This is a genomic window from Corynebacterium sp. (genome assembly GCF_030532715.1).
Taxonomy (GTDB): domain Bacteria; phylum Actinomycetota; class Actinomycetes; order Mycobacteriales; family Mycobacteriaceae; genus Corynebacterium.
Window position 1 is genome coordinate 57,672 of the sequence record NZ_JAUNKO010000007.1, and the last position, 57,145, is coordinate 114,816.

Consider the following 57,145-nt stretch of genomic DNA (forward strand, 5'->3'; position numbering starts at 1 on the left):
CGGGTGATCCGCGCCTGCGGTGTGAGCGATCTCGCCGTGGGTACTTCGAAAACTTTCCGTACGCTTGCCAGGCTCACGGGTGCCGCGCCTTCATCCGCGGGCCCGCGCGTAACCCGTACGCTGACGGCGCCGGGGTTACGCCAGCTCATTGCTTTTATTTCCCGTATGACTGCCGCTGATCGCGCTGAACTTGAGGGTGTGAGCACTGATCGTTCACATCAGATTGTCGCAGGCGCGCTGGTAGCGGAAGCAGCTATGCGGGCATTAGGTTTGGAACAACTACAAATTTGTCCTTGGGCATTGCGTGAAGGCGTTATCCTGCGCCGTATCGACAAGGGATTGGACTAGGAATCATGAGTGAAAAGCAACTCACCGTCGCTGAATTGATGGAGCGCGCCGCTAAGGAAGGGCGCGTTGAGGCTCCACGCCGCCGTCGCCGCAGCTTGGAGGAGGGTGGCGTCTCCGTTGCGGAGTTGACTGGCTCGATCCCTGTCGTTAAGGCGGTGCCGTCTGATTCTCGCCATAGCGCCGAGCCTATCGACGCCCCGTTCCAACCACGCAGGCCCTCATCCCCGCCGAAGGACGAGGACGCAACGCCGAAGAAGGCCGCTCCGCCAACTGAACCGGAGCCTTCGAGTGCGGTGGATGACACGCCGCCATGGCTCTCCGAGGCAGCATCCGCTGGGGACGCTCCGAGCGGTTCGTTCGCTGCGGTGGTCGATCCGCCCGCGCCGTCGGAACCCGCTTCTTCGGAGCTGGACGATACCCCGCCGTGGTTAGTGGAAAGCGCAACTCAGGAGCCCGAGCCTTCCTCTGAGTCTTCCTTCGCGCGCGAAGATGACGACGTCCCGCCTTGGCTCACGTCCGAAACCGGCGCTGCCGCTGGCGGGAGCGTTACGGAAGACGACGACGAAGTACCACCGTGGTTGGCCACAGCGAACGATGTTGCTGCGCGTTCCGAGGAAGAAGACGTGCCGCCGTGGCTGGTGGAGGCCACCACTCCGGCAGCGAAGCCAGAGCCGGAAGAAGTGCCGCCGTGGATTATTTCCGAAACGGAGGAAGAGGAATCCGCTCAGGCCGATGAGGTGCCGCCGTGGATTATCACCGAGGAAGAAGAAGCCGCTTCGGATGACACCCCGCCGTGGCTGATGCCAGCCGAGGAAGAATCCGACGCGCAGCCGCAATACCAATATCAAGAGCAGCAACCGGTCGAATCTGAGTACGAGGACACCCCGCCGTGGTTGCAGCCGGAGGCGGAGCCGCAAGGCCAGGAAACCCACCCCGCAGAGGCGGCGGCCTCGTCTACGCCGAGCACGGATGAGACCATGGTGATCAGCGTGGTCAATGAAAACGACCCCGTGCGCTTGACCACCGGTGCATTCGAAGCGATCACCCCAGAGCAGGCGCAAGCGCAAGCCGCGGCGCGTCAACCTGGTCCGCAGGCGCAGGAAACCACGCAAATGCCGGTGGTGCCGGATGCCGAGCCGCCAGCCGCCGAGGATGCTGGCGAGATCCACCGTCCCGACTTGGCCGCAGTCATCCCGATGGGTGGTCAGCTGTCCGCGGGACAGGGGGCAGCGGCGGCGTCGAAAAGCCGTGAGCGGCGGAACGGTCGCGCGGCAACCGCTGCGCCGACAGGTCCCATTCCAGGGCCCGCGCCGACCACCGCCGAAACTCAGGTACAGCCGGTGGTGGACACGCCAATCCCCGACCCGGAGGCACCCGCCGCGCCGCGCCCGCTGCCGGTGAAGCGCGAGCCTGGGCGGAAACCCGCTCAGAAGGAGGGCAAGGTCTCGCTGCTTGCGATCATCGGCATGACGCTGCTGGCGGTGATTATTGGCGTGGCGTTGTTCCTTGGCTTTGAAATGCTGTGGCGCAGCCTGGCTAAGTGGATTGTCGCATTGCTCGCCCTCGCCGTCACCGGCGGCATCGTAGGTGTCGTGCACGCGTTGCGTACCGAGCGTGATTTCCTTTCCATGGGTCTCGCCGGTTTGGCTGGGTTAGCAATGACATTCGGCCCGATGGCGGTGGCCGGGTTGTAGGAGGCGCCGGGGCGCTGGATGGGCGCCGGGTTGGGAAAAGCTTGTGCGCCGCCGGGCGCAACGTGGCATGGTAGACATCATGACCAGAATTGCAGTGATAGGCGGCGGTAAAATCGGTGAGGCCTTGATAGCGGGCCTGATTGCGGGCGGTGAGCCGCCGAAGACTATTGCGGTAACGAACCCGGACCCAGACCGGGGCCACGAGCTGGCGGAAACCTACGGCGTGTTGGACTTTACCAATAACGCCCAAGCGGCGGATGGCGCGGAGTTCGTATTTTTGTGCGTCAAGCCCAAGGTGGTGCTACCGGTGCTTGCGGAGCTTGCCGACGTCGTGGACGGCAACGAGATGGACACCACCATCGTCTCCATGGCGGGGGGGATTACGTTGCGCGCGTTGGAGGACGCGGTACCGGTGGGCACGTCGGTGGTGCGAGTGATGCCGAATACTCCGATGTTGGTGGGGCATGGTGTGAGTGCGCTCGTTGCGGGCCGTTTTGCCACCGAAGAGAAGCTTGAACAGGTGCGCGAACTATTGCGTACCGTTGGCTCGGTTGTGGACGTTTCAGAGTCCGAAATGGACGCCGTGACTGCGCTGTCCGGTTCGTCGCCTGCATATGCGTTTTTGATTGCCGAAGCCCTCATTGATGCTGGCGTAGCGCTCGGCCTGAATCGAACCTTGGCGCGAGAGCTGACGGTGGGTTCGTTGCATGGTGCCGCCGCCATGCTCAAGGAGACGGACCGTGATCCTTCCGGCCTACGTGCGGACGTGTGTTCGCCCGGCGGGACGACCATTGCGGCGATTCGGAAGTTGGAGGAAGCGGGGCTGCGGACTGCGTTTTACGACGCCGCGGAGGCCTGCGCTCGCCGTTCGAAGGAGCTTGGCGCGGAGGACGGCACCGAGGGTAATTAATTGGTTTACCCACTTATACTTAGTGGGTAAACACGATCAATCCGCCCCGAAAGGGGCTGAAATACGGGGGAATCAAGTGATGGTTGAGACTTTTGTGCAGAATTCGTGTAACCAGCGGGTTTGCTGTGAAGCATGGTGCGCTTGATAACTTTTGTGACGACGCTAGTCGCAATAGTCACAAGTTTCACGGTAGGCTGATTTCAGCACGCGCGTGACCAGTTGTTCTGCAGGAGGGGAAGCCTGCAGCACGCGCAAGCTGAAGGGTTGAATGAATATGGCACATGAAGATAACGGAACGTTTTTGACTGTCGCTGAGGTCGCGGAGATTATGCGCGTCTCAAAGATGACGGTGTACCGTCTGGTTCACTCCGGTGAACTCCCCGCCGTGCGGGTAGGTCGTTCGTTCCGGGTACATGAGAACGCGGTCAACGAGTACCTAGACTCCTCTTACTACAACGTGGGCTGACGTAGGGCTGATCCTCTTTTGTTCCACAGTGGGGCCAACTGTAAGATTGTGGACATTCGTGTCAGCGCCGAGGCGGCGTGAAAACCACCTCGTGCCGAGCCGCGTGTGCACTATGGCGTCCGCTGGCAGGTCAGTACGTACATCACCGATTGTGAAGTGAGGGACACCCCATGGGTTCTGTCATCAAAAAGCGCCGCAAGCGCATGTCTAAGAAAAAGCACCGCAAATTGCTTCGCCGCACCCGCGTTCAACGCCGGAAACTCGGTAAGTAAAAACATCGCCCTAGGAACCTCCCAGGGCGAGTTTTTTATGCGCATGTTGGGGCTGGCCGGGGTGGGGTGAGTGAAGCCGAAATCGGGCGGACAACCTCCGTTGCTATTTTCGGGTTGCTATTTGCGGCGCCCGCGACCGCGCCACCTTCGATAGCTCAGGGATGCGGCGAGAAGGGTCGGTAAACCGTAGGTACGAACTGCTTTGCGGATATTGCGGTAGTCCTGGATGCGCCACCCCCGCCGGGTGGCTTCTCGCCGGAGTTTTGAATCCGGATTGATCGCTACGGCTGTGCCAACCATGGACAGCATGGGGATATCGTTGATGGAGTCCGAATATGCGGTGCAGCGCCCGAGGTCTAGTCCTTCTACCGCGGCAAGGGCGGCGACTGCGTGCCGCTTGCCGGGACCGTGCAGGATGTCGCCCACGAGGCGGCCGGTGAATACCCCGTCTTCGGATTCGGCCACCGTACCGAGCGCACCGGTAAAACCCAGCTTGCGGGCCAAGATTTGCGCGAGTTGCACTGGGGTGGCGGTGACCAGCCAGACTTGTTCGCCCTCAGCGAGGTGCATTTCGGCGAGCTTTCGGGTGCCTGGCCAGATTTTTTCCACCATGCGGTCGTCGACGATTTCCTCGCACAGCGCCACAAGCTCGTCCACCGAACGTCCTTGGATAAATTCCAGGGCTTGTTGACGCCCCTGCGCCACATCGGTGGCGTTTTCGGATCCGGTAATTCGGAACTTTACTTGCTGCCAGGCGATGGGGATGACTTCGCTGGGTTTGAAGTAGCCGCGCCGGGCTAGGCCCATCATGAACACGATGATGGAGGCGCCTTGGATGAGGGTGTTGTCTACGTCAAAAAAGGCGGCGGCGGTGACGCTTTCGCCGTTGCGTTCGGGTGGGCCGCCGGCGGCTTCTTCTGACCCAGAGACTGTTTCGATGCCGGAGGCGAACTCAGCCACGTCGAGATCGAACGCTTCGGCGACGGCCGCGAGGCCAGCTGTGCGTTGTTCTGCCTCGCCCACAGGGGGCAGGGCGTGTTCCTCAAGAAAACGCCGGAGATTGCCGCGGGAGGCGGCTAGGCTTGCTAGGTAATCCTCAGGCGCAGGCTCGAAACCGGGGGTTGTCACGTGGCTGTTCCTCATGTGGCGGGAGTGGGTATCGTCTCCAATCGTAGGCAAGTGGCGTGAGCGTAAGGAAAAACTAGGATGTCTCAACCCCATTCGGTGCAGCTCTTGGTGCGAAAATCGTGTGGTTCGTGTGCGCGGGTGCGCGCCGAAATTGAAGCCCCCGTGGTCGCCACGGGCGCGCTTTTCTCGGTCGCGGATGTTGATGATCACCCCGCGCTGGCGCTGGAGTTTGGGGATAGGGTGCCCGTTGTCCTCGTCGATGATGAAGAGTTTGCTTGTTGGGAAGTAGATTTATCTGAGTTAGTGCAGGCTTTGTTGTAGCTAGACTTACGGCAGGATACGGTTGTAAATCATCCTTTTGGATGATTTTCTTGTTACGAAAGGTGGGCTATGAGCGTGCTTGTGGTCGGGATGTCATACCGATCAGCGCCTGTGGCTGTTCTTGAACAGGTCAGCATGGACGATGCCGCGCGGGCTCGCGTGGCCACCGGCCTTGTTGCTTGCCCTTCGTTGTCTGAGGCAATGATAGTTTCTACCTGCAACCGGATGGAAATATACGCGGTGACCACCAGCTTTAACACCGGTGTGAATGAGGTGGTTGAGGTCCTGCACAACGCCAGCAACGTGGATATTGATGTGCTGCGCAGCCACCTTTACGTGCGGTACGCGGATGCCGCCGCCGAGCACATGCTGGTGGTGGCCGCCGGACTCGATTCCATGGTGGTTGGGGAACAGCAGATTATTGGCCAAGTTCGGTTGGCGTATCAGCAGGCGCGCGAGCACGGCACGGCTGGCCCGTTTTTGCATTCGCTTGCGCAATGTGCCCTGCACACCGGCAAGCGTGTGCACACCGAAACGGATATCGACGACGCAGGTGCCTCCATGGTGTCCTTCGCCTTTGAGGAAGCGGTCGGCCAGCAAGAATTGCACGGTAAGACCGCGATGGTGATTGGCGCGGGCGTGATGGCGTCGTTGGCGGCTACCCATTTGGGTCGGCTGGGCGTGGCAAAGCTAGTCCTGTCCAATCGAACGCGTAGCCGGGCAGAAATCCTCGCTGAGCATTCCCGCGAGGCGAATGTACCTGCGGAAGTTGTGGATTTTGCGCGGCGCGCTGAAGCCCTCCGGGACGTGGATATTGTGGTTTCCGCTACCGGGTCGGATATTTTTACGGTGACCAGCGCTGACATTCCCGCCGGTCGGCCGCTGACGCTGATTGACCTGTCAATGCCCCGTGATATTGAGGATCAGGTCGGCGAGCTGCCGGGTGTGAACCTGGTAAACATTGAACGATTGCACCGCGCTCGGAAGGAAGCGACTATGCATGTGGATGCCCTTGATATCGTGGCCGAGGAGTTGAATGCCTACACGTCGGCGCAGCGGGTCCGCGATGTGGTTCCAGCGGTGGCGGCGCTGCGTAGGCAGGCTTCCGAACTGGTGGATTTGGAGCTGGAACGCCTGAACCAGCGCACCCCCATGATGGGGGAAGAGGAGCGGGCGGAGGTGACGCGGACGGTGCGCCGCGTCGTCGATAAGCTGTTGCATATGCCAACGGTGAAGGTGAAGGAGCTGGCGGCGCGATCCGGAACTGTGTCCTACGAGTCTGCGTTGCAGGAATTGTTCGGCCTGGACACGGAACCCGCGGTGAGGAAAACGCATGCTTAGGATCGGTACTCGCGGAAGTCAGCTGGCCACCACACAGGCGGGGCACGTTCGGGATGCGTTGCGGGCGCGCGGCGTGGAATGCGAACTTACGATCGTGTCTACGCCGGGCGATCGGTCTCAAGCTCCCGTCGAACGCATCGGCGTCGGCGTGTTTACCCAGGAACTACGGGAGGCGATGGCGCGCGGTGATTGTGACATCGCGGTGCACTCGCTGAAGGACCTGCCCACCGCGCCGGATACGCGCTTTTCATTGGTGGTACCTAAGCGCGCCGATTTCCGTGAGGCGCTCATCGCGCGGGACGGTATGCGCTTGGCGGACCTGCCGGAAGGCGCCGCGGTAGGCACCTCCGCGCCCCGCCGAATTTCGCAATTGCGAGCGATGCGCCCCGACCTGGATATCCGCCCCCTGCGTGGGAACATTGATTCGCGTATGGCGCGGGTTGGCGCGGACCTCGATGCGGTGGTGCTCGCCGCTGCTGGCTTGCAACGGATCGGGGTGCTCGATCGCGCCACCGAATTGTTTGATCCGCAGCGTTTTCTGCCCGCCCCGGCGCAGGGTGCGCTGGCGGTGGAAGCCCGCCTTGAGTTTGCTGATGTGATTGCGCCATTGGCGTGCCCGCAGGCGACTTGGGAGGCAACGGTGGAGCGCCGGGTGCTGCGGAGTTTGGAAGCTGGTTGCACCGCGCCGGTGGCCGCGCACGCGAGCGGTACCACGGTGACGGCCGGGGTGTTTGCCATGGACGGTTCTCGGCACATAATAGATTCATTCACTGGTGAAGATCCCGTTGCATTGGGTGAACAAGCGGCAGCGATGTTGTTGGCCCGCGGTGCTGCTGAGCTGTTGCGTTAGATGTGTATTCGCTAACGCCGCGCTGATGTTTTATCGTTGACGTACCACATGGCATGCGCCCACCTTGCGAAGAGGTCCACTTAAAGTTTCCGCAACTGGGCGCGCGTGTGCGTTTATGCAGGTGTTGGTCCACGTATAGAAAAGAACTGTATGAGTTACGTCCCCTCGTCGTCAGGCACTGTCATTTTCGTGGGTGCCGGACCGGGCAACCCGGATTTGTTGACGGTCCGAGCCCGCGACGTGCTGGGTACTACTGCGGTTGCTTATGCGGACCCACAGGTACTCCCCGGCATTCGCAGGATCATCGCAAGTGAGCTCGAAGTACCGGCCGAGCGTATTAAAGCCGCCGAAGCGGAGTATGAAGCTTTGTGCGAGCAGGCGCGGGAGGCTGGCGCTCGCCGTAAACCGCCGCGCCCAGAGGGGCCGACTGCCGCAGAGATTCACGACGTCGCCCCCGACACCGCCCCCGATACCGTCGCCGCCGCGCTGGCGCAGGAGGTGGCCCAAGGGCATGATGTGATCCGCCTGGTCGCGGGCAATCCGCTGAACAACGAGCGTATCCTGCGGGAAATCAACGCCGTGGGCGAGGCAGGTCTGGAGTTTCAGGTGGTTCCTGGCATGTCCGTGCCCGCCACCGTGCCGGTTTTCGCCGGCATTGCGCTCGGGTCCACGTACACGGAAACCCGCGTCACCGAAGACTTGGATTGGGCCCAACTTGCTACGGCTCCCCAGCCGATCGTGTTGCAGGCCGTGGCGGAAGATTTACCCACGATTTCCACTGAGCTTAAAGCCCGTGGCTTGTCCACCAGCCTGCCGGTGTCGGTGACGGTCAACGGTACGACTCGCCTGCAACGCACCTATGACACCACGTTGGGCACCCTGGGGAAATTGCATGGTGATATGCCCGGCACGCTGGTGGTTACCTTGGGCAAGGGGGTGGATGAGCGCACGAAGTATTCGTGGTGGGAAAACCGTGCTCTGTATGGCTGGCGTGTTTTGGTGCCACGCGCGAAGGAGCAGGCGGGCCCGATGAGTACCCGCTTGGCCGCCCACGGAGCGATTCCCCAGGAAGTGCCCACCATTTCGGTGGAGCCGCCGCGCAACCCCACACAGATGGAGCGCGCGGTCAAGGGCATCGTGGAGGGACGCTACCAATGGGTGGCGCTCACCAGTGCGAATGCGGTGAATGCGTTGTGGGAGAAAATTACGGAGTTCGGCCTGGACGCCCGTGCGTTCGCCGGGGTGCGTATCGCCGCGGTGGGGGAGAAGACCGCCGCCGCCATCCGCGAGTTGGGTATTACTCCGGAATTGTTGCCGGAGCGGACGCAGCAAAATGCGCGGGGCTTGGTGGCGGTGTTCCCAGAGTTTGACCCGGAATTGGATCCGGTGAGCCGGGTGCTGTTGCCGCGCGCGGATATTGCCACGGATGTGCTCGTGGAGGGGTTGACGCACTTGGGCTGGGAGGTTGATGATGTCACCGCGTACCGCACGGTGCGCGCCGCCCCGCCGAGCGCCGATGTGCGCGACATGATTAAGTCCGGCGGTTTTGACGCGGTGTGTTTCACCTCGGCTTCCACGGTAAAAAACTTGGTTGGTATTGCGGGCAAACCGCACCAACGTACGATAATCGCGTGCATTGGCCCGATGGCCGCCGCCGCTGCGCGTGAGGCTGGGTTGCGCGTGGATGTGCAACCCGAGGTGGCCAGTGTCCCAGCGCTTGTCGACGCCCTCGCCGCCCACGTGGCGGGTCTCCGCGCGGCGGGTCAGCTCCCGCCGCCACGGAAGAAGCGTCGGAAAAGGAGTATGTAGATGATCCGCCGTCCTCGTCGCTTGCGTAACTACCAGGCGATGCGTGAACTTGTGGCAGAAACGAATCTGTCTCCCACGGATTTGATTTTGCCGATGTTTGTTGCGGAGGGTATTACCCGGCCGCGGGAAATCCCGTCCATGCCGGGGGTGTATCAGCACAACTTTGATTCGTTGAAGCAGGTCGCCTATGAAGCGTTGGACGCGGGTGTTCGCTGTGTTGACTTGTTTGGTGTGCCGCGGGTGAAGGACGCGGTCGGCTCCGGCGCCTGGGACGAAAAAGGAATTTTGAACCGGGGTATCGCGGCGTTGCGCGAGGAGTTCGGCAACGACCTGATGATCATGGCGGACACGTGCTTGGACGAGTTCACCGATCACGGCCATTGTGGCGTGGTGGATACCGATAATTTTGGCACCCAGGTGGTGGATAACGATGCCACCTTGAGCTACTACCAACAAATGGCGGTGGCACAGGCTACGGCGGGTGCGCACATTGTGAGCCCGTCGGGCATGATGGATGGCCAGGTGCTGGCCATCCGCAACGCGTTGGATACCGCAGGGTTTACAGAAGTGGCTATTACGGCGTATTCAGCGAAATATGCGTCTGCCTTTTTCGGTCCGTTCCGGGACGCGGTGGGGTCCTCCCTCACCGGGGATCGCCGCACGTACCAGCAGGATCCCGCGAATTTCAAGGAGTCCCTGCTGGAGGTGGAACTGGATATTGAACAGGGCGCTGATTTCGTCATGGTCAAGCCGGCGTTGCCGTACTTGGATGTGCTGTCCGCGGTGGCTGATCGGGTCACTGTTCCGGTAGCTGCGTACCAGGTCTCCGGTGAGTACGCCATGATTGTGGCCGCCGGCCAACAGGGCTGGATCGACCGCGACGCGGCGATGATGGAATCTGTGCTGAGTATTAAACGTGCTGGCGCGGACCAGATTCTCACGTATTTCGCCACTGATATCGCCCGCAAACTTTAGGGGAACTATGGCTGCCGAAAAGCCCGAATCTATTCTTTTGGCGTCACATTTGTGGCTGTGGGTAGTTGGGTTGGAGATTGTCCATCAGGTGTTGTCGGCGGTGCAGGTGGCGTTGGCGCCGGAGCTTTTGGTGCGGCAGATGCGGGAATACGCCGCAGATTCACAGATGCCGCTGACCCAGGACACGATATCCGTGCTGGTGTACGCCTCGGTTGCTTCGGTGGCAGTGTTCGCCATTGCGATCATGGGGGTGGTGTTGTGGATGGCGCTTGTGTTGAGTCGCGGTGGTTCGTTTGCGGCGTTTGCTCGCCGTGCGTTGTTGTTCTTCGGGGTGTATTTGGGTGTGCGGCTGATCACGGTGTTTGTGCCGCCGGAAACCACGGCGCATGTGGCGTGGGTGATTGTGGATGGCTGCGTGCAAATCGGGGTGAGCGTGTTGGCGATTCTTGCGGTATATCTGATTACACGAAAGGAATCCCTTCACTGGACTGGGGAAAGCCATGGTTGATACCCAAGAGCTTCATGAGTCCGCACGCCGCGCCGAGTTAGCCATCCAGGAGGCGAAGGCTGCCGCGGTTCGCGCCGGGTTGAGCGGCAACTATGTGAGCCCAAAGGGGCCGCTCACGGCGTTTGCGTTTGAGCTGGAGGGCTTGGAGTCCGTGCTGCACGTGCGGGAAATTGAGCAATCCTTGCGCGACATCGAGGGTATCCAGGTCACGATCATTTACCCTTCGAAAACCGCGTGGGTTTCCGCCCCGGATTCGTTGCAGCCAAGCGAAATCATCGCGGTGTTCGCGGAGCATGGGGTGCGCGCGGAGTTGACGCAGTCTTCTCTGCATCGCCGTGCCCAGCGGCTGGAGGTGCGCCGCACCCAGAAGTATCGCCACAGCGAACCGGAGCGGGAGGAGACCCGGACGCGGACCCGTGAGGATGACACGGATGTGTTGTTCACGGCCCGCAGCCTGATTACCCGCACGCGGTTGATTGTAAGTTTGGTGTTGGCGCTGCCGGTGCTGCTGCTGAGCTTTTTCGCCAGCTTGCAATTCGATTATTGGCAGTGGCTGTGTTTGTTTTTGTCCACGCCGGTGGTGACGTGGGGCGCGTGGCCGTTTCACCGTGCCATGGCAGCGGGTTTGCGCCGTGGGTTGTCGGCGCTTGATTCGGCGAGCTCGGTGGCCATTTCGGCGGCGTATATTTGGTCGGCGATTATGTTGGTGTGGACGCCGGCGGGCAATATTGGCTACCACGCCACCAGCCAGTGGTTCGTGTCTAAGCGCGATGTGATTGGTAACGGGGAGATTTTCTTCGACGTGGCCTGCGGTATTACCGTGTTGCTGTTGCTTGGCCGGGTGCTGGGCAGGCGTACGCAGGCCAGCCTTCTCGACGTCACGAAGCTAGGCCACCTCGCGGACGTTACGGTGGTGCGCAAGGACCCGCGCACGGGCAAGCCGATGAAGAAGATTATTCCGGTGCATGAGATCCGCGTCGGCGATGACATCATCGTGCCCACCAACGGTGTGATCCCTTCGGATGGTCAGGTGGTGGGTGGCGCCGCCGAGGTGCAAAGCGGCATTATTGGCAGCGGCATTACCAAGGTGAAGGTGCATTCCCAGGTGTACGCGGGCAGCGTGAACCGGGGTGGCCCGTTGAAAATCCGAGTGCAGCGGACGGGTTCCCGCACGCGGCATGCTGCGGTGCGGCGGTGGGTGTTGGAATCGTCGCGCTATCAGAATCGTTCGGCCCAATTGGCTACGCGCAGCGCGTCGCTGCTGGTGCCGTGGGCGTTGACGGCGGCGTGCGCGAACTTCGGCTTGTGGTGGCTGATCGGTGGTAACCTCAGCGCCGCTTTTGCTACGTCGTTGGCTATTTTGGCGTGCGTGGCGCCCGTGGCATTGGCGCTGTCCACGCCGTTGGCAATGCGCCACGGATTGGAGTCCGCCGCGCGGCAGGGAATTTTGATTCGCAGCATGGAAAAACTCCGCGATATTGACGGCATCACCACTATTATTTTTAACCGGCTGGGCACGTTATCCCAGGGTGAGATGAAAGTGGAGACCGTCACCGCCGCCATGGGGGAGAACCCAGAGTTGGTGTTGCGCGTGGCGGGCGCGTTGGCGATCGAGAGTGACCACCCGTCGTCGCGGGCATTGGTGCGTGCGGCCCGCGAGGCTCGCGACGCCGGCACCGGCGGCGACATTCCCCATTGGATTGAGGTAACCCACCTGACCATGTCGGAGGATGGCAGTTTCAGCGGTATGGTGGAAATTCCTGCGGGCAATGAGTTGCGCACCTGCACCGCTACGCTGTGGCGGCCGCGGGAGTTGTCGGATTTGAATGGTCGTCTGGCGAATGCCGCAGTGACGGGCGGCACTCCGCTGGTGGTGAGTTGGCGCGGCCGGCCTCGCGGCGTCATCACGCTGCTGGACAAGGTGAAAGACGACGCCGTCAACGCCATCGCCGAGCTGGAGGGCATGGGCGTGGAAACGGTGATGCTCACCCGCGATACGTACCCGGTGGCGCGCAGGTTCGCAGACAATCTGGGTATTTCGCGCGTGTTGGCGGGTATTGGTCCAGCCCGCAAGGAGGCGACCGTGCGCAGCGTGCACGCCCGCGGTGCCACGGTGGCCTTGATTGGGGATTCCACGGTGCTCTCCAGTTTGCGGGTTGCGGATGTGGGCGTGCTGGTGGGTGCGGACACGTTGGACTTCCCGGAGGCGGACGTGGTGTTACTGCGGGAGGACGTGTCCGGCGTGGTGGACATGCTCAAGATCGCCCGTAAGGTTTCGGCGTTGGCGGATCAGAATATTGTGCTGTCGTGGGCGTACAACGGGGTTGCCATGGTGTTGTCTGCGGCGGGCTTGGTGCACCCGATGGCGGCGACCATGATGATGATTGGATCGTCGTTGTTAATCGAATACCGTTCCAACCGCGCACGCCACGCCTAGGCATCCAACTTTAGTTTGAGCTGGTCACCCTCCTAATGGTTGGAAGATAGGGTGGACTTGCTTTGCCGTGCCTTAGAAAATGCGGCATGATTTACCGCATGACCAGCGCATCTCAAAGTTCTCGCCGTAGCTTGACCGACGCCCCGCTATTGGACGCCGCCGCTGGGCGTACCCCATCCCGCACACCTGTGTGGTTTATGCGGCAAGCTGGGAGATCGCTGCCGGAATACCGGCGGGTGCGCGAAGGCATCCCCATGCTGGATTCTTGCTTGATGCCGGAGCTGGTCGCGGAGATCACCATGCAACCGGTCCGCCGGCACGACGTGGATGCCGCCATCCTGTTTTCGGATATTGTGGTCCCCTTAAAAGTCGCTGGCGTGGACCTTGATATTGTGCCGGGCCGCGGCCCCGTGGTGGCCAACCCTATTCGCTCCCTCGCAGACGTGGAAAACCTGCCGATCCTGGAATCGGAGGTGACGCAAGTAGCGGAAGCCATCGGGCTCATCCTTGGCGAGCTCACCTCCCAGCAGGCACTCATCGGTTTCGCCGGCGCCCCGTTTACGCTAGCGAGCTACCTCATTGAGGGCGGCCCCAGCAAAAACCACGAAGTGACCAAGGCGATGATGCATGCGGAGCCGCAGGCTTGGCACCGACTCATGGAGCGCCTTGTGCCCACCATTGTGCGCTTCCTGCGCGTGCAGATCGACGCGGGCATCGACGCGCTGCAATTGTTCGATTCCTGGGCGGGCTTCCTCAGCGAGCGGGATTACCGGGAGCTCGTGTTGCCGTACTCCACCGAAATCTTTGCGGCGGTGAGCGACGTGCCGCGTATTCACTTCGGCGTGGGCACCGGGGAGCTATTGGGTGCGATGAGCCAGGCCGGGTCGGAGGTAATGGGCGTGGATTGGCGCGTGCCGTTGGATAGCGCGGCGTCGAGAATTGCGGAGTATTCGGGGCCGAAGGTGCTGCAGGGCAACCTTGACCCAGCGGTGTTGTTTGCGGGAAGCGCTGTGATCGCCCGAGAAGTGAGTCGCATTCGGCGCGAGGCGGAGGACGCGATTGCGGCGGGCGATGCGCGAGGGCATATCTTTAACCTGGGCCACGGGGTTCTTCCGCACACAGATCCGCAGGCCATTACGGACGCCGTGTCCGTCATTCATTCTTCTTAATGCGAGGAGCTACCCATGCGATATGCCATCATCGGCGCAGGTTTGGCCGGGCTGGTCGCCGCCTACGAGATTCGTGCCCAAGACCCCGAGGCCGTCATCGATGTGTTTGAGGCTACGGACCGCATTGGCGGAAAGTTGCGCACCGTGGCGTTTGAGGATGGCCCCACCGACATGGGCGCCGAGGCGTTTCTGGCGGTGCGCAAAGATGCCGTGGACTTTTTCGCCGGGTTGGGCTTGGCGGAGCACATTCGGCAGCCTTCGGGGTTGACGTCGCTGATTTACGCGGGCGGGCAGCTGCACCCCATGCCGCACGCCACGGTGATGGGCGTGCCGGCCTCCGCAGCCGCCGTGGGCGACCTCGTGAGCGCAGACACGAAGGCGCGTATCGACGCCGAGCCCACCACCGACCCCATCGACTGGCAGGTCGGCGGGGATACCAGCCTTGGGGAGTTGGTGACCAGCCGTTACGGCCAGGAAGTCACCGATCGCCTTGTGTCCGCCCTCCTGGGTGGCGTGTATTCCTGCCTCGCCGACGATTTGGGTGTGCGGGCCACGGTGCCCCACTTGGCGCAAGCCTTGGATGCGTTGGCTACCGCCGGGGAGCCGGTGACGCTGTCGGCGGCGGTGGGCAAGCTGTTGGCGGCCCGCCCGAAGCCTAGTGGCAAGGCAGTGTTCGGCGCGTTCGACGGTGGGTACGCGCAATTGTACGAAGCGCTCGCGGAGCAATCCGGTGCCGCGATCCATATTGACGCGTTCGTATCATCGCTCAAGACCTACTTGCAGGACTATGACCGCATCTTGGTAGCCACCCCCGCCCCCACGGCTGCGGTGCTGTTGCAGGAGGTCGCGCCGGCGGCGGCGACAGCCGCGAAGCAGGTGGAGCTGGCCAGCTCGGTGGTGGTGGGCCTGAAGTTCGATTCCGACGCCGGCTTGCCGGAAAACTCCGGGGTGCTGGTGGCGGCGGACGCCACCGACGTGCGGGCGAAGGCGTTTACGTTTTCCTCCCGCAAGTGGCCCCACCTCGGCGCGCGCGGCGGGGCGTTGGTGCGAGTATCCTTCGGTAGGTTCGGGGACACCTCCATGCTGCAGGTTGCAGAGGACGAACTCGTGGATACCGCCTTGGACGACCTGTACACCGTTACGGGTTTCGACGGTCGCGCCGCCGGCCTTTCCGAAATATACGTGCAACCCTGGTACGGTGGCCTGCCGCGCTATGACGAGCGCCATGGTGACATCGTGGCCGAGGTGCGTGCCGCGATTGCAACGGTGCCGAACGTGGAGGTGGCGGGCGCCTGGGTGGATGGTGTTGGGGTACCCAACGTCATCGCCGGCGCCCGAGCCGCCGCTCGCCGCCTCGCAGAATCCGCTACCTAGAATGAGACCCATGATTGCTTTCCCCACCTCCGCACATACCCACCAATCCGCCGAAGTGTTCAATCGGGCGCGGGCCGTCACCCCGGGCGGCGTAAATTCGCCGGTTCGTGCTTTCGGCTCCGTGGGCGGCCAAGCCCGGGTTATCGCCCGCGCTGAAGGCAGCCGATTGTTCGACGTTGACGGCAACGAGTACGTAGACCTATTTTGCTCGTGGGGGCCGATGCTCATGGGCAACGCGCACCCCGAAATCGTGGCGGCGGTTCGCGACGCCGCGTCGCGCGGCCTGTCCTACGGTGCCCCCACCGAAGCCGAGGTGGAATTGGCGGAGCTGGTGGTGCAGCGCACCAGTGTGGAAGAGGTTCGCCTAGTGAACTCCGGAACGGAGGCGACCATGTCCGCCGTGCGCCTCGCCCGCGGGTTCACGGGACGACCAAAGATCGTGAAGTTTGCCGGCTGCTACCACGGGCATGTGGATTCGTTGCTGGTCAGTGCGGGTTCCGGGGTGGCTACCTATGCGCTGCCGGATTCTCCGGGGATCACTGGTGCCACAGCGCAGGACACCATCGTGGTGCCCTACAACGATTTGGATGCGGTGCGTGCCGTGTTCGCCGAACACCCGGATTCCATTGCCGCGATTATTACCGAGGCGGCCGCCGGCAACATGGGCACGGTGGCCCCGGTGCCCGGTTTTAATGCCGCGCTCAAGGAAATCGCACACGCGCACGGCGCGCTGTTGATCCTCGATGAGGTGATGACGGGTTTCCGTACCTCCATTAACGGGTGGTTCGGTATTGACGGTGTTGCCGGGGACCTCACCACCTTTGGCAAAGTGATTTCCGGTGGGCTGCCGGCGGCGGCGTTTGGCGGGCGGCGCGACATCATGGAGCATCTTGCCCCGCAGGGACCGGTGTACCAGGCGGGCACGCTGTCCGGTAACCCGGTGGCGGTGGCGGCAGGGCTGGCCTCGTTGCGGTTGGCAACTCCCGAGGTGTACGCCGCCGTGGACCGGCATGCGGATACGCTTTCGGATTTGGTGAGCGCGGCGTTGACAAAGGTTGGGGTGGCGCACCACATTCAGCGCGCGGCGAATATGCTTTCGGTGCGTTTCGCGGAGGGCGAGGGGCGCAACTTTGCGGACATGCAGGCGGCGGAAACCTTCCGTTTCGCCCCGTTCTTCCATAGCCTGTTGGATAACGGTGTGTTCGTATCCCCCTCGGTATTCGAAACCTGGTTCGTTTCGAGCGCGCTCACGGATAGTGACTTTGAACGCATCGAAGCCGCTCTCGTTCCCGCCGCCAAAGCCGCCGCAAAGGAGCAATAAATGGTCCGTACAATCGTTCATTTGGTGCGCCACGGCGAGGTGTATAACCCGGAGAAGATTCTCTACGGACGAATCCCCGGTTACCACCTTTCCGCGCGCGGGCGCTCCCAGGCCGCCGCTACCGCCCGCTCGTTCGATGGTCACGATGTCGCCTACCTCGCGTCTTCCCCGCTACAGCGGACCCAGGAAACCGCCGAACCTTTCAGCGAAATCACCGGTTTAGAGGTACAGCTTGACCCGGATCTCCTCGAAGCCGGAAACCAATTCGAGGGCCTGCGCGTGCGGGGAGTGCGCTCCCAATTGTGGAACCCCAAATACTGGCCGCTGATGCTGGACCCCACGAAACCGAGTTGGGGTGAATCCTATGAGGAAATCCGCCGCCGCGTCATGGTGGCCGTCAAGCGCGCCCGCTTGCAAGCGGAAGGCCGTGAGGCGATTCTGATTACCCACCAGCTGCCCATCGTGTGTGTGCAACGCCACGTGCGCGGGCAATCTTTAGCGCACAATCCGGGCGCGCGGCAGTGCGAACTGGCTAGCGTGAGCTCCGTGGTGTTCAACGGCACGAATATCGAGCGGTTGATCTATTCGGAACCCGCACGGAGGGTCGAATGAGAATCGCAGCAGCTATTGCCGCCGCCGCGCTTTCCCTCGCCGGTTGCAGCGCCGACCAAACCGCAGGCCAGGACGCGGTGGCCATCGGGGGCACGTGGACCTTTGTGTCCCCCGGTGGGAAAACGGAAATCACCTACCCACCTGAGGAGCGCAAACCCATCGCGCAATTCTCCGGGGAAAGCCTTGCGGACCCAGGCAACACTATCAAGCTGGAAGATTTCTCAGGCAAGGTCGTGGTAATCAACGCTTGGGGCCAGTGGTGCGCGCCGTGCCGCAGCGAATCCGACGATCTGCAGGAAGTCCATGAAGCCCTCGGCGACGACGGCACTGTACTGGGCATTAATGTCCGCGACTTCAACGCGGATGCCGCCCGCGATTTTGTCAACGACAATGGCATTACGTACCCCAGTTTGTACGACCCGCCGTTTAAGACCGCGGCGGCGATGGGTGGCGTGCCCGCCTCGGTGATCCCCACCACCATTGTGTTGGACAAACAGCACCGTCCGGCCGCGGTGTTCCTGCGGGAGGTTACCGCCAAGGACCTGCTGGAAGTGACCAAACCGTTGGTGGAGGAGCAATAGTGGCGGAGTACTTCGCCCAACTCGCAAGCAGCGGCCCGTTATTGTTCGGGCTGGGTGCCGCCATGCTCGCCGGCGTGGTGTCCTTTGCTAGTCCCTGCGTGATTCCGCTGGTGCCGGGCTACATGTCTTACTTGGCGAGCGTTGTCGGCGCCTCCGTGGATTTCGACGGCGCGCGCATGCGGGTTACCAGGAAGCGCCGCGTCGTCGGCGCCGCGCTGCTATTCGTCACTGGGTTTACCGTGGTGTTCGTGCTCGCCACCGCAACGGTATTCGGGGCGATTCGCGCGTTGACCATGAACGCGGACATCCTGCAACGCGTGGGTGGGGTCATTACGATCCTTATGGGCCTCGTATTCCTCGGCGCCATCCCCCTGCTGCAAACCGAACGTAGGTTCCGCCCCCGCTTGGTCACTACCTGGCTGGGCGCCCCGCTGCTCGGCGGGGTGTTTGCCCTCGGTTGGACGCCGTGCCTCGGCCCAACACTCGCCGCGATTATCTCCATTTCCGCAGGTACACAGGGGGTGACCGCGGCCCGTGGGGTGGCGCTGATCGTGGCGTATTGCTTGGGGTTGGGCATTCCGTTCGTGTTGGCGGCTGTGGGTTCCGCGGGGGCGATGGGTACGGTGGGGTGGCTGGCGCGTCATTCCCGCACGCTGCAACGCATCGGCGGGGTCGCACTCATTTGCGTCGGCATCGCGTTGACCACGGGGCAGTGGGCCGTATTTATTTCGTGGGTACGCCAATGGACCCTCGAATACGGCGCCACACCAATTTAGGAGGAAAGTGTGCGATACATTCTGCAAGCATGGCGCTGGCTCACCAGCATGCGCACCGCGCTGGTGTTGCTGTTCCTGCTGGCCCTGGGGGCAATCCCAGGCGCATTGCTTCCGCAGCGATCCCTCAATGAATCCAAGGTGGCGGAATACATAGCCAATAACGGCAAAACCGCCGAGATTTACGACCAGCTGCAATTGTTCGATGTCTTCAGTTCCTCCTGGTTTACCGCCATCTATGTTCTTCTGTTCGTGTCCCTGATCGGTTGCATTCTGCCCCGTACCTGGGAGCACTATCGCGCCATGAACACCCCACCGGTGCGCGCCCCCCGCCGCCTGGACAGGCTGCCATTGCACGCCGAAGGTACGATCGACACCCCGATCCCGGAACTTACCGAACGCGCGACCGCCCTGCTGAAGGGGTGGAAAGTGGCCACCTATAGCGCGGCGGAAGACAGGGATGGCGCGGCGTCGATAAGCGCGGAAAAGGGCTACGCCCGGGAGCTGTTTAATTTGGTGTTCCACCTGGGGTTGGTGGGAATCCTCATCACCGTGGGCTGGGGCCGCCTCGTGTACTACGAAGGTCAAGTCATCGTGGTGGCGGGTGCGGAAAACTCGCAGTTCTGCAACACTGCGGTGGCGAACTTTGACTCCTTCCGTGCCGGCGCCCTCGTGGACGGTACCCAATTGCACCCGTTTTGCGTGGACGTGAAGGATTTCTCGGCCGAATACTTGCCGCAGGGGCAGGCCGCGCAATTTACCTCCAACGTCACGTGGACCCAGGACGTGTTTTCGGACCCGAGCACGTGGAAGCCGTACCAGCTGCAGGTCAACCACCCGTTGCGCATCGCTGGTGATCGTGTATACCTGCAAGGGCACGGTTTCGCCCCTCGTTTCACTGTCACCTGGCCGAACGGGGAAAAGCGCACGCATATGGTGCAATTCCGCCCCGATGACCCCACCTTTTTCCTTTCCTCCGGCGTGATGCGTTTCGACCCGCCCGCTGGCATGTACCCAGACCTGGTGGAGCGCCGCGAGCAACAATTGGCTATTCAGGGGTTGTTCGCCCCCACTGCCTCCTGGTCCGGCGAAAACGGTGAACTTTTGGCGTCCGCGTTTCCCGCCATGCGCGACCCCGCCGTGGCTATCGACGTTTATCGGGGCGACGCCGGCTTGGACACCGGGCGTGGCCAGTCGCTGTTCAGTTTGGATCCCGCATTGGTGCACTCCGGGCAATTGCAAAAACTTGAGCGCGTGAATTTGGCGGTGGGGGAGTCCATCACCTTGGATGATGGCACCGAAATTCGTTTCGATGGTGCGAACGAGTTTGCCAACCTGCAGGTGAGTCACGATCCTACGCAGGGGTGGGTGCTGGTCACCGCGCTGGTCACGCTCGTTGGTGTGATCGGTTCGCTCAGCGTGAAACGCCGCCGCATCTGGGTGCGCATGTACCCCGTCGATGGGGGTACCCGCGTGGTTACCGCAGGGTTGGCACGCACCGATCGGGCGGGGTGGGGAGACGAGTACCACAAATTCCACCGCACCCTGCTAGGACTTCCGGAAGAACAAGAGTAGGTTTTCCCATATGCTGATCAACCAGACGTACGCCAATTTCTCCGACCTGTCGTATCAAACGGCGGTACTGGTGTACACCTTCGCCTTGGTGATGTCCCTGGTGTTTTACATCCGCGAATCCGAGAAATTCGCGGGTATGGCGCAAACACTTGTGTGGTTAGGTTTGGCCTTCCATGCGGTATCCGTGGTCCTGCGTGGCATGTCCGCCGGGCGATTCCCCTGGGGCAACCTTTACGAATATGTTTCCGCAACCACGTTGATCGCCATGGCGATCGCCGCAGCGGTGGTGCAGCGCAAAGACCTGCGCACCTTGTGGCCGTGGATTCTCACCCCTGTGCTGGCGTTGCTCTTCTATAACGGCACCGCACTGTATTCCGAATCTGCACCGGTGGTGCCGGCGCTGCGTTCCTTCTGGTTGCCGTTCCACGTGAGCGTGGTATCCATCGGCGCCGGCGTGGGGCTGCTGTCCGGCATGGCGTCGGTGACGTATATTCTGCGTGTCCACCAGCCGAAAGGTGAGGAACGCGGGTTCTTTGGCAAGGTTGCCAAACCGCTGCCCAGCGCGGACATGTTGGACAAGATCGCCTACCGCGCCGCTATCTGGGCGCTGCCCGTGTTCGGCTTGGGCATTGTGCTGGGCGCGCTGTGGGCCGAAGCCGCGTGGGGTCGGTTCTGGGGTTGGGATCCTAAGGAAACTGTCTCTTTTGTCACGTGGATTATGTACGCCGGCTATTTGCACGCGCGTTCCACCACGGGGTGGCGGGCTGAAAAATCCGCGTGGATTAATGTGGCGGCGTTTGTGACGATGGTGTTTAACCTTTTCTTTATCAATCAGGTGGTATCGGGTCTGCATTCCTATGCCGGACTAAACTAGGACGCATGTCTCAGTTTCATCGGGTGTGCCGCGAGATATTCCTACCGGATATCCCAGCGGAGGCTTCGGCGCAGGAACGGTGGGAACGCCGCGCCGAAGGCCCAATGCTGCTGCTTTCCATAGTATTTTTGGGCTTTTATGTGTGGTCTTCGCTCGCCATGGGGAGCGCACACATTGCCGAAATCGGCCTATGGATCATTTGGGGCATGTTTGTGGCGGATTATTTAGTGCGGCTGCTCCTCGCAGAACGCAAGTTGCGTTGGTTTTTCCGGCACCCGCACGAGCTACTTCTCGTGGCGTTGCCGATGTTCCGGCCGCTGCGCATCCTGCGATTGGTGAGTATCCTGCTGGTGTTCCAGCGTTTTGCCGCCGCAAACATCCATGTGACTGTGGCGGTGTATACCGTGGTGACCACCAGTTTGATCCTGCTCATCGGATCGGTCACGTTATACGGGGCGGAGCGCAACGTGCCCGGCTCGGCGGTGCATACCTATTGGGATGCGTTGTGGTGGTCGGTGGTCACCGTCACCACTGTGGGTTATGGGGATATCGCGCCGGTGACCATGGAGGGTCGCGTCGCGGCCGGGTTGCTCATGATTGGCGGGATTGCCTTAGTTGGTGTTGTGACGGCTTCAGCTGTTTCTTGGCTGGCGCGACAAATACAAGAGTTTGAAGAACAAGAAAATACGATGGATGTGGCTATCGTTGACGAATTGCAAAAACTGCGGCGAGAAACCGCAGCTTTACGTGAAGAGGTAGCCCAGCTGAGACAGCGCAGCGATTAAACGAAATCGACAATGCGGGCTTTACCATCTTGATCTTTAATGATGACATTTGAGCCTGCCGCAACTGCATTATCCACGTACGAAGCGATCCGCAGCAGCCGCAGCAAAGCACCAGTACGGTGCGTACCATCACGCTTTGCGATGGTACCAATCATGTCTACTAACTCAACGGGCATGTTCACGGTGACGCGTGTTTGTGCAGTGTTGGACATGTGCTGATCCTCTCTCTGTCGGTGGCAGTAAGTCTACTTATCCACTGCGCGTATCAACAGTCCCAATTTTATTTGTACATAACTGATCTATTTCGAAACAGCGAAATAAAGCTCGGTACGATGGACGCTATGCGAGTGCTCGTTACCGGAGGTGCCGGATTCATAGGTTCCAATTTTGTTCACCGATCACTGGGGCGCGATTTAGAAATCACGGTCCTTGACAAGATGACCTATGCAGCAAACCCAGAAAACCTTAAGGGAACTGGTGTGAAGCTTGTTGAAGGTGATATATGCAGCTCAGGGCTCGTTGATACATTGGTTGCGCAAAATGATCTTGTGGTCCATTTTGCGGCAGAGAGCCACAATGATAACTCGCTCAGGGACCCACTCAGGTTTGTAAGAACAAACGTAGAAGGCACTGTAAAATTGATAAAATCTTGTGCGCGACACGGCGTGCGCTTTCATCATATTTCCACAGATGAGGTATATGGTGATTTAGCTTTCGATGACCCCGCAAGGTTTACCCCCGCTACCCCCTATCGGCCGTCGAGCCCCTATTCCGCATCGAAGGCCGCGAGCGACCACATGGTGAACGCCTGGGTGCGTTCCTACGGCCTGCAAGCCACCATCAGCAATTGCTCCAATAACTATGGCCCGCGCCAACACCCCGAGAAGTTCATCCCGCGGCAGATCATCAACCTGTTGCACGGGAAACCCGCGCGGCTGTATGGCGACGGCGCGAACGTCCGTGATTGGATCCACGTGGACGACCATAACGACGCCGTGTGGGCCATCATCGAGCGCGGGGAGATCGGGCGCACCTACCTCATCGGCGCCGACGGGGAACGCACCAACAAGCAGGTAGTTGAGCAATTGTGCGCGCTGATTGGCGGGGACGTGGTGCATGTGACGGACCGTCCGGGGCACGATCGTCGATACGCTATCGACCCGGCGAGCACCCTTGCGCTCGGCTGGAAACCCCAACGCACGTTCGAGGAAGGGTTGGCGGAAACGGTGGATTGGTACCGTAACAATCCGCAGTGGTGGGGCGCGAGCCACGCGGCCGCCGAACAAACCTACGCCGAGCACGAGCGCATCCTGCACTAAACTGTGGACTATGCTGCGTGAACTCGACCTGCCCGGAGTGCTCCTCAACGAACCAACGATCCATAGCGACGATCGCGGCGACTTCCACGAATGGTTCAAAGTCAGCGATTTCGAACAACACGTGGGGCACCCGTTTCCGTTGCGGCAGGCTAATCTGAGCACCTCGCAAGCGGGGGTGCTACGCGGCTTGCACTTTGCGGAAAACCCGCCCGGTCAAGCTAAGTACGTCATCTGCCCAGTGGGACGAATTTTCGACGTCGCAGTAGACGTCCGGGTGGGTTCGCCAACCTTTGGCCAGCATGTCAGCGCCGAGTTATCAGCAACCAATCGTTGCGGCTTGTACATCCCCGCGGGGTTCGCACACGGTTTCGTGGCGCTGGAGGATTCGACGGTGGTGTACCTCACCACCTCCGAGTACGCTCCCGGCATCGAGCACACCATCAACCCGTTCGATGAGGAGCTTGGTATCGCGTGGCCGGGCAGCAATCATGTGTTATCCGCCCGCGACGCAGCCGCCCCGCCGCTTGGGCACGCACCGCTGCCCCGATGGGAGGACGCATGAAAGGCATTATTCTGGCCGGCGGCACCGGCTCTCGGTTATTCCCGATCACGTTGGGGGTAAGCAAGCAGCTCGTACCGGTGTACGACAAGCCGATGATCTACTACCCGTTGTCCACGCTCATGCTGGCCGGGGTGCGGGAGATTTTGGTGATCACCACGCCGCAGGATTTGCCGCAATTTAAGCGGTTGCTGGGGGACGGCTCGCAATTCGGCATCACCTTGGACTTTGCCACGCAGCAGCAGCCACGGGGTTTGGCGGACGCGTTCATCGTGGGCGCGGACCACATCGGCGATGATTCCGTGGCCCTGATCCTTGGGGATAACGTGTTCTATGGTGCAGGTTTGGGTACGCAGCTGCGGCGGTTTAGCAACCCCGACGGCGGTGTGATTTTCGCTTATCGCGTCGCCGACCCTAGCGCCTATGGGGTGGTGGAGTTTTCCGCCGATGGGCGCGCGTTGTCGCTTGCGGAAAAGCCAGCGCATCCGAAATCGCAATACGCGGTGCCCGGGCTGTATTTTTACGATAATTCCGTGGTAGATATCGCCCGCAACTTGCAGCCGTCCCCTCGCGGCGAGTTGGAGATCACGGACATTAATAATATGTACCTGCGGCAAGGCAACTTGCACGTGGAGGTGTTGCCGCGTGGCACGGCGTGGTTGGATACCGGCACCGTGGATTTGTTGCTCGCCGCCGGTGATTTCGTGCGCGCCATTGAGCAGCGCCAAGGGTTAAAGATTGGCTGCCCGGAAGAGGTGGCGTGGCGCATGGGATACCTCGACCGGGCCGCGTTGATTCGCCGCGCCCACGAACTTCGGGCCTCCGGCTACGGGGATTACCTCCTCGCCATTACATCGCACGAATAAGCGAATCGACTTGGTGGAAGGTATCCGGGTTGATTTTGTAGTGCGCCCACTTGCCGCGTTGTTGGCGCTGCACCAGCCCGGCGGCGGAGAGCTTTTTCATGTGGTGCGTGACTGTCGGTGCGGAAACTTGCAGCGCTTCGGAGAGGTCGCACGAGCAGATATCCCCACTTCCCGCAACGAGGTACAGCAGCCGGAGGCGCGTGGGGTCGCTCAGCGCCTTGAATAGCAGGCTAGCCCGATTATTCAGATCATTACTGATCGAGGCGTTGAGTGTCATGGCTATCAATATAGCCGACTATGGGTCACCTAACATAGCCTAGTCTAACTATTCTTCGTCTTCCTCATGATACTTCTCTTTTGCCTTCCTAATCCGCTCCTCTTCTTCGCGGGCGAGCTCCTGCGCCCTGCGCTGTTTAAAGCGGTTTTTTTCGAGGGTCCACAAGAACTCCTCGTCATCGTCGGGGCCTTTAATAGCGGGTTCCTCCGGCGTGCGCCACGTTCCCGGCCCGAACGCCTTCCACACTAAAACCACCGCAACGACGATGAGAAGCAGCAGAAGTAGCCGACCCACTGGAATCCTCCTTTTCATGTCTTTTCTTTGACTCTACGTGCTGCCGAGTACTCTCGAATATTGTGAACGAACAAGCACCTAAAATAGATACGAAACTTCGCCGCGACATCGTGCTGTACGGTGCGGCGCGGATTGCGTTGTTTTTCGTCCTTACCGCGGTGATTCAAAGCGCCGCAATGCTGTTGAGCGTGCCCGTGCCGCTATTGATGTCCGCACTGCTGGCGCTGATCGTGGCCCTGCCGCTGTCCATGTTTGTTTTCCAAGGTTTGCGACGCCGCGTCACCGAAGGCCTCGCAGTGTGGGACGGGCAGCGCAAAGCCCATAAGGAATGGGTGAAGCGGGAACTAGCTGATCGCTAGGGCCGTCAGCACCGCCCAGAGGAGCATCGCCCGTCCAGTCAGCCCCAGTACCGGAATCAATTCAGAGCCCAGCGCGCCGCGCACGATTGGTCGTGCTGCAAAGGCCGCAAACGGCACCGCCGCCAAGGCGAACAACGCCCGCCCGCCCAGCGCGAGCGACACGACAAACGGTACGCACACCAGCGCCACCCACAACAACCGGGTGCCGCGATCCCCAAGCCGCACAGCGAGCGTAATTTTCCCGGTGGCCGCATCAGTTGGGATATCCCGCAGATTGTTGGCAAGGTTCACCGCCGCGGAGAACGATCCGACGCTCAGCGCACACGCCAACCCCACCAGCGTTACCTGCCCCGATTGTGTGAACTCGGTGCCGCACACGGCGACGAAACCGAAGAAGATAAACACCGAAACTTCCCCCAAACCCCGATATCCGTACGGGTTGCTGCCGCCGGTGTAAAACCACGCGGACACCACGCACAGCGCGCCGACCAAGATCAGCCACCAGGAGGTCAGGAGGGACAGCACCGTGCCCGCCACACAGGCCACGGCGAAGGCGCTCCAAGCCGCCATACGCACTTGGTAGGGGCGTGCAATGCCGGACCCGGTGAGTCGGGCGGGGCCGGAGCGGGCGTCGTCAGTTCCGCGGATACCGTCCGAGTAATCGTTGGCGTAATTTACGCCCACAATGAGGGCCCACGCAACCACGGCGGCGAGGGTGGCGCGCCACAGATTCTCGTTGCCGGAGTGGGCTGCGGCGCCGGTGCCCACTATGACGGGGGCAAATGCATTGGCCCATGTGTGCGGGCGTGCACCTTGAAACCACTGACCTAGGGAAGCAGACATAGGCACTATTGTCCACCATCACACCAATGTCCGAATGCACGAGGTGCCGCTACAGTGGGAGGAATGTTAATCCGCACTGCGATAGCGCAAACCCTCAACGCGGTGTTCACCCTCGCCCGCATGGTGCCACTCGCGCTGAAAAACCGCTTCCGCACGGCCCGCATACCGCGGGACGGTGAGGTGACTATTTCGCTGACCACGCACGGGCGTCGATTAGCAAGCGTGCACTATAGCATCGAATCGGTAGCGCATTCCGGGGTGCCGATTGTGCTCTGGCTCGACCGCGCGGAGTACGAATCGCCGTGGCCGGAACCGCTGGTAAGGCTCGTGCGCCGTGGCCTGCAAGTGCGCTGCTCAACGGGGAATTTTGGGCCGCACACCAAATATTGGGGGCAGTTTCAGCGGGCGCAGGGGAGGGTGGTGACCATCGACGATGACATCATCTACCCCAAACGCTTTCTCGAACGCCTGCTCGCAATTTCGGACGTGCGTGGGGATGCGGTGGTGGCGTACCGCGCGCACCGCATTGAATTGCGGGACGGCAAGCTGCTGCCCTACGCGAAATGGACGCCCGTGGACACTTGCGAGGCGTCAGTGCTGCACTTCGCCACCGGGGTGTCCGGCGTGCTCTACCCCAAAGCGTTTATCGACTACGTTGTCGAACAAGGCACCGCGTTTATGGAGACCTGCCCCCGCGCCGACGACGTTTGGCTCCACGCCTGCGCCCTTCGCTCAGGTTTTCCAGTGCGGCAGGTGTTTGCGCAGCCGCGGCATTTCGCCATCGTGCCGTTTACCTTCGGCGGCGCGCTCGTGATGCAGAACGCCTTCCTCGGCGGCAATGACGAACAAATCGCCAAGGTGTACACGCCCGCGGACATCGCTCAATTGCAGCGCGCCAGCGAACTCGAAGATTAGAACAACTTCTCGACGCCGCGCCGGTCCACCTTGCCGGGCCCAGCCAGCGGCAGTTCGCGCACCCGCCGAATGTGTTTGGGAAGCTGCCAGCGCGGTAGGTCTTCCAGCCCCGCGATCACCTCGTTCGGGCTGCGGCGGCCGGTGTAAGCCACGGCGATGGCCTGGCCGAGGCGTGGGTGCGGGATACCCACCACGCAGGCGGTTTCCACACCATCGAGCGACAAGATCGCCTGCTCGAGCACTTCGGGGTGAAGTTTGAGGCCGCCGGAGTCGATCACGGCGTCGATACGCCCCGTAATGTGCAGCTTCCCGTCGGCGATCACGCCGGAATCTTGGGTCGCGTACCAGCCGTCTACAAATACGTTCGGAATGTGGTTTCGGTAGCCAGCGGCGACCATCGGCCCGGACAAGAACACGCGCCCACCGGCCACGCGCACCTTGGCCCCGGGGATCGGGCGCCCGTCATACACACAACCGCCAGAAGTTTCGGATGACCCGTAGGTGGTGACGATCCGAATGCCCAGCTCCCGGCATTGCCTCCGCGTCTTCTCCGTGGTGGGCGCGCCGCCGATCAGGATCGCGTCAAAGCGACGCAGCGCCTCGATGCCAGCCAACGTTTCCATGGCTTTGAGGAGCTGCATGGGCACGAGCGAGGTGTAGGTACGATCCCCGAGGTCCGCCAGCCGATGCGCGAGGGATGCGAACCTATGTACGTCAAACCCCTTGGATACGTCCAGGGCGAGCGGTTCAACGCCCGCTACCAACGCTCGCACTAGCACTTGAACGCCGGCGATATGGTGGCCGGGCAGCGCCAAGAGCCACTGGCCCTCGCCCCCAAGCACCTGGTGCGTCGCATCTGCCGAGGACACCAGGTTCGCGGGGGTGAGCAACGCGCCCTTCGGCGTTCCCGTGGACCCAGAGGTGGCTACCACCAGCGCGATCTCCGAGGCGATAGGTTGCCCGACGCGCAATGATCTCGTGAGTGCTCCCGCCAGCCCAGCATCCTCCGGCAAGGGCAACAATGTTTCCTTGCCGGAGATCGCCGCAACGAGGCGCGGCATGATGCGCGCGGGATCGGCGGCGGGTACCGTGACGGGGCGAAGGAGATGGTTTTTCACAGGTCAGTAGTAGTAGGGGAATGCGTCCCAATTCGGGTCGCGCTTTTCCAGGAAAGCGTTGCGGCCTTCCACAGCTTCATCGGTCATATATGCTAATCGAGTTGCTTCACCAGCAAAAACTTGCTGTCCCATCAGGCCATCATCGGTGAGGTTAAAGGCAAATTTCAGCATGCGTTGTGCGGTGGGGGACTTGGCATTGATCTCGCGGCCCATTTGGATCGCTTCGTCTTCCAGCGTCGCGTGCGGTGCCACCACGTTTACCGCGCCCATGCGGTGCATTTCCTCGGCGGTGTAGGTGCGGCCCAGGAAGAAAATTTCCCGCGCGAACTTCTGTCCGACCATTTTTGCTAAATAAGCGGAGCCGTAGCCAGCGTCGAAGGATCCCACATCGGCGTCGGTTTGTTTGAAGCGTGCATGCTCGGCGGAAGCGATGGTCAAGTCGCACACAACGTGCAGGGAGTGCCCGCCGCCGGCCGCCCAACCGTTGACCACCGCGATGACAACCTTCGGCATGGTGCGGATGAGCCGCTGCACCTCTAGGATGTGCAGCCGCCCGGCCCGCGCTTTGTCCACGGTTTCGGCAGTCTCCCCGGAAGCGTATTGGTACCCGTCGCGCCCGCGGATGCGCTGGTCGCCGCCCGAACAAAACGCCCAACCGCCGTCCTTCTCGCTCGGGCCGTTGCCGGTAATCAGCACTGTCCCCACATCGGGGGTGCAGCGCGCGTGATCCAGGGCGCGGTACAGCTCGTCGACGGTGTGCGGGCGGAACGCGTTGCGCACTTCAGGGCGGTTGAAGGCGATGCGCACAATGCCTTCCTCAATGTGACGGTGGTAGGTGATGTCCGTGAGGTCGTCGAAGACGGGCTTCCAGAGTTCAGGCCGAAAAGAATTCATGTTCCTAGGATAGGGGCATGCTTGAAGATGTCCTCGCTCGCGCCCACGTTGTAGCCTTGCCCATGCGGGTGCGTTTCCGCGGCATCGACACCCGGGAGGCGCTGCTGATCGATGGCCCCGCGGGCTGGGGCGAGTTCGCACCATTCCCCGAATACGGCCCGCAAGAGTGTGCGAACTGGTTGCGCGGCGCCCTCGAGGCGGCCTACGTCGGCTTTCCGACGCCGCGTCGAACCCACGTCCCAGTCAATGCCACCGTCCCTGCCGTTACGCCCGAACAAGTGCCCGAAGTGCTTGCCCGTTTCCCCGGCTGCACCACCGTAAAAATCAAGGTCGCCGAGGGTGACGACGCCGCGCGAGTCGACGCCGTGCGCCAATGTTTGCCCGAGGCGCGCATCCGCGTGGATGCGAACCAAGGATGGACCGTGGAGCAGGCAGTGGCGGCCGCGCGGCGCTTCGGTGAACTGGACTATATGGAACAACCGTGCCAAACCGTTGAAGAGTTGGCGGAGGTGCGTAAACATAGCATTCGCGTGGCCGCAGATGAGTCCATTCGCCGCGCTTCGGATCCGTATGCCGTCGCGCGCGCGGGTGCCGCCGATGTCGCAGTGGTCAAGGTGGCGCCGCTTGGTGGAGTGAAACACGTGTTAGAAATCGCATCGTTTATGGACTCGCATGGATTATCTATCACCGTCGCATCAGCGCTGGATACTGCGGTGGGCATGAATGCCGGGCTTGCCGCGGTGGCCGCGCTGGAGCATGTCAACCCCGCCGGCCTGGCCACGCAACAACTCTTTATTGAAGATGTATGCGAACCCCGCCGCGTAGAGGACGGCATGCTTTCCGTGGCGCCGCAGGTGCCGGACCCTGCAAGGCTGGCCGAATTAGCCTCCCCACATAAGGATCTTTGGTTTGAGCGCCTCCGGCAGGCGTGGAAGTATCTCTGACATGTTTGGCGTTCTCCTCGGCTATACGATCATCCTTTCAGTGATCGGAGTCGGCTATATTCTCGCCAGGACCTCCATCATCGGCCCAGGTAATGAGCGCTTGGTGCTGAACCGTGTGTCCTTTTACGCAGCGACCCCAGCCTTGCTATTTACGGTGCTGGCGCAGGCGCCTCCTGCTGAGATCTTCACCCCAGTTTTGGCCGTCGCCGCGTGCGCGGCGATCATTACCGCCAGCGTCTATATTGCGATCAGCGTGTTGCTGTTTCGGCGGCCGGTGGCGGATACGGCGGTGGGCGCGGCGTCGGCAAGCTATGTAAATTCGAATAATATCGGGCTGCCCGTCGGCATTTATGTGCTCGGTACGGGGGCGTATGTGCCGCCAATTTTGGTGTTGCAGATGGTGGTGTTTACGCCGATTATCCTGGCCGCGCTGAGTTCCGGGAGTGTGCTGAAGTCCACGGCAAAGGCCCTGTTTAGCCCGATTGTTCTAGCCTCCATGAGTGGGCTATGCGTCAGTGTGTTCGGCTTGCACGTGCCGGAGGTGGTCATGGAACCATTGACCATTCTGGGCGGCGCGTCGATCCCCATGATTTTGATGAGTTTCGGCGCTTCGCTGCATACGAGTTCCGGGGTGCATGTTCGTGGGCAGGCGTTGGTGGCGTCTGCGTTAAAGGTGGCGGGCATGCCGGTGGTCGCATGGTTGGTTGCGCACCTATTTGGGCTCGATGCCGAACATACGTACGCTGCCGTGATTTTGGCGGCGTTGCCTACCGCGCAGAACGTGTATAACTATGCCGCTACATACCGCGTCGGCGAGGAGATCGCACGCGATTCCGTATTGGTAACTACGTTCGCGGCGTTGCCCGCGATGTTGGTGATCAGCCTGCTCCTAGGGGTGTGAGGTCCGGCGGTCGTTCATCGGCTGCTGGTTTGCCTGGGGGTGGGCGTAAGGGATCGCGGGCAGGAATGAGTTTGGCACGGTGGGGTTTCGGGTGCTTGTTGCGGGGAATCGCGCTTTTGGCTGGTTTGCCGTAGGTCTGCCACTAGCCGCTTGGCGGATGTGCCACTGGCCGTGTTGGATGTGCTATCTGCCGTGTTGGATGTGCCTGAGGCAGATGCAGCAGCCGCTGTGTTTTCCCAGGATAATCCGGTTTGAAAACAAGGCAGATCCTACGAAGCCAGGCAGATCGTACATGGCCGTTGAAAGCGGCGACGAGATGCAGCTAACGGGAAGGCAGCAAGGCAATGCGCGGCGCAAAAGGGCCGGGAAAGGTCCGCGTCGAGGGCGGAACCCAAGAGTTTCTGGCTTCACTTACGCGTGTTAGGGCCAGGTGGGCATACCAACATGGTCAGGTTTGGGGAATGCTGAGCCACTGGGGTGGGGAAGACAGTCTTCGGCGTGAAGCTTGGCCGCTAAGTGTCGGCGCTAGGATGTGGCGTTATCTTCGGCGCGTTTGATGGCGTGGCGGAGGGTAGCTATGAGCCTGCGGGGGTTTCTCAGTAGGCCGTGGGTGATGCGCAGTGGTTCCCAACCGAGCTCGCGAAGTCGGATGAAAACTGTGGCGTCGTAGTCACGTTGGTCGCGTCGGAGATGGTGTTCGCCGTCATAGAGCAGCGCCACTTGAATATCTTTCCAACCGGAGTCGAGGGTGGTTAATCGTTTGGAGCCGTCGTTGGAAAGCGCTCCGGAGTCGTAGATGGGTATTTGGACGTCAAGGCAGTCGCGAACCTGCTTGGCGATCAGCCGCAGCGCGGTTTCCGGGGGAGATTCCGCACCGGTGCTGGACTGTCTCCAGAGTTTTTTCAACTGCCGGTTGCTAAAAATATTGCGGGCTGCTTCGCATACAAGGCCAAAATTTAATATGTGTTTGCAGCACTGGCGGAGAGCGTCGATGAGTTGGATGGCGCGGACTTCCCACAGCTCGAAGTTGGGCACTTCATAGACCCACCAGGAGTGGTGGCCGCGCTGCAGGTCAATGAGGCAATCTACCAGCGCGAACTCGGGGGTAACCACTTGCATGCTTGGCATTTCCGAGTCGGGCGTCCACACTTTGGTTTTAGTGCGCAACCTGCGGCGGGTGGCGTCGAGAGGGTTGTGGCTCAGGCGAAAATTGCTTTGAACGTGGAGGGTGATGTGGGCGTCGTCAACCCAGCAATCGAGGCCGGCGTAGGCTGCGGCAGCCCAACCGCCGATAATGGCATTGGGGGTTTGGGTGTAATGGGCGCGGGCACGCACCTTGATTGGGGCGACGAAGCTATGGTGCTGCGGGTGGTGGCGGGCACCCCACCGTATTTGGTCGGGCTGGCGGGACAGCGCCTGTGGAGCAACCAGTCTGCGGGTGATGTTGAAGAACTTGGTATCAAGAAGCTTGGTACGGCGTGTGAACATACCCATGGCACCAGTGGTAGGCCGAATGAACCGCAGTAGCAAGGCTCGTTCCGGGCATCCCCGCGAACCTGTGGATAATTAGAAACAATCCACAGGTTCATCAAGCATCAGCGAAAATAAGGTGGCGCACCGGAGGTTGAAAGGGTATTATGCCGCGAGCTGCGCGTGGGTAGGTTTTCGCTTTACGACGCCCCACCTTCCGCACCTCCCAGCGGGCCGCCGACGGGGCAACGCCACGAAAACCCTGACGCCTTGCCGAACATTTTGTTGTTGGGGGATCAGGGAATCCCAATTGCATGCTCATGATACGTGGTGGTTACACGTGTTTTTCATGAGCTGGTTTTGAACGGTACGCATGGAATTCCGTGACGTTATTGCTGCTGCTCAATAAAAGCCGCGATGGAATCCTGGCCTAAACTCCGCTCCGTTTCCGTGGATTCGGCATGCGCCTCGGTGGTTTGGGTGATCCAATCCACGTGCGGATGCAGGGACGTGTGAATTAGGCGACTATCCTCGCCGTCGCGGCAGGAGGGGTTCACGGTGCCAGCGGTGTGTATGGCAAACAGTTTGTCGCCGCGGAACACCGCTGCGCCAGAATCCCCGCCGCAGGTACGAGAAGCCCCGGCTGAACGGCTTTCCAGCACATCGCGGGCGATCCCGCCATGAACCTTCGTCTGGTCCAGGAGCTGCTCGATCCGCACTTCGGCCAGCGAAGGATAGTCATGCTCCCCGCCATAGCCAACTACATTCAGGTAGTCCCCTTGAGCGGGCGGCTCGTCAGCGAGCGTGAAATCCTCGGCAATAATGCCATCGGAGACTTTGAGCAGGACGAAATCATACTCGCTGGATTTTGTGTACACGGCCTCTACTCCGGCGACATCGTGCGTGCGGTTTTGGAGCACTCGCATGCGCGAATCTTGGTCCGGAATGCAATGGCGAGCTGTCATCCACCATTGGTCGTGCAAATGCGTCGCGGTGCAATCGCGGCGTGGGCGCTCATCCTCGTTGGCTACACTCCACAATGCGGCCACGCGGTCATCAGCAACGGGTACGGTGCTCGTTGCCTCCGGGAACATGACCGTGTTTTTCCCATAGGTCAGGCCCGGATTAGCAGCGGCAGGTTGATTCGAGATCAGCAGCGGAAACAAACACACACAGCCGAGGATGCGGCGCGCAGTAAGTTTCATCGATTGCTTGAAGTCGATCATTCCGAATCGGGTTTCTGTTCGTTACCCTTTGCGTCTTTACCTCGTGCGGCGAGATAACAAATGATGGGAAAAAGGAACGCGGCAAGGGCAAACAACGCCGGGGGGAACAGTAGTCCCTTGAGGAACGCGCCGTCGTAAACAAACAAACCGGTGATTACCCCCAACACCCAAGCGATGAAAATCGGCGGACCGGAAATACGTGCAGCCCTACGTAGAGTTTCAGCAGACATGATGCGTCCTCGCTTTAACAGGATGCGGCTGCGCCGGTAAGGCCGCCGCTAATGCCGCCAGCAATACCGCCGCCGATAGCGCCGGCACCTACACCCCACGGCCCGCCAACGGCGCCAATGCCTGCGGCTGTGCCAGCCCCCGCAATTGCGCCTGTGCCGGTTCCGCCGACGGTGCCTGCTGCGCAACGGCCCCAATCATCCCACCAGCCCTCGTTCACATTGCCGTGCTCGTCGGCGATGGAAACGAGGAGAATATTGTCCGGCTGAAGCTCGTAATGGAATGTGATCTTCTGCCCTTGCTTATTCACGCCCTCGGTGGGGAGCTCTTCCAACACATCGCCGTCATCGACCACGGATACACCGCCGTCATCGTGCGCCTTGAAGCGGTACTCGTCGGAGACCTTGATTTCAAGATTTCGTTGGTCATCCGTGGCTCGGTAGTACCAAGCATCACTGTTCGAGGATTCGGCGCCGTGGGTCGTGGTGGCCGCGGGCGCTTGATCGGCCGCTATTGCTGCCGGGGAATAGATAGTCACGCTGAGCCCAATTACTGCCGCTGTGAGTAGTTTCTGCAACCGCATGATGATCTCCTTAGATCTCTTGGCGTACTTATGGGATGAAATGAGCCCCATCGTCAAGGCGGGAGAAGCTCCCGATTGATGCGTGGGGGTTTGGGATACGGATTTCAAAAACGGGTCTTAGCTGTCGCTCAATATTCCGGCACGTAGGAAAATTCAGCGTTTTTCACGGGAGTGAAATCAGCGTTCAGAATTTTTGGTATGGAGCGAACAAATATGGTTACGAACTATCTGTCGCGCACAATTTAGATGGCTGGCCGAAGCTATGGGATTGTGCGCACTTTGATGCTCGGCTGTTGTTCTCGGATCGTTGTTTTCAAATCCAAATACCGTTTAGTAGCAGCGGATGCGCCCGCGACGCTGAGTGTTTCCGTGCCCGCAGCAGGGGCAGTTTTGGTCGCGGCTTCCGCAACGTCGGTATGAGTCAGTCCAGCTTTGAGAAATAGAGTGGAAAAGGTGAGAAGTGTTGTCAATGCGCGTTTGGGTAGTCGTTTTTTCGTTTCTACCTTTCTGCTTGAATTGCTTACCTAACTAACGCTAATTTTGCGGTTTGGAACCTGTCAACCCTTATGTTTTGCAAATCTATCCGAGGGGGTAAAATTATATGCTTGTGATTCCGTGCGCAGGAGTTTCAAAGCAAGGATGGGGTGTACACAATTCTCGTGTAATAGCTTGGCGGCGATGGTGAGTTTATGAATTGCTTGCTTCGCCTTAGGGAAGCGCCGCGGCTTATCATATTTGGCATGACTGCCACGATCGCCGCAGCGGTAGCTGCAGAGCTCGCCGCCGTGTGTACGGATGTTGTTGTGTGCCCGGGCTCCCGGAATGCGCCACTGCTTTTGGCTTTGCGTAGACGAAGAGACCTCCGCATTCACGTTCGTATAGATGAGCGATCCGCAGCGTTCCTTGCCTTGGGTTTCGCGCGCGCTCAGGGGCGACCCGTGGCCGTCGTGATGACCTCTGGGACGGCCGTGGCGCATTGCTTGCCCGCCATGATCGAGGCGCACCATTCGAATATTCCTTTGTTGGTGGTGAGCGCGGACCGTCCGTCGCGGCTCGTGGGCACAGGCGCCAGTCAAACCATCGACCAGCTTGATATTTTTGGAAAGTTCGCTCGCACATTCAATATTGAAGGCGAGGAAAAGGGGGAAACCAGGCAAGCGATCGATGCGGCGCCGGCTCACCTCAATGTGGCGTTGGATACCCCGCTCGCCGTGGTAGCGGAGCCGCTGGAAACGCGGCGTCGGGAGGTGCGGGCGTCGGAAAGCGACTACGGCGAGGTGCAGCTCGACCTCACCCGGCGAACCCTTGTTATTGCAGGTGATGGCGCGTGGCCGATTGAGGAGCTTGCCGATGTGCCCACCATCGCCGAGCCCAGTGCGCCCGCGCCGTTTGTGCCCGTCCACCCCCTTGCAGCCGGGATTCTCGCGCGCACCCAGGTGAGTGCGGAGGGCTACGTGGTGGAGACGAAGCCGGAGCAAGTTGTGGTGGTGGGGCATCCCACCCTGCACCGAGGGGTATTGAAACTGATGTCCGATCCCGAGGTGGATCTGATGGTGGTGACGCGCACTACGCCAACCGATCCGGCGAGGAAAGCGGTGCAGGTGGGGTCGCGGGTCCGCGTGACCGGCAAACAACCCCCGGCGTGGCTGAAGGTATGTTCGGCCGCCTCTGAGGTAGCAATCGAACAGGTCCGTGAAGTATTGGAAAGGTATTCGATGACCGGGCTGCACGTTGCGGCGGCGGTGGCGGACACCCTGGCCGTCGGGGACGTGCTGGTGGTGGGCGCATCTAACCCCGTGCGGGATTTGAGCCTCGTTGGGCTGCCCTTCGACGGCGTGGAGTGCTATGCCCAGCGCGGCGTGGCCGGGATCGATGGCATGATCGCGCAATCTGTGGGGATCGCGCTGGCCAAGCAGCAACAGCACCCCGACGAGTTGCGGCCGCCGCGGGTGGTTTCGCTCATGGGGGACTTGACGTTCCTGCACGATGCGGGCTCGCTGCTGATCGGCCCGCTGGAGGCGCGACCCGAAAACCTCACCATTGTGGTGGCCAATGATAACGGTGGCGGCATTTTCGAACTTTTGGAAATCGGTGCGCCTGAATTTCGTGAAGACTTTGAGCGTTTGTTCGGAACGCCGCATGACGCGGACGTCGAGAAGCTTTGTGCCGGTTATGGCGTGCCGTATGTGAAGGTATCTTCGGTAGCGGAGTTGCTCACGGCGCTCTTCGATACCGTAGAGGTAACCCCCGGCGTTCGCGTCATTGAGGCGAGCACCGGGCGAGACAACCGCCGCGATATGCACCTGGAATTGAAACTATGATTCGACGTCTGCACCAACTGGTGCTGCTGCTGTGGATTGCGTGTCTGCTGGGGTCGGTAAGCATGGTTGCCGGGGCCTGGCTGAATGACCGCACCATATCCGCCGATCCTGGGCGAGCGCTCGCCCGCGTCACCGCCGTGGGCACCCCCACCACCGTGGATTACCAAGACGAAGAAGGCATCTTCCACTCGCCACAGGCCGGGTTACTGTACCCCACAGGTTTAGGCGTGGGGCAACGCGTGTGGGTGACCTACGCTAAGAGCAATCCGGACCTTGTGAAGGTGGAACACCGAACGTGGCACCTCGCGGTGGTGCCCGCGCTGAGTATCGCGGCGGTGGGCAGTTTTATTGCCATCGTGTTGTGGGCGCTGGTGTCAGGGCTTGGCACGTTGCGGAGGTCGCGGTGAAAGTAGCCATCGTCGCGGAATCCTTTCTGCCCAATATCAACGGCGTGACCAACTCCGTGTTGCGCGTTTTGGAATACTTGCGGGAGCAGGGGCACGAGGCCATCGTGATCGCCCCGGGGGCGCGAGATTTTGAAGAGGAAATAGGGGATTACCTGGGGTTTCCTATCACGCGCGTGCCCACGATCATGGTGCCGTTGATTGATTCGCTGCCGATTGGGGTGCCGCGGCCGGTGGTGACGCAGGCGATTCGGGAATTCGCCCCGGATGTGGTGCACCTCGCGTCGCCGTTTGTATTGGGCGGTGCGGGTGCGTTTGCGGCGCGTATGCTGCAGATTCCCACGGTGGCCGTGTACCAAACCGACGTTGCGGGGTTTGCGAGCCGCTATCATCTTTCGCCGCTTGCTGCGGCCAGCTGGGAATGGACGAAGACTTTGCACAATATGTGCACTCGGACATTGGCGCCTTCCTCCGCGGCGATTGCGGACCTCCACGAACACGGCATCGAACGCGTGTATCACTGGGGGAGGGGTGTCGACGCCGCGCTTTTCCACCCCGACAAGCGCAGCGAACGCTTGCGGCGAGAATGGTCGCCGCGGCAGGTTCCAATCGTGGGTTTCGTCGGCCGACTTGCAGCTGAAAAGGGCGCGCACAGGTTGGGTGCGCTAGCGAATTCTGATGTGCAATTGGTGATTATTGGCGACGGCCCCGAACGCCCCGCCCTTGAGGAACAGCTCCCCGGGGCGATTTTTATGGGCGCCCTCGCTGGTGAGGAACTTGCGGCGGCCTACGCCAGCCTCGATGTGTTCGTACACCCCGGCGAACACGAGACCTTTTGCCAGGCGGTGCAGGAGGCGTTGGCTTCCGGTGTTCCGGCAATCGCGCCGCGGGTGGGCGGGCCCATCGACCTCATCCATAACGGTGTGAACGGCTTTTTGCTCCCCCCGGAGCGCTTCGAGCAAGACTTACCAGCCAAGGTGGCTCAAGTAACGCCGACGATGCGGACAGCGGCGCGGGAGGGTGTGTGCGATAAAACCTGGTCGAGCATTTGTGCGCAGCTGATCCGCCACTATGAGGCGGTGATTTCGGAGGTGGCGGAGAAAGCCAGGTACCCTCATTGACGTGGCTAAGGCAAACCTGGAGAAACTCCCCGCAGACGTCGCCCGAATGTTTGACGGCGTGGGGGAGAAATACGACATCACCAACGCAATCCTTTCCCTCGGGCAGGACCGCATGTGGCGCCGCCGCACCCGCGAACGTCTCGCCCTGCGCCCCGGCGAACGCGTGCTCGATTTGGCTGCGGGTACCGCCGTGTCCACCGTGGAGCTCAGCAAATCCGGTGCTTGGGTTGTGGCCTGCGATTTTTCCCAAGGCATGCTCGCCGCCGGACGCGACCGCGACGTGCCAAAGGTGGTTGGGGACGGTATGCACCTGCCCTTCCGGGACGGGTTTTTCGACGCCGTGACCATCAGCTTCGGCCTGCGAAACATCCACGATCCACAACGCGGGCTGCAAGAGCTTGCACGCGTGACCAAGCCCGGCGGGCGGCTCACGGTAGCGGAGTTCTCCACGCCTGTGGTGCCGCTTTTTGGCACGGTGTATAAGGAATATCTCATGCGCTGGTTGCCGGCCGTGGCTCGGGTGGTGTCCTCTAACCCCGAAGCCTACGAATACTTGGCCGATTCGATCCGGGCCTGGCCGGACCAAGAAGGGCTAGCCAAGCTGATTCAGCAGTCTGGTTGGAGCGACTGCGGCTGGCAAAACCTCACCCTGGGTGTTACCGCCCTGCACTCGGCGGTCAAGCCCGCCGAGCCTAGCGTGGCTGACCCCAAATAGATCCGCGGGTCAGGCTTCCGGCGCGACGCCACAGGCGGGACACGAGGTCTCGATCCTCGTCGGTGACAAGGTTGCCCATTAGTCGCGCCGCGTGTTGCATCACGGTGTTGGCTAGGGGGCCCCGGAACGTCAATGGGCCCGCTAGCGGCAAGAATTGGGGGTAGGTCAGCGCGCGTGCCAGTGTTCTGGCCAGCAGGAATGCCTCCCCATAGTGGGAGCGCAATTGGTCGGGCCAGAGGTTAGAGTAATCGGCGGCGCCGAGCAGATTGACGGCCAACTCGGCGGTTTCTAGGCCGTAGTCGATGCCTTCGCCGTTGAGTGGGTTGACGCAGGCGGCAGCGTCGCCGATGAGCATCCAGTTCGGGCCTGCCACGCCAGAGACCGCCCCACCCATGGGGAGCAGGGCGCTCGCCACCCGCTCCGGCTCGCCGAACGACCATTCGGATTGTTGGGCGGCGTAAATAGCTAGCAGTTTTTTCGTATTGATTTTCGCGGGCCGCGCGGCGGTGGACAAGGCGCCGCAACCGACGTTGGCATGAGTGCGGCCAAGTGGGAAAATCCAACCGTAGCCGGGCTGGACCACGTTGTTGGAGTCGCGAAGCTCCAGGTGAGAATGAATCCACGGTTCGGCGCCGCGGGGAGTACTGCAATACGCGCGGGCCGCAATGCCGTACACCTCGTTCTTGTGCCAGGTGCGGCCGAGCGCCTTGCCCACCGGAGAGCGGACGCCGTCAGCAACGATTAAATGTTTGAAACGTACGCGCTCGTCGCCGACCTGTAAGGATGTGACGCGCCCAGCTTGCACCTGCGGATCGGACGCCGGGGAGCCGTCTCGCAACGTCACGCCAGCTTCGCATGCGTGTTTGACAAGCAGGGCGTCGAGTTCCGCGCGCGGCATGGCAGAACCCACCGTGCCGAATTTCGTGTCGGGCCACGGAGCGGTGACGGAGCCGCCGAAGCCGTGCAACTTCAAGCCGTGGGACGTGTAGCGGGACGTTACGTCCACACCCATGGCGCGCAATTGGTGGATGGCGCGCGGGGTCAGCCCATCGCCGCACGTCTTATCCCGCGGAAAGCCCGCGGAATCTACGAGCAAAGTTTCGAATCCGCGGTTGGCTGCGAACAAGGCGGCGGCGGCGCCGGCGGGCCCGGCCCCAACGACGAGGACGTCAACACTAGTCACAGGGCTCATTGTCCCACGCGGCTATCCCGGGATGTGGGAAGGGTACCTATTCGACTACGGTTAGTGGTTAGCTATGTACAATCCGCCCGTACCGGGCCACCTTTTTCAAGAAACACGAGGGCTTCGACGGATGAGTAACGGCACTCGCCCCAACCATTTGGGGGCGCAGGCACACAGCGGCACAGGGAACGCCGTAGATTTGGGCAACCCCGCACTAAACCAACACATTGCGGATGGGATGGTGGCCGTGGAGCAGGTGCTGCGGGAGGAGCTTTCCAAGGGCGAAGACTTCGTTTCCGACAAGGTGCTTCATCTGGTTTCCGCAGGTGGAAAGCGTTTTCGGCCGATGTTCGCGCTGTTGGCGTCGCAGTACGGCCCGCGCCCCGGATGCTTGGACGTGGTGCGCGCCGCCGCGATCGTGGAGATGACGCACTTGGCCACCCTTTACCATGATGACGTCATGGATGAAGCCGATCGACGCCGTGGTGTGCCCAGCGCGAATTTCCGTTGGAACAACTCGGTAGCAATCCTGGCGGGGGATTATTTGCTGGCGCACGCCTCGCGTGTGATGGCGGAACTCGGCGTGGAAACCGTCGCCCACTTCGCAGAAACGTTCGGGGAGCTGGTAACCGGGCAAATGCGCGAAACCATCGGTGTCGGCGACGGGGACCCGGTGGAGCACTACCGCGCGGTGATTCGCGAAAAAACCGGCGTGCTGATCGCTTCCGCCGGTTACTTGGGAGCGCTGCATTCTGGCGCATCTCCCGAGCATATCGATGCTTTGCGCAAATTCGGCTACGCCATCGGCATGGTGTTTCAGATTGTCGATGACATCATCGATATCTTTTCCGATAGCACTCAGTCTGGGAAGACTCCCGGAACTGATCTGCGCGAAGGCGTGTTCACCCTCCCGGTACTGTACGCACTTTCGGAAGATACCGAGGTGGGGGATCAGCTCCGCGCACTGCTCACCGGTCCCTTGGGCACCGACGAGGAGGTGTCCCGCGCCCTCAACCTGTTGGAGCGCTCCACCGGCCGTGCCCGCGCGCTTGACGACGTCCACCGCTACCTCGCCGAAGCCGAAGCCGAGCTGACCCGCCTTCCGGACAATGAAGTCACGATCGCGTTGCGCGCCCTGGCAAAAATCACCGCCGCCCGTGTTGGCTAGCAGTGCCGCGAAAACACCTGTGAAATGCGGATTTGTATAATTGGGTCGGGGGTATAGTAAAGTCAATCCCGCACCACGCACTTGCGGGGAATGCGCGCCAGGTTGCCCGAGCGGCCAAAGGGAGCGGACTGTAAATCCGCCGGTTTTTACCTACGTAGGTTCGAATCCTTCACCTGGCACAAGATTTCAAAGCCCGTCGCTAGATCATAGCGGCGGGTTTTTTGATTCCCTTGGTGCAGGAGGGGACTATTCCATCGCACCGCTGGGCCCTTTGTGCTCCTAGGTCCACCTTTTCCGAGCTTAAATTGCTAGCAACCTATCTACTTGGGGTGTACTCAGGCCGCACCTAGACGTTGAGACAAATCTTGACCCTCGTATGCTGAATTAGGTCTAACCCCAATCATGGAATCGGAGATCTTGTGACCACTGAAGCTACTTGGCCGCTGCGAAACCACATCGCAGCCTGGGCCGTCCATGCGTTCACCATGACCGGGTTGCTTTGGGTGCTTTTGGCTGCTCAAGCCCTTATTGACGGCGACCACAAGCGGATGTGGATGTGGCTAGGGGTCGCGCTTATTGTTGACGCCGCCGACGGCCCCTTAGCCCGAGCCGCTAAGGTCACCGAAGTGGTGCCTTGGTTCTCAGGCGTCATGCTGGACAATGTTGTGGATTATCTCACCTGGACGTTTCTGCCAGCGGTGTTTTTGGCCATCACCTTGCCGTTGGGCCCCGGACCATTGCCGGTTGTGGCCGCGACCTTGGTGTTAGTCTCCTCGATGTTCTGCTATGCCAACACCTTGATGAAATCTTCCGACTGGTACTTTGTTGGGTTCCCGGCCGCCTGGAACATTGTGATCGTATGCCTGTGGATGTTTGCGTTCGGCGCGGTTATCAACTGGATAGTCATCATCGTGTTCGCCGTGTTGGCGTTGGTGCCGTGGAAGTGGGTCCACCCATTTAGGGTTCGCCAGTATCGCGTGTACAACGGCACCGCCGCCGCCGTGTGGGTGCTCTCCACCAGCTTGATGGTGTGGCAGCACCCCGTCATGCCCATCTGGTTGCTCATTCCCTGGGCGATCAGCGGCGCTTGGCTGATTGTGGTGTCGGGCATTCGCACGTGGCGGGATAAGCCCGACATGGCGTGACCTAGACCCGCCACCTGCCAAGCAATTGTTTGGCCACGTGGCGGTCGCCCCACATTTTGTATCCTTCGAGCGCGAATGTGCCAAAAATGAGGGCAAATATAATGGCCACTACCTCGGGGGGATAGTGTTTTCCGTGGAAGCCGAAGTATATGTAGGGGGCCATAAAGGACACGATGGTTACCACGAGTCCGACGAGGCGTTTCCAGAATTGCCGTGCGGTGACCATCGTGAGGATGCCCCATGTGTACGGCAGCGCGGTGACTAGGTCGATGGTCCACAGTAGGAACAACGATCCGTGGAATTGTTTCACAAACGTCACCGGCAAGGCGCGCAGTGCGGAATAGGTGAGTACCACCACGTAGGCGAGGAATTTGGGGGAGTTCACCAGCCGCGATACGCGGGTGCGGGGGATGATTGGGATCCCGCGATCCAGGGCTTTTTCATACACCTCGGAACTTAGATCGAGCCCGTCAAGGTGCGTGAGTGCGCTCCACAAAATAATGCGGTCTTCCTCCGTAAACCGATCCAGAAGCGCGCCCACGAGCTGCATCGGGGAGATCCCAACCGGGGTGACGGTGGTGCCAAAATAGTCTTGGCGCGCACCCATCGGTAACACCAAGCCTTCCGGAAGCCAATCTTCCCAGGTGGCTCGCGTCTCCTCGGTCATGGGAATCAGCCAGAGTTTTTCGCGCCGGGAGATACTGTCGCGCAACATCGCGATGAAAATGTCCCGAAACTGGTCATGGTCCATCCCCGGCATGGGCGGCAGGGCGCGGACGTCTTTGTCGCGTAGGTCGCTGAGTCGGCCAATGCCGGCGGCGCCGCGGATTGCTTCCGGGTCTAGGCAGAGGTCTTTGCCGAACGCCACATCAAAGAGCCACATCATGGCTTCACTGTAGAACAAAAGATGGTGGGCAATCGCAACAAGGGCAAAGGCATGCCACGCAGCGGTTCACACCCTTGCGTAAAGCTGTGGGGTTTCTAGGTTTGAACTGCGGATTTGTGTTGATGCTTGGTGTCGGGTTAATCTTTGTGAGGCTTCAACGGGAAGCGGCGCCAATATCTAGGTATATACTGGAGTGGTTCCGAGTTCCGAGCGGAGTTTTAGCCCCCTTAGCTCAGTCGGCAGAGCGTTTCCATGGTAAGGAAAAGGTCGACAGTTCGATTCTGTCAGGGGGCTCTGTCCCTTATCTGGGATGTTTTGTTAGAAACATCTTGTATTCGGGCGTGGCGGTGTAGCTCAGTGGTAGAGCAAACGACTCATAATCGTTGTGTCGCGAGTTCAATTCTCGCCATCGCTACTGGGATTTTTCCCTCGTCCACGACCCATCGTGGGGTTTTGGCTTCGTGCCAGAGTTCTGCTAGGGTTGTCGCGTACTGCGCATCGATGCGTGGTGCCATAGGGGTGTAGCTCAATTGGCAGAGCAGCGGTCTCCAAAACCGCAGGTTGCAGGTTCAAGTCCTGTCGCCCCTGCAAAGTTATTTCTATTTCGAGGAGTACCGTGGCCGACGATAAGCACCCAGAGAATCTGGTCGGGGTCTCCCGCCCGGCGGGCAAGCGGCAGGTCTCTAAGGCTGCTACTTCTACCGCGGAGTATGCGGCTCGCCGCGTGGCTAAGGAAAAATCTGGGGGAGATTCCGGCCCTGGCGGTGGCGTGACCACGTTCTTGCCTGAGGTTGTTCAGGAGATGAAGAAGGTCATTTGGCCTACCGCGCGCCAGATGGTGGTCTACACCGTCATTGTGTTCGCATTCCTGATCGTGTTGACGGCTCTGGTGTCTGGTGTGGATTTCCTCGCCGGACTTGGAGTTGAGAAGATCCTCACCCCCTAGGTAAGATACAAAACACGCTTGATTATCCCGTCGGAAACATGTTCCGGCGGGATAAAATTTTGTCCCCATTGCGGGTACCATGGCAAGCGGGCACAGAGTTATTTTGGCGCGGCCAGCAGATGGCCTTACCCCGGCTAGCAATATGGCCAGATTGAAACATTGGAGTACACCTTATGAGCGATCAACATACGAACATTTTTGATACCGGTTCGCCCGTGGATGATGCGGAAGCGCAGGCACGGGTCGTTGACGAGGGCTCCGACGCTGCCGCACCAACTGACGCCGCCGCACCGACTGACGCCGCGAGCGCTGCTGCCGCTTTGGGGGATACTGCCGAGGACGCCGCTATGGCGGACTACAAGGCCCGTTTGCGTGCGTATATTCGAGAGCTGAAGAAGCTGCCGGGTTCGTGGTACATCATCCAGTGCTATTCCGGCTACGAGAATAAGGTGAAGACCAACCTGGACATGCGCGCCCAGACGCTTGAGGTTGAGGATTACATTTATGACACCGTGGTCCCCATCGAAGAGGTGGTGGAAATCCGCGACGGCAAGCGCAAGCTGGTGAAGCGGAAGCTGCTTCCGGGGTATGTTCTTGTCCGCATGGAGATTAATGATCGCTCCTGGTCTGTTGTCCGCGATACCCCCGGGGTGACCTCGTTTGTTGGAAACGAGGGCAATGCTACGGCGGTGAAGATCCGCGACGTCGCTAAGTTCTTGATGCCGCCGGCGACCGCGTCGGGCGAGACGGAGGAGGCCGCCACCAACGCTGAGGGCGAAACCGTCGTCGCGCAACCGAAGGCGAGTTCGAAGCCTATCGAGGTGGATTATCAGGTGGGCGAGGCCGTGACAATCCTGACGGGTGCGCTCGCCTCCGTGTCTGCGACTATTTCCTCGATTGATGCGGAAAACGGTAAGTTGCAGGCGCTGGTATCCATTTTTGGCCGCGAAACTCCTGTGGAACTTACGTTTGACCAAGTGGAGAAGGTTACCTAGCCGCCGCCTCTCGACGCCCTTCCCGCCCGCGCCCCACCTTCGCGCGGGCGTTTGCGTTGCTTGCGCACGGAGGCTGTGGCGCTGCGCCGGCAATTAGCAAAGATGTACACAGTGCGGTAGAATTCCTGCTCGCGTGCCTTTGTGCGCAATATTCTTTTTTCGTCCCCCGGTGGCCGGGATACACCTGCAAGCGTTTGGCTTGGTTGGTGGGGCCCGGCATCCGGTAGGTGTCACTGCAGCTCTATCGGTGTTGCGGTGGTGCCGATACCAAGGAAGCAGGTTTTACCGATGCCCCCAAAGAAGAAGAAGGTCACTGGCCTTATCAAGCTGCAGATCCAGGCTGGCGCCGCGAACCCGGCTCCTCCGGTTGGCCCGGCTCTGGGTGCCCATGGTGTGAACATCATGGAGTTCTGTAAGGCGTACAACGCTGCTACGGAATCCCAGCGCGGCAACGTGGTCCCTGTTGAGATCACCGTGTATGAGGACCGTTCCTTCACCTTCAAGCTGAAGACCCCGCCTGCCGCAAAGCTGCTGCTCAAGGCTGCTGGCCTGCAAAAGGGTTCTGGCGTTCCGCACACCCAGAAAGTGGGCAAGGTGACCATGGCCCAGGTGCGCGAGATTGCGGAAACCAAGAAGGAAGATTTGAACGCTAACGATATCGACGCCGCGGCGAAGATCATCGCTGGCACCGCCCGCTCGATGGGCATTGAGGTCGAAGGTTAATTCGATTCACGTGGCAGGGCCAGCTCCGGCCCGCACACCACACAATCTTTGAAAAGGATTTTTACTATGAGCAAAAAGTCGAAGGCGTACCGCGCCGCAGCCGAGCTTATCGACGCCGGCCGTATCTACTCGCCGCTGGAAGCTGCGACGCTGGTGAAGGAAACCTCCTCCAAGAACTTCGACGCCACCGTGGATGTTGCCATCCGCTTGGGCGTTGATCCCCGTAAGGCGGACCAGTTGGTGCGCGGCACGGTTTCCCTGCCACACGGCACGGGTAAGACCGCTCGCGTCATCGTGTTCGCCGCAGGCGAGAAGGCGACCGAGGCTGAAGCCGCTGGCGCTGACTTCGTTGGTTCCGAAGAGTTGATCGAGAAGATCCAGGGCGGTTGGACGGATTTCGACGCCGCGATCGCCACCCCCGACCAGATGGCCAAGGTTGGCCGTGTGGCCCGCGTATTGGGGCCCCGTGGTTTGATGCCGAACCCGAAGACCGGCACCGTGACCACCGATGTGGCGAAGGCTGTTGCTGACATCAAGGGCGGCAAGATTTCTTTCCGCGTGGACAAGGCGTCCAACCTGCACGCAGTGTTGGGTAAGGCTTCCTTTGAGCCGAAGAAGCTGGCCGAAAACTACGGTGCGCTCGTTGAGGAGCTGCTGCGCCTCAAGCCGACTTCTTCGAAGGGTACCTACCTGAAGAAGGCCACCTTTGCTTCCACCAATGGCCCCGGAATTCCCGTGGATCCCACCGTGGTCAAAAACTTCGCTGAGTAAGAAATAACAACTGGCCAAGCCAGTTACACTTTTCCCGAAGGTGTAACCCATCGTCGATGGGCTGCACCTTCGATTTTTTATTTCCGCAGGTCAGAGCGGATACATTATAGCTGCCGCCAATTAGTTTGATTCGGCACAATTAGTAATACTTAAGAGCTTGCTTAAAATGTTATCTCTCAGTAGTGTCGCAGTTTAAGGATCTCGAAAAGGTCGGATGAGTTGTCAACATCGCATTTCGGCTGAGGCGCGCTACCAGCGGATCACGCTAACGCGTACGTACCAATCCGTAACCGTGCACTAGATCCTCATTTCACTGTTAAACACATGAATTGAGAAAGTAATGCTAATACAATCGCTGCACGCAGCCGCCGCTACCCGCGGCTGGCGCGTTGTGCGTACAGTGATGACCTTCTTCGTGGTGAGTGCCTTGATTGTGTTCGGCACTCAGATCGTCGTAGGTCATCCAGCGAATGCGCAGGCGCAGGTGAACAATCCTGTGACTCCGCAGAATCAAGATGCCAACGACCTGTACATCACTGACGTCACGCTCCGCCGTAACGGTGACGCGAAGGGTGACCTGCCCTTGGTGGTAAATGACACTGCCGGGGTAATAGCGTTGAAGTGGTCGAACACCTTTCCCGGTGAGGTTGAAAAGGCCCCAGTAGTGGGAAAGAAATTTACCGTGGAGCTTCCAGAAGTATTCTTCTTCTACCACAAGGGTGTCGAGAAACCACCTTTCCCGATGCAGCACGACAGCGGGAATGTTGTTGGCGAATGTAAGTACATCCATGAGCGCAAGGTTGAATGTGCATTTAACCAAGCCGCTGTAGACCTTTGGACTGACGGCAACCGGGAGTTTAAGGGCAAATTCTCCGTTTGGGTGAATAATGCTGCACCGACCGATGCGGGTGTGACTACTCAACCAATTACCATTAACGGGAAGAAAGTTGACATCACCCTGCCTGGTGGTCCAATTAAGGACCAGGCGCACCCTGGGGAGGGTACTCAATGGTTTAAATCCGTTGGAGATGTTAACCCTGGCTCGGACTATATAGGTTGGTTCTTTAGATTCACCGGGGAGTACCTGGAGCAGCAGCTGAAGGCGAACCGTATTACCCAGGAAATGGACGGAAAAACTCCGTTCACCATTGTCGTAGAGGACGTCGCTGAAGCTCCGCTGTATTTTGATATCGAGCGACTGAAAAGCGTCAAAATTTTCACCCTCTCGAGCCGAGGCACTTGTACTATTGAGCAAGCAATTACGTACGGTGCTCGCGGTAGGGAGTGCGGTAATGTGAGTGAGCCATTCAGAGAGGCGACAGTAGAGCTCATTCACGATGAGAATAATATCCATAAGCTTGGTATTAAAATCACGGCGCCGTTCTCCAAGGATGGAGTTTATAGTCTGACGAACGTGGTGACCACCGTGCATGGCAACGTCCAGCCGGATAGCACCTATGTCAACACCGCTAAGCTTGTCTACCAGACCCCGGATGGTAAAACAACGGACATTAACGACGCGTATGTACGTAAGGCTAATTACATACAAAAGAACAAAGCTTCCGTCGAATATGAACAAAACCGTGGGTTCTTCAAGGTTCAGAAGCATATCGATGGTGACATTCTCGCAGTCGACCCGGCAACGGCCGAATTTGAAGTCAAATTCAAGTACGAATTCCCGGACAGTTTCACTTTCAATGACTGGAAAGACCTGGCACCGTTAAAGAATGCGTCCACGGATGTTACTGAACATGGTGGTACTGCAACCTTTAAGGTGAAGCCGTTTACCGAAGGTTCCCCGACGATGGATAACGGCAAAGGCACTCAGGTAGCTATCCCATTTCCGGTGGGCACTAAGATCGCGGTCGAAGAGATTATTGATACGGACGCGCCTTTCAACCATGCGAAGACGCAAAAAGGCCCGCTCTATTGGGGTGAGCCTCAGTACACCGTCGACCGGGACTCGAAGCAAGACAGCACGCCTGGACCGGTTGAATTTACTATCCAAAAGGCCACGAAGGAGAAGGTAGAAACCAAGGTTCACCTCTATAACTTCATTCAGAATCGAAGCGGCACCTTCTCAGTAAAGAAGATTGTGTCGGGCGTGCAGGGTGATGCCGCAAACGGAAAGACCTTTAAGTTCACCTACGAGTGTGGCGCTGACGCTGGCACCATCGAAGTACCGGGCAATGGTGCAGCTGTAGCAGTTGGCAAGGACTTCCCGATCGGCACTGTTTGTAAGGTAGAAGAGCAGACCGCGGAAATCGATATCGATGGTCACGCATTCACTGGCAAGCCGCCAGCTCAAACGGTGACGATTACGGGTGCGGCTCAGGAGATTCCGTTCACCAACACCTACGCTCCTGTGGGTACCTTCCAAGTTGTGAAGCGCGTCGAAGGCGCTGAAGCTGCTGACGTGGCGGCGCACTCCTTCAAGTTCGATTACCTGTGTGGCACTGAGACCGGTGAGATCCAGGCAGCTGGCGACGGCGTCGCGGTACCTGCAACGAAGTCGTTCCCTGCGGGCACCAAGTGCACGATTACCGAACAAATCGCCGGCGCGGAAAATCTCTCAGGATACACCCTCGTTGAGCAGCCCAAGCCCGTGGAGATTACTATTGGCAAGCCAGGGGAGCCGGTGGCAACCGCCGAGTTCCTGAACAAGTACTCCCGTGACGTGGGTTCCTTCAAGATCCGTAAGGTTGTTTCCGGTGACGGTGACTTCGGTAGCGATTCCTTTGACATTGAGTACAAGTGTGGCGACGAAGCCCCAGTGAGCGTACGAATCGCTGGCGGCGCGGAGCACGTCGTGGAAAACATTCCGACCAATACCACGTGTGTTGTCTCTGAGAACTTCGAATCCGCAAAGCGTGCTGGCTACACCCCAGGAGTTTCGATTAGCGAGTCCAACGTCAAGATTAAGAAGGGTGAGCCTGCGGTAGTCACCGTGACGAACACCTACTCACAGAACAAGGGTGGGTTCAGCATTTCCAAGATCCTTGAAGGCGAAGGCGCAGATTTAGCGAAGGATAAGGAATTCAGCTTCAGCTACAAGTGCACGGATGCCAAGGGCAACGTCGTGAAGCAGGAATCCCAGCTGAAGGTCAAGGCCGGCGAAGTGAAGCAAATTGCTGACGTTCCAGAGTTCGCTACCTGCGTAGTTGAAGAGCTTGACGGTAATATTCCCAACGCCGATCTCACTACCACCCCTAAGTTTGGTGAAAACGAAGGTCTCGCCCCGGTCGCTCCGGCGGACGATGCTGCCCCGGCCGACGATGCAGCTCCGGCTGCTCCGGCGAATCAACCCGCTGGTGAAGGTGAGGCAGCTCAGGACGCAAATGCCGCTGGTGCTGCTCAACCCGTTGTTGCCGCACCGGTAGCGGAGGTCATTGGGAACACCGAGGAGGATTCTCAGGATCCGGAAGCTGACAAGCCTGCCGCAGAAAATTCGGAAGCCGAGAAGCCAGCCGAGAAGCCAGCTGAGGGCGCCGCCGACAAGGCGGAAGCTCCCGCAGCGCCAAAGGATGAAGAAAAGCCAGCTGCGCCCGCGCCAGCGGCAGGCGAGCCCGCAAAGGCGCCGGTTGCTGTTGCTCCTCCGCAGATTGACGGCAACAAAGCAACCTTTACCATTCGTGAAAATAAGACCGTACAGGTGGTGTACACCAACAAGTACGAACCCCACATGGGTTCCGTGAGTGTTGTCAAGAACGTGGAAGGCGACAAGGTTGCTGCCCTGTTTAAGCAGAAGGTATTCACCTTTGACATGAAGTGCGAGGACGGTACCGTCGATATGCTTGAGGTTCGCGGCGACGGTGTTCCGGTGAACTTCAAGCGTCAGGTGCGGGTTGGTACGAAGTGCGAAGTATCAGAAAACGTTGCTCAGGCACAGGTCGCTGGCTTCGACTTGAAGGCGTCGGAGAAGCAAACCGTGGTGATTGACAAGCGCGATGTTACGGTCCCGGTGAAGTTCACGAACGAGTATCGCGCGCACACGGCGCCGTTCTCCATTGCCAAGAAGGTCGTTGGTTTGCCCTCCGAGACGGCCAAGAACCGTGAATACGTGTTCAACTTCACCTGTACCGATAACCAAAATGGGAAGGTGAAGGTCAAGGGCGATGGTGTCGCGGTTGACGCTGGGGTGAAGGTTCGTACTGGCAGCCAGTGCACGATTTCTGAGGATGCTGGCTCTGCTGCTGTTGAAGGCTTCACATTGAAGCAGCCGGAAGCGCAGGTTGTGAAGTTCGACAAGAAGGATGAGAATATCGCCGTCGAATTTACCAACGAGTACACCCCGATCCCGGGTAAGCCGAACCCACCGGTCGAGGAACCTGATCGTCCTGGCTTCCTGTCCTTCATTCCGTTCCTGCCGTTGCTTTTCGGTAGCGCGGGTAGCTCGAACGGCGGCAGCTCTGGCTCCAGCACGCACCCAACTGCCCCGGCAACGCCGAGCAATGGTGGCAACTCTGCAGAGCAGAAAAACGTTGCCGCACCGAAGGGTGTGCTCGCCAATACTGGTGCTTCGGTGCTCGGTATCGGCCTGTTGGCCCTCGTGATTACTTCCGCAGGTATTTTCCTCGCGGTGCGTAGTCGGAAGAATAACGGTTAAACGCGGCGCCTAAGCCACGTTCAACCAAGAGAGCCCCAGATGGTAGCAACCATCTGGGGTTTCTTGTGCGCGATCGTCGGTCCACGAAACCCTAGTCAGGCAGATTCAACACGTGGGGGTGCTGGACTCGGTGTTTCCGCAGGAGCGTGAAATGGCCGTGTTAGATCTGCCTGAGGCAGATCCGCCCAGGCCCATGGTTTGAAAACTTTAAACTGTACGCGGGACGTTCGGGATGCGGCGCGCACGCAAAAGTATTGCTGAGCCAGTATCGGCAACCGTTTCCACTGCTCAGTGAATAAAAATCCTGCTCTTAGGATGGATGATTATGTGAGGGGTTGGCGCACGGGGGTGTTTTAGTTCGGAATATATCATTAATACCCAGGCGTTTTGTCGATGTCCCACCACTTAACCAGCGCACAAGATAAGTATCAAATAAGCGTCTTGCTAAGCGTCCTCTTAATGTGGCCAAATAGAAAGATAACAAATTGAGCGCAAGAGGACTGCACAGTGAAACGTTTTCGAAGTTTGTGGCAGCTACCAGCTACGGTGGTGGCTGCCTTAGGACTAGCAATCGGCGGGGCGCCTCCAATAGCCGCGGCGCCAAACGGGCAACCTGCCACGGCCCAAGAGGTCACGTCAACCACAGCCACATCTGAGGCTGCGACGTCTACAACCGCCACCACGAGCACGAAGGCGGAGTCGGAACCGGTCGAGGAGCCAGCTGAGTTGCGCCAAAACGCCGCGCCGCAACCGGGCGCGGGCGGGCTGCACTTGGATTATTCGGTGAAGGTGTTATCTGACGGCACCCCCAATTTCGATGGCGACGATTCCGCAGGTAATGACTCCGGCCCCAACAACGGAATCGTGCGAGTCAACGATACGGTGACGTATCGGTTGAACTTCTCGGTCAACGAGGGCGTGGGGATGAACTCCACGTTCACGTTGTCGCTTCCCAAGGGGATGGAATTCGATTCGCTGCCGAGTGTGTGTCTCGCCGGCAGCGGGATCACACCATCGAGTGCGGGCGAGCCGAGCTTGCCACTGAGCGCTGGGAGCGTCAATGAGCTCAGCGAGCAAACGCTGACTTGTAATGTTGGCACCCTTGAAAGTGATTCCAAGGTCCTTGACATCACGGCCAAGGTGCTTGGTTATGTGCACAATGGTGCCGAATTAACACCAACCAGCGCCACGTTCAAAGTGGACGGTGCCCCCGAATACGTTGTCCCCGCGGATGAACTTCCGGAAGTCACGGCGTCGGCAAGCCTGAAGTGGGACATCTCCATGAACTCCATCGCGTTGGAGGAGAACACAGGCTACTTCTATGGCCCGGCCACGGAACCTTGCCCCTGGGACAACGCGCGCGTGTGCAAGCGTTCGGGGCTTAATTTGCTGGTCAGCGCGCCGACGAACGGTAAAGGTGCGATGCCTGCGATCGGCGACTTCACCGCTACGGCGGATCTTTCGTTCGCCACGATGTACCCGCACCTAACGCCCGAGCAGCTGCAACAATTGAACGCCGACAAGGATAAGTACGGTTCGCGGATCGTGTACACGGGCGGGTTTTATAGTGCCCCCGGCCCAAAAGTTGGCGCAACAGGCGTTGGAGCTACGACCACGCCGGCGAATTCCGTACGGGATTCTGGCGAGATAAGTTTTGATAAAAACAACCTTGCGGAACCCGTGGAATTCCGTATCAGCGGCGCGGACATGTCGTTGCGCAGTTATCCATCCCACGCGCTTCGCCCGGATAACACGCCGATACCCGGCAATAGGGCCTACGCCGTGTCGCACTATTTCAGCGTGTATACGCCAGTGGATACGATCCGGGATTTCGGCACGGAAGCGGGCGGTGTGCGAACCCTGCCTACGACGTATCGGTATACCACCCTGGACATGCAGGGTTTTACCGGCAACGATCAGCTCAACCTTGCCGGGCAAGACTCGTTTAATGATTACCGCACCGCCACCCCAAACATTGGCCGCAGCGGCTCCTTGAACAAGGCGTTTACGGGTGTGCCGGGGGCGGAGCGCAACATGACGCCGACCGAGTTTGCTCCGGGGTACGTGGCGCGCGGCGAAGGCCCACCCGGTGGTGCGACAATCCGCAGTGGTGGTATTACCGTGGCGCCGAGCCAAGAGGTGCTCTCCCAGCTGTTGGTGACGGGTTCCCGCCCGGATTATCCGGTAGATCAAACCGTCGTGTTGTGTGACTCCTGGGACAACAGCCGTTTGCACCTGCATTCGAAAGACGTTCCGGCGAGCGCGCACGCGGGTGCGCATTTCCAATCGCTACCTTCCCAGGGTGCTCCGGTGTGGGTTTCCGGCTACAACAACGTTAAGCAAGGCGACGGTACGCGGTGGGCGACGTCGGCAGCTGAGACGCCGAAGCTTACCGTGCAGTACTCGGCTACTCCCGGCGGTGGGGGGAAGACTTCCCAGTGTGGCGACGATTCCGGCCCCTGGTACGATGACCCCGCTGCTGTCCCGGGTAACGACGCCGCGCAACTCGCCAACGGCATTTACACCGGCGTGGCCCGTGTGCGCGTGCATGCCGTCGTGCCGGCGCCGGTGGCCAATTCGGCTGCTGTTGGCAACGGCGTTGTGCTGGTAGTGAGCTTGAACCATCGAGTTGCGGAAACCAACAACAATGTTGGCGATATCGTTCCGAACTGGGCTGCTATCAAGCTGATCGAGGGCGAGGTACCGGAGCTTCATGCCGCGATTCAAAACGCTTCCGCTTGGTCAAATTCCGGGTACAGACCGGAGGGCCATGAAGGTTCCCCCGGCGACCGCCTGATCATCGCGCTGGCGCAGGCCCGCGTGGATAAGAAGGTTCGCCGCGGCACCGAAGGCGAGTTTACTGACACTCCGCCTCAGGTCAATGGCGGCGGTAATGTTGACAGTGCTACCGGCAATATCCTGCCTCCCGACACCGTGCAATTCCGACTCACCCCGTCCCTCACCTCGGGTGCGCTTACCACTGGTATTCGCAAGGAATATTGGGTGGAGGATTGCTTACCTACCTCGCTTGATTTCGAAAGCGCTGAGCCCCGGCCGGCCCTTGTGCAAAAGATCACCAGGAAGGACGGCTCCGATACCGAAGTGGTCATGCCGGACGGTGCGAAAATCACCGGCTGCAAGGCCGATGAAACCTATGTTCGCTGGGTGTATCCGCAGCAAGAGGTCAACCGGCCTATTGAGCCGATCATCGTGACCACTAAGGTCTCGCCGCTCGCCCAGGCCGGTGTGTACAAGAACACGGTGTTGGTGTGGGCGGACGGTGACCAGAGCGACGTCAAACAACGGCTCGATTCTGCCGAGGTGCAGATCAACAACCTTGCCGGAATCAAGCTGGACAAGATCGCCCTCACCCCCGAAGTGCAGCTGAACCGCCCAGGCCAGCAGCATCACGAGCTCAACAAGTGGCAAGTTTCTCTGGTGAACACGGTGCCCAAGGGCGACGATGCCCCGGTGGAAGACCCCGACATCATCGACGTGTTGCCTAAGCATGGCGTGGCCGACTCCAATTTCAGCGGCTCGTTTACTTTCGTCTCCGCCAAGGTTGTCAATGGTGGGGGCAACGTGCGGATCCTGTACACCAAGGACCCCAACGTGAAGCTCGACCCGCGCGACCAGGGTGACACCGTGTGGTGCGACGCGCCAACGAGCGACGGCGCCGGTTGCCCCAAGGAATTGGGCGAGGTCACGGCTCTGCGTATCCAACGCCCCGGAAAGTTCGACAGCTCGGATAAGATCTCCGTGGAAATCGCCATGAAGGGCGAGGGGAACGCCAAGGGCGACGTGTATGTGAACCGCGCGTTTGCGGTGGCCAAGGGGCTGCAATTCCCGGTCGGCCCCATTGCGCGCCCCGAACGAGTCATCGAATCCTCGATCGGCGATTACGCCTGGTGGGACACCAACCGGAACGGCATCCAAGACGAGATCGGTGGCGCCCCGGAGCCACCGGCCGCTGACGTCAAGGTCAAGCTGGAAGGCACCGACGATCTTGGTAACAAGGTCGTGCTGGAGACGGTCACCAACGCCGCTGGCCGCTACCTGTTCCCGCAGCTGCGCGCCTCCGACGCGAACGGCTACACCATTACCTTCGCGGGCAAGGGCAAGCTGACCAGGAAGCAAGCCCCCGGCGCAACCCCGGACAACGATTCGAATGCGGATCCGGATACGGGAGTAGCTGATCCGGTGGTCTTGCCCGCCAACACAGAAAACCTTTCCGTCGATGCCGGATTTACCGCCACCGGCAGCCTCGTGCTGACGAAGCTGTTGCGCGGGCAGGGCGTCGATACGTACGCTCCGGGCGACGAATTTGAGTTCGATGTGCGCTGCACCTTGGATGGCAAGGAAGTGTTGCAAAAGATTGTTACGCTGACCGCGCCGAAGGATAAAACCGAGATCACGGCCGATCCGATCGTGGATATCCCAGTAGGTGCGATCTGTACCGTCTCGGAAATCAAGGGCGGCAACTCCGACCCCGGAAACCTGCCCAGCACCAGCGTGGAAATTGGGTTCGATGCCAAGACGGGTACCGGCAACGAGGAACACATCGCACTGACGAACAATTATTCGGCAGGTGTGATTCGGTTGGCGAAGAAGCTGGCCGGCGAGCCCGCAGCCATCGAAGACGCGAAGACCCGCAATTTTGTTTTCGACGTCACCTGCAAACTCGCCGCGGACCAACCGCCGGTGCTGCACGTGCAAGGCGTGACCATTACTGGTGAAAACACCGTGGAAGTGAAGGCTGAGAACGGCAGCCCGGCGAAGCTGCCCAAGGGCGCGAAGTGTTGGGCGACCGAAACTGACGCTGCGGGCGCAATCGCAACGGCTATCGATCATCACGATTTCGATTCCGGCGCCCTTGTCGACCCGGCCAATCCGGACGAACTCGCCGAAATTACCATCACCGCGACGAACACCGTGGAAAAACCGCGCGTGCCGTTGAAGGTTGCCAAGGTGCTTGTGGCGAACGGTTCGACTGGGAGCGACGAGTTCGGGATCAACTACCTCTGTTCCGCGCCAGGGCGCGACGATGCCGGTGCGGAAGTCCCCGCTGAGGGCTCCGTCAAGGTCATGGCGGGCAACGACGTCACCGTCGGTAATTTCCCGGTGGGCACAGATTGCGAACTCACCGCCGAAACGCCTCAGGATCGCAAAGGCTATACGCTGCACGTCGACCTCGGCGATCGCGTCCAAGTGGCGGCGCCCGGCGTAACCCTCGTGGCCACCA

The 57,145-nt window shown here is 60.1% G+C and carries 52 protein-coding genes, 4 tRNA genes and 1 pseudogene (2 of these 57 only partly in view); 44 read left to right on the plus strand and 13 right to left on the minus strand.

Translation table 11 applies throughout. The features are described from left to right. The 5 genes and pseudogenes from Q4D83_RS11270 to Q4D83_RS11290 all read left to right on the plus strand — a co-directional run. A protein-coding gene (locus tag Q4D83_RS11270) for a Ppx/GppA phosphatase family protein (protein WP_303175409.1) crosses the window boundary here: on the plus strand, positions 1-348 show its 3' portion. It extends 582 nt beyond the left edge of the window; 348 of the gene's 930 nt are visible here — the last part of the coding sequence; its start codon lies off the left edge, out of view; the stop codon is at positions 346-348. 1,433 nt (positions 349-1,781) lie between these two features. Further along, a pseudogene (locus Q4D83_RS12080) lies at positions 1,782-2,042 on the plus strand (hypothetical protein); the annotation flags it as partial. 79 nt (positions 2,043-2,121) lie between these two features. Next, positions 2,122-2,952, plus strand: coding sequence for a pyrroline-5-carboxylate reductase (gene proC, locus Q4D83_RS11280; protein WP_303175411.1), 831 nt, complete (start codon positions 2,122-2,124; stop codon positions 2,950-2,952). 274 nt (positions 2,953-3,226) lie between these two features. Beyond that, the gene (locus Q4D83_RS11285) at positions 3,227-3,418 is read left to right on the plus strand and encodes a helix-turn-helix domain-containing protein (protein WP_027012585.1); all 192 of its coding nucleotides are present in this window, start codon (positions 3,227-3,229) and stop codon (positions 3,416-3,418) included. Positions 3,419-3,588: 170 nt separating this feature from the next. Next, entirely contained in the window at positions 3,589-3,690 is a 102-nt protein-coding gene (locus Q4D83_RS11290) for an AURKAIP1/COX24 domain-containing protein (RefSeq protein WP_003402602.1), read from the plus strand. 117 nt (positions 3,691-3,807) lie between these two features. Here Q4D83_RS11290 and Q4D83_RS11295 read toward each other — a convergent pair whose 3' ends face one another. Next, complete coding sequence (locus Q4D83_RS11295; protein ID WP_303175473.1) at positions 3,808-4,833, minus strand: HAD-IB family hydrolase; 1,026 nt, start codon at positions 4,831-4,833, stop codon at positions 3,808-3,810. A gap of 63 nt (positions 4,834-4,896) precedes the next feature. Here Q4D83_RS11295 and Q4D83_RS11300 point away from each other — a divergent pair, with 63 nt between their 5' ends. The 16 genes from Q4D83_RS11300 to Q4D83_RS11375 all read left to right on the plus strand — a co-directional run bounded on the left by Q4D83_RS11300 (position 4,897) and on the right by Q4D83_RS11375 (position 22,123). Continuing rightward, the gene (locus Q4D83_RS11300; RefSeq protein ID WP_303175412.1) at positions 4,897-5,139 is read left to right on the plus strand and encodes a glutaredoxin family protein; all 243 of its coding nucleotides are present in this window, start codon (positions 4,897-4,899) and stop codon (positions 5,137-5,139) included. Positions 5,140-5,208: 69 nt separating this feature from the next. Continuing rightward, entirely contained in the window at positions 5,209-6,480 is a 1,272-nt protein-coding gene (locus Q4D83_RS11305) for a glutamyl-tRNA reductase (protein WP_303175413.1), read from the plus strand. Continuing rightward, positions 6,473-7,330, plus strand: a complete 858-nt coding sequence (gene hemC / locus Q4D83_RS11310; protein WP_303175414.1) for a hydroxymethylbilane synthase — start codon at positions 6,473-6,475, stop codon at positions 7,328-7,330. The genes Q4D83_RS11305 and hemC overlap by 8 nt, the downstream gene beginning before the upstream one ends. 150 nt (positions 7,331-7,480) lie before the next feature. Beyond that, positions 7,481-9,139, plus strand: a complete 1,659-nt coding sequence (locus Q4D83_RS11315; RefSeq protein WP_303175415.1) for a uroporphyrinogen-III synthase — start codon at positions 7,481-7,483, stop codon at positions 9,137-9,139. After that, a complete protein-coding gene (hemB, locus tag Q4D83_RS11320; RefSeq protein ID WP_303175416.1) occupies positions 9,140-10,114 on the plus strand; it encodes a porphobilinogen synthase in 975 nt (324 codons plus the stop codon). It begins immediately after the preceding gene. A 7-nt stretch (positions 10,115-10,121) separates the two neighbouring features. After that, entirely contained in the window at positions 10,122-10,622 is a 501-nt protein-coding gene (locus tag Q4D83_RS11325) for a hypothetical protein (RefSeq protein ID WP_303175417.1), read from the plus strand. After that, entirely contained in the window at positions 10,615-13,059 is a 2,445-nt protein-coding gene (locus Q4D83_RS11330) for a cation-translocating P-type ATPase (protein WP_303175418.1), read from the plus strand. Before Q4D83_RS11325 ends, Q4D83_RS11330 begins: the two co-directional genes overlap by 8 nt. Positions 13,060-13,157: 98 nt before the next feature. Beyond that, positions 13,158-14,228 (plus strand): uroporphyrinogen decarboxylase, encoded by a 1,071-nt coding sequence (gene hemE, locus Q4D83_RS11335; RefSeq protein WP_303175419.1) that lies wholly within the window; start codon positions 13,158-13,160, stop codon positions 14,226-14,228. A 15-nt stretch (positions 14,229-14,243) separates the two neighbouring features. Further along, positions 14,244-15,602, plus strand: a complete 1,359-nt coding sequence (locus tag Q4D83_RS11340; protein WP_303175420.1) for a protoporphyrinogen oxidase — start codon at positions 14,244-14,246, stop codon at positions 15,600-15,602. A 10-nt stretch (positions 15,603-15,612) separates the two neighbouring features. Further along, entirely contained in the window at positions 15,613-16,923 is a 1,311-nt protein-coding gene (gene hemL / locus Q4D83_RS11345) for a glutamate-1-semialdehyde 2,1-aminomutase (RefSeq protein ID WP_303175421.1), read from the plus strand. Next, positions 16,924-17,535 (plus strand): histidine phosphatase family protein, encoded by a 612-nt coding sequence (locus tag Q4D83_RS11350; RefSeq protein ID WP_303175422.1) that lies wholly within the window; start codon positions 16,924-16,926, stop codon positions 17,533-17,535. After that, the gene (locus Q4D83_RS11355) at positions 17,532-18,116 is read left to right on the plus strand and encodes a TlpA disulfide reductase family protein (protein WP_303175423.1); all 585 of its coding nucleotides are present in this window, start codon (positions 17,532-17,534) and stop codon (positions 18,114-18,116) included. Before Q4D83_RS11350 ends, Q4D83_RS11355 begins: the two co-directional genes overlap by 4 nt. Next, positions 18,113-18,892 (plus strand): cytochrome c biogenesis CcdA family protein, encoded by a 780-nt coding sequence (locus tag Q4D83_RS11360; RefSeq protein ID WP_303175474.1) that lies wholly within the window; start codon positions 18,113-18,115, stop codon positions 18,890-18,892. Before Q4D83_RS11355 ends, Q4D83_RS11360 begins: the two co-directional genes overlap by 4 nt. A 48-nt stretch (positions 18,893-18,940) precedes the next feature. Beyond that, positions 18,941-20,464: a cytochrome c biogenesis protein ResB gene (locus Q4D83_RS11365; protein ID WP_303175475.1), complete on the plus strand. Its 1,524-nt coding sequence runs from the start codon at positions 18,941-18,943 to the stop codon at positions 20,462-20,464. A 10-nt stretch (positions 20,465-20,474) separates the two neighbouring features. Continuing rightward, positions 20,475-21,338: a c-type cytochrome biogenesis protein CcsB gene (ccsB, locus tag Q4D83_RS11370; RefSeq protein ID WP_303175424.1), complete on the plus strand. Its 864-nt coding sequence runs from the start codon at positions 20,475-20,477 to the stop codon at positions 21,336-21,338. 5 nt (positions 21,339-21,343) lie between these two features. Beyond that, positions 21,344-22,123 carry a potassium channel family protein gene (locus tag Q4D83_RS11375; RefSeq protein ID WP_303175425.1) on the plus strand — a complete coding sequence of 260 codons (780 nt, stop codon included), beginning with the start codon at positions 21,344-21,346 and terminating at the stop codon, positions 22,121-22,123. On the opposite strand, the gene Q4D83_RS11380 is transcribed toward Q4D83_RS11375, so the two are convergent. After that, positions 22,120-22,335: a hypothetical protein gene (locus Q4D83_RS11380; protein ID WP_146324310.1), complete on the minus strand. Its 216-nt coding sequence runs from the start codon at positions 22,333-22,335 to the stop codon at positions 22,120-22,122. The two genes, Q4D83_RS11375 and Q4D83_RS11380, sit on opposite strands and share 4 nt — an antisense overlap. 129 nt (positions 22,336-22,464) lie before the next feature. Between Q4D83_RS11380 and rfbB the strand changes: the two genes are divergently transcribed. The 3 genes from rfbB to rfbA are packed head-to-tail and all read left to right on the plus strand — an operon-like array spanning position 22,465 to position 24,867. Then, positions 22,465-23,442 carry a dTDP-glucose 4,6-dehydratase gene (gene rfbB, locus Q4D83_RS11385; RefSeq protein WP_303175426.1) on the plus strand — a complete coding sequence of 326 codons (978 nt, stop codon included), beginning with the start codon at positions 22,465-22,467 and terminating at the stop codon, positions 23,440-23,442. Positions 23,443-23,452: 10 nt separating this feature from the next. Continuing rightward, on the plus strand, positions 23,453-24,004 hold the full coding sequence (gene rfbC / locus Q4D83_RS11390; protein ID WP_303175427.1) for a dTDP-4-dehydrorhamnose 3,5-epimerase: 552 nt from the start codon (positions 23,453-23,455) through the stop codon (positions 24,002-24,004). Beyond that, positions 24,001-24,867 (plus strand): glucose-1-phosphate thymidylyltransferase RfbA, encoded by an 867-nt coding sequence (rfbA, locus tag Q4D83_RS11395; protein ID WP_303175428.1) that lies wholly within the window; start codon positions 24,001-24,003, stop codon positions 24,865-24,867. Before rfbC ends, rfbA begins: the two co-directional genes overlap by 4 nt. On the opposite strand, the gene Q4D83_RS11400 is transcribed toward rfbA, so the two are convergent. Together Q4D83_RS11400 and Q4D83_RS11405 are read right to left on the minus strand one after the other, a co-directional pair. Continuing rightward, entirely contained in the window at positions 24,851-25,144 is a 294-nt protein-coding gene (locus Q4D83_RS11400) for a helix-turn-helix transcriptional regulator (RefSeq protein ID WP_303175429.1), read from the minus strand. The two genes, rfbA and Q4D83_RS11400, sit on opposite strands and share 17 nt — an antisense overlap. Before the next feature lie 48 nt (positions 25,145-25,192). Then, entirely contained in the window at positions 25,193-25,438 is a 246-nt protein-coding gene (locus Q4D83_RS11405) for a hypothetical protein (protein WP_303175430.1), read from the minus strand. A 62-nt stretch (positions 25,439-25,500) separates the two neighbouring features. Between Q4D83_RS11405 and Q4D83_RS11410 the strand changes: the two genes are divergently transcribed. After that, on the plus strand, positions 25,501-25,797 hold the full coding sequence (locus Q4D83_RS11410; RefSeq protein WP_303175431.1) for a DUF4229 domain-containing protein: 297 nt from the start codon (positions 25,501-25,503) through the stop codon (positions 25,795-25,797). Here the strand turns inward: Q4D83_RS11410 and Q4D83_RS11415 are convergent. Then, positions 25,783-26,640 carry a 1,4-dihydroxy-2-naphthoate polyprenyltransferase gene (locus Q4D83_RS11415; protein WP_303175432.1) on the minus strand — a complete coding sequence of 286 codons (858 nt, stop codon included), beginning with the start codon at positions 26,638-26,640 and terminating at the stop codon, positions 25,783-25,785. The genes Q4D83_RS11410 and Q4D83_RS11415 overlap by 15 nt on opposite strands. Positions 26,641-26,703: 63 nt before the next feature. On the opposite strand from Q4D83_RS11415, the gene Q4D83_RS11420 reads away from it, so the two are divergent. Next, positions 26,704-27,555, plus strand: coding sequence for a glycosyltransferase (locus Q4D83_RS11420; protein ID WP_303175433.1), 852 nt, complete (start codon positions 26,704-26,706; stop codon positions 27,553-27,555). On the opposite strand, the gene menE is transcribed toward Q4D83_RS11420, so the two are convergent. Next, positions 27,552-28,616, minus strand: a complete 1,065-nt coding sequence (gene menE, locus Q4D83_RS11425; RefSeq protein ID WP_303175476.1) for an o-succinylbenzoate--CoA ligase — start codon at positions 28,614-28,616, stop codon at positions 27,552-27,554. The genes Q4D83_RS11420 and menE overlap by 4 nt on opposite strands. Positions 28,617-28,676: 60 nt before the next feature. Next, the gene (locus tag Q4D83_RS11430) at positions 28,677-29,567 is read right to left on the minus strand and encodes a 1,4-dihydroxy-2-naphthoyl-CoA synthase (RefSeq protein WP_303175434.1); all 891 of its coding nucleotides are present in this window, start codon (positions 29,565-29,567) and stop codon (positions 28,677-28,679) included. Positions 29,568-29,584: 17 nt separating this feature from the next. Here Q4D83_RS11430 and Q4D83_RS11435 point away from each other — a divergent pair, with 17 nt between their 5' ends. After that, positions 29,585-30,511, plus strand: coding sequence for an o-succinylbenzoate synthase (locus Q4D83_RS11435; RefSeq protein WP_303175435.1), 927 nt, complete (start codon positions 29,585-29,587; stop codon positions 30,509-30,511). 1 nt (position 30,512) lies between these two features. Then, positions 30,513-31,412 (plus strand): AEC family transporter, encoded by a 900-nt coding sequence (locus Q4D83_RS11440; protein WP_303175436.1) that lies wholly within the window; start codon positions 30,513-30,515, stop codon positions 31,410-31,412. A 525-nt stretch (positions 31,413-31,937) separates the two neighbouring features. Here the strand turns inward: Q4D83_RS11440 and Q4D83_RS11445 are convergent. The 4 genes from Q4D83_RS11445 to Q4D83_RS11460 all read right to left on the minus strand — a co-directional run bounded on the left by Q4D83_RS11445 (position 31,938) and on the right by Q4D83_RS11460 (position 34,919). Continuing rightward, the gene (locus Q4D83_RS11445; protein ID WP_303175437.1) at positions 31,938-32,906 is read right to left on the minus strand and encodes a hypothetical protein; all 969 of its coding nucleotides are present in this window, start codon (positions 32,904-32,906) and stop codon (positions 31,938-31,940) included. Positions 32,907-33,271: 365 nt separating this feature from the next. Further along, a complete protein-coding gene (locus Q4D83_RS11450) occupies positions 33,272-34,087 on the minus strand; it encodes a serine protease (RefSeq protein WP_303175438.1) in 816 nt (271 codons plus the stop codon). Positions 34,088-34,104: 17 nt separating this feature from the next. Further along, complete coding sequence (locus tag Q4D83_RS11455) at positions 34,105-34,338, minus strand: hypothetical protein (RefSeq protein WP_303175439.1); 234 nt, start codon at positions 34,336-34,338, stop codon at positions 34,105-34,107. A 14-nt stretch (positions 34,339-34,352) separates the two neighbouring features. Further along, positions 34,353-34,919, minus strand: a complete 567-nt coding sequence (locus Q4D83_RS11460) for a hypothetical protein (RefSeq protein ID WP_303175440.1) — start codon at positions 34,917-34,919, stop codon at positions 34,353-34,355. 740 nt (positions 34,920-35,659) lie between these two features. On the opposite strand from Q4D83_RS11460, the gene menD reads away from it, so the two are divergent. The 4 genes from menD to Q4D83_RS11480 are packed head-to-tail and all read left to right on the plus strand — an operon-like array spanning position 35,660 to position 39,480. Continuing rightward, on the plus strand, positions 35,660-37,240 hold the full coding sequence (gene menD / locus Q4D83_RS11465) for a 2-succinyl-5-enolpyruvyl-6-hydroxy-3-cyclohexene-1-carboxylic-acid synthase (protein WP_303175441.1): 1,581 nt from the start codon (positions 35,660-35,662) through the stop codon (positions 37,238-37,240). Then, on the plus strand, positions 37,237-37,647 hold the full coding sequence (locus Q4D83_RS11470) for a DUF3592 domain-containing protein (protein WP_303175442.1): 411 nt from the start codon (positions 37,237-37,239) through the stop codon (positions 37,645-37,647). Before menD ends, Q4D83_RS11470 begins: the two co-directional genes overlap by 4 nt. Further along, positions 37,644-38,765, plus strand: a complete 1,122-nt coding sequence (locus tag Q4D83_RS11475; protein WP_303175443.1) for a glycosyltransferase family 1 protein — start codon at positions 37,644-37,646, stop codon at positions 38,763-38,765. The genes Q4D83_RS11470 and Q4D83_RS11475 overlap by 4 nt, the downstream gene beginning before the upstream one ends. Before the next feature lies 1 nt (position 38,766). Then, positions 38,767-39,480, plus strand: a complete 714-nt coding sequence (locus tag Q4D83_RS11480; protein ID WP_303175444.1) for a demethylmenaquinone methyltransferase — start codon at positions 38,767-38,769, stop codon at positions 39,478-39,480. Here Q4D83_RS11480 and Q4D83_RS11485 read toward each other — a convergent pair. After that, positions 39,458-40,672 (minus strand): geranylgeranyl reductase family protein, encoded by a 1,215-nt coding sequence (locus Q4D83_RS11485; protein WP_303175445.1) that lies wholly within the window; start codon positions 40,670-40,672, stop codon positions 39,458-39,460. The two genes, Q4D83_RS11480 and Q4D83_RS11485, sit on opposite strands and share 23 nt — an antisense overlap. Positions 40,673-40,793: 121 nt before the next feature. Between Q4D83_RS11485 and Q4D83_RS11490 the strand changes: the two genes are divergently transcribed. From Q4D83_RS11490 to Q4D83_RS11500, 3 genes are all read left to right on the plus strand, one after another. Next, positions 40,794-41,831, plus strand: coding sequence for a polyprenyl synthetase family protein (locus Q4D83_RS11490; RefSeq protein WP_303175446.1), 1,038 nt, complete (start codon positions 40,794-40,796; stop codon positions 41,829-41,831). A 96-nt stretch (positions 41,832-41,927) separates the two neighbouring features. Continuing rightward, positions 41,928-42,010, plus strand: a tRNA-Tyr gene (locus tag Q4D83_RS11495). A gap of 240 nt (positions 42,011-42,250) precedes the next feature. Next, entirely contained in the window at positions 42,251-42,976 is a 726-nt protein-coding gene (locus Q4D83_RS11500; protein ID WP_303175447.1) for a phosphatidylcholine/phosphatidylserine synthase, read from the plus strand. Position 42,977: 1 nt separating this feature from the next. On the opposite strand, the gene Q4D83_RS11505 is transcribed toward Q4D83_RS11500, so the two are convergent. Further along, positions 42,978-43,862 (minus strand): hypothetical protein, encoded by an 885-nt coding sequence (locus Q4D83_RS11505; RefSeq protein WP_303175448.1) that lies wholly within the window; start codon positions 43,860-43,862, stop codon positions 42,978-42,980. A 221-nt stretch (positions 43,863-44,083) separates the two neighbouring features. Between Q4D83_RS11505 and Q4D83_RS11510 the strand changes: the two genes are divergently transcribed. The 9 genes from Q4D83_RS11510 to Q4D83_RS11550 form a co-directional block, all read left to right on the plus strand. Next, positions 44,084-44,156, plus strand: a tRNA-Thr gene (locus Q4D83_RS11510). 49 nt (positions 44,157-44,205) lie between these two features. Further along, positions 44,206-44,277 (plus strand) — tRNA-Met (locus Q4D83_RS11515). Between the two features lie 100 nt (positions 44,278-44,377). Further along, positions 44,378-44,450: transfer RNA gene (locus tag Q4D83_RS11520), tRNA-Trp, on the plus strand. A 28-nt stretch (positions 44,451-44,478) separates the two neighbouring features. Beyond that, a complete protein-coding gene (secE, locus tag Q4D83_RS11525; protein ID WP_303175449.1) occupies positions 44,479-44,808 on the plus strand; it encodes a preprotein translocase subunit SecE in 330 nt (109 codons plus the stop codon). Between the two features lie 173 nt (positions 44,809-44,981). Further along, the gene (gene nusG, locus Q4D83_RS11530; protein ID WP_303175450.1) at positions 44,982-45,803 is read left to right on the plus strand and encodes a transcription termination/antitermination protein NusG; all 822 of its coding nucleotides are present in this window, start codon (positions 44,982-44,984) and stop codon (positions 45,801-45,803) included. Positions 45,804-46,091: 288 nt separating this feature from the next. After that, the gene (gene rplK, locus Q4D83_RS11535) at positions 46,092-46,526 is read left to right on the plus strand and encodes a 50S ribosomal protein L11 (protein ID WP_303175451.1); all 435 of its coding nucleotides are present in this window, start codon (positions 46,092-46,094) and stop codon (positions 46,524-46,526) included. A 66-nt stretch (positions 46,527-46,592) separates the two neighbouring features. Next, positions 46,593-47,297, plus strand: a complete 705-nt coding sequence (gene rplA, locus Q4D83_RS11540; RefSeq protein ID WP_303175452.1) for a 50S ribosomal protein L1 — start codon at positions 46,593-46,595, stop codon at positions 47,295-47,297. A 340-nt stretch (positions 47,298-47,637) separates the two neighbouring features. Then, a complete protein-coding gene (locus Q4D83_RS11545; RefSeq protein WP_303175453.1) occupies positions 47,638-51,903 on the plus strand; it encodes a DUF5979 domain-containing protein in 4,266 nt (1,421 codons plus the stop codon). A 507-nt stretch (positions 51,904-52,410) separates the two neighbouring features. Further along, positions 52,411-57,145, plus strand: the 5' portion of a protein-coding gene (locus tag Q4D83_RS11550) for a DUF5979 domain-containing protein (protein WP_303175454.1). The gene runs 1,808 nt beyond the window's last position; the window shows 4,735 of its 6,543 coding nt (coding positions 1-4,735); its start codon is at positions 52,411-52,413; the stop codon falls past the right edge of the window.

Bases quoted from the DNA above. Each gene is read 5' to 3' on its own strand.
- proC (WP_303175411.1), top strand. From the start codon at position 2,122: ATGACCAGAATTGCAGTGATAGGCGGCGGTAAAATCGGTGAGGCCTTG.
- Q4D83_RS11355 (WP_303175423.1), top strand. From the start codon at position 17,532: ATGAGAATCGCAGCAGCTATTGCCGCCGCCGCGCTTTCCCTCGCCGGT.
- hemC (WP_303175414.1), top strand. From the start codon at position 6,473: ATGCTTAGGATCGGTACTCGCGGAAGTCAGCTGGCCACCACACAGGCG.
- rfbB (WP_303175426.1), top strand. From the start codon at position 22,465: ATGCGAGTGCTCGTTACCGGAGGTGCCGGATTCATAGGTTCCAATTTT.
- rplK (WP_303175451.1), top strand. From the start codon at position 46,092: ATGCCCCCAAAGAAGAAGAAGGTCACTGGCCTTATCAAGCTGCAGATC.
- Q4D83_RS11315 (WP_303175415.1), top strand. From the start codon at position 7,481: ATGAGTTACGTCCCCTCGTCGTCAGGCACTGTCATTTTCGTGGGTGCC.
- Q4D83_RS11450 (WP_303175438.1), bottom strand. From the start codon at position 34,087: ATGAAACTTACTGCGCGCCGCATCCTCGGCTGTGTGTGTTTGTTTCCG.
- Q4D83_RS11505 (WP_303175448.1), bottom strand. From the start codon at position 43,862: ATGATGTGGCTCTTTGATGTGGCGTTCGGCAAAGACCTCTGCCTAGAC.
- Q4D83_RS11440 (WP_303175436.1), top strand. From the start codon at position 30,513: ATGTTTGGCGTTCTCCTCGGCTATACGATCATCCTTTCAGTGATCGGA.
- hemL (WP_303175421.1), top strand. From the start codon at position 15,613: ATGATTGCTTTCCCCACCTCCGCACATACCCACCAATCCGCCGAAGTG.
- Q4D83_RS11290 (WP_003402602.1), top strand. From the start codon at position 3,589: ATGGGTTCTGTCATCAAAAAGCGCCGCAAGCGCATGTCTAAGAAAAAG.
- Q4D83_RS11330 (WP_303175418.1), top strand. From the start codon at position 10,615: ATGGTTGATACCCAAGAGCTTCATGAGTCCGCACGCCGCGCCGAGTTA.
- Q4D83_RS11460 (WP_303175440.1), bottom strand. From the start codon at position 34,919: ATGCGGTTGCAGAAACTACTCACAGCGGCAGTAATTGGGCTCAGCGTG.
- ccsB (WP_303175424.1), top strand. From the start codon at position 20,475: ATGCTGATCAACCAGACGTACGCCAATTTCTCCGACCTGTCGTATCAA.
- Q4D83_RS11490 (WP_303175446.1), top strand. From the start codon at position 40,794: ATGAGTAACGGCACTCGCCCCAACCATTTGGGGGCGCAGGCACACAGC.
- Q4D83_RS11455 (WP_303175439.1), bottom strand. From the start codon at position 34,338: ATGTCTGCTGAAACTCTACGTAGGGCTGCACGTATTTCCGGTCCGCCG.
- Q4D83_RS11295 (WP_303175473.1), bottom strand. From the start codon at position 4,833: ATGAGGAACAGCCACGTGACAACCCCCGGTTTCGAGCCTGCGCCTGAG.
- menD (WP_303175441.1), top strand. From the start codon at position 35,660: ATGACTGCCACGATCGCCGCAGCGGTAGCTGCAGAGCTCGCCGCCGTG.
- rfbA (WP_303175428.1), top strand. From the start codon at position 24,001: ATGAAAGGCATTATTCTGGCCGGCGGCACCGGCTCTCGGTTATTCCCG.
- Q4D83_RS11285 (WP_027012585.1), top strand. From the start codon at position 3,227: ATGGCACATGAAGATAACGGAACGTTTTTGACTGTCGCTGAGGTCGCG.
- Q4D83_RS11415 (WP_303175432.1), bottom strand. From the start codon at position 26,640: ATGTCTGCTTCCCTAGGTCAGTGGTTTCAAGGTGCACGCCCGCACACA.
- hemB (WP_303175416.1), top strand. From the start codon at position 9,140: ATGATCCGCCGTCCTCGTCGCTTGCGTAACTACCAGGCGATGCGTGAA.
- Q4D83_RS11365 (WP_303175475.1), top strand. From the start codon at position 18,941: ATGCGCACCGCGCTGGTGTTGCTGTTCCTGCTGGCCCTGGGGGCAATC.
- Q4D83_RS11470 (WP_303175442.1), top strand. From the start codon at position 37,237: ATGATTCGACGTCTGCACCAACTGGTGCTGCTGCTGTGGATTGCGTGT.
- Q4D83_RS11430 (WP_303175434.1), bottom strand. From the start codon at position 29,567: ATGAATTCTTTTCGGCCTGAACTCTGGAAGCCCGTCTTCGACGACCTC.
- Q4D83_RS11300 (WP_303175412.1), top strand. From the start codon at position 4,897: ATGTCTCAACCCCATTCGGTGCAGCTCTTGGTGCGAAAATCGTGTGGT.
- nusG (WP_303175450.1), top strand. From the start codon at position 44,982: ATGAGCGATCAACATACGAACATTTTTGATACCGGTTCGCCCGTGGAT.
- rfbC (WP_303175427.1), top strand. From the start codon at position 23,453: ATGCTGCGTGAACTCGACCTGCCCGGAGTGCTCCTCAACGAACCAACG.
- Q4D83_RS11375 (WP_303175425.1), top strand. From the start codon at position 21,344: ATGTCTCAGTTTCATCGGGTGTGCCGCGAGATATTCCTACCGGATATC.
- Q4D83_RS11485 (WP_303175445.1), bottom strand. From the start codon at position 40,672: ATGAGCCCTGTGACTAGTGTTGACGTCCTCGTCGTTGGGGCCGGGCCC.
- Q4D83_RS11435 (WP_303175435.1), top strand. From the start codon at position 29,585: ATGCTTGAAGATGTCCTCGCTCGCGCCCACGTTGTAGCCTTGCCCATG.
- Q4D83_RS11445 (WP_303175437.1), bottom strand. From the start codon at position 32,906: ATGGGTATGTTCACACGCCGTACCAAGCTTCTTGATACCAAGTTCTTC.
- Q4D83_RS11380 (WP_146324310.1), bottom strand. From the start codon at position 22,335: ATGTCCAACACTGCACAAACACGCGTCACCGTGAACATGCCCGTTGAG.
- rplA (WP_303175452.1), top strand. From the start codon at position 46,593: ATGAGCAAAAAGTCGAAGGCGTACCGCGCCGCAGCCGAGCTTATCGAC.
- Q4D83_RS11340 (WP_303175420.1), top strand. From the start codon at position 14,244: ATGCGATATGCCATCATCGGCGCAGGTTTGGCCGGGCTGGTCGCCGCC.
- menE (WP_303175476.1), bottom strand. From the start codon at position 28,616: ATGCCGCGCCTCGTTGCGGCGATCTCCGGCAAGGAAACATTGTTGCCC.
- hemE (WP_303175419.1), top strand. From the start codon at position 13,158: ATGACCAGCGCATCTCAAAGTTCTCGCCGTAGCTTGACCGACGCCCCG.
- Q4D83_RS11325 (WP_303175417.1), top strand. From the start codon at position 10,122: ATGGCTGCCGAAAAGCCCGAATCTATTCTTTTGGCGTCACATTTGTGG.
- Q4D83_RS11545 (WP_303175453.1), top strand. From the start codon at position 47,638: ATGCTAATACAATCGCTGCACGCAGCCGCCGCTACCCGCGGCTGGCGC.
- Q4D83_RS11350 (WP_303175422.1), top strand. From the start codon at position 16,924: ATGGTCCGTACAATCGTTCATTTGGTGCGCCACGGCGAGGTGTATAAC.
- Q4D83_RS11305 (WP_303175413.1), top strand. From the start codon at position 5,209: ATGAGCGTGCTTGTGGTCGGGATGTCATACCGATCAGCGCCTGTGGCT.
- Q4D83_RS11400 (WP_303175429.1), bottom strand. From the start codon at position 25,144: ATGACACTCAACGCCTCGATCAGTAATGATCTGAATAATCGGGCTAGC.
- Q4D83_RS11420 (WP_303175433.1), top strand. From the start codon at position 26,704: ATGTTAATCCGCACTGCGATAGCGCAAACCCTCAACGCGGTGTTCACC.